70 protein-coding genes and 1 tRNA gene (2 of these 71 running past the window's edge) are annotated in these 56,702 nt (G+C 42.9%); 20 read left to right on the top strand and 51 right to left on the bottom strand.

The genetic code is table 11. The annotated features are described in order from the left end of the window. On the bottom strand, positions 1-279 hold the beginning of the coding sequence (locus Q6344_03235) for a dihydroorotase (protein ID WLG15130.1). The gene continues 903 nt to the left of window position 1, outside the view; the window shows 279 of its 1,182 coding nt (coding positions 1-279); its start codon is at positions 277-279; the stop codon falls past the left edge of the window. A 90-nt stretch (positions 280-369) separates the two neighbouring features. Beyond that, positions 370-1,443: an aspartate carbamoyltransferase catalytic subunit gene (locus Q6344_03230; GenBank protein ID WLG14374.1), complete on the bottom strand. Its 1,074-nt coding sequence runs from the start codon at positions 1,441-1,443 to the stop codon at positions 370-372. A gap of 416 nt (positions 1,444-1,859) precedes the next feature. Here Q6344_03230 and Q6344_03225 point away from each other — a divergent pair, with 416 nt between their 5' ends. Both Q6344_03225 and Q6344_03220 read left to right on the top strand, forming a co-directional pair. Beyond that, positions 1,860-2,843, top strand: a complete 984-nt coding sequence (locus Q6344_03225; GenBank protein ID WLG14373.1) for a class 1 fructose-bisphosphatase — start codon at positions 1,860-1,862, stop codon at positions 2,841-2,843. A 104-nt stretch (positions 2,844-2,947) separates the two neighbouring features. Next, a complete protein-coding gene (locus Q6344_03220) occupies positions 2,948-3,742 on the top strand; it encodes an RNA methyltransferase (protein ID WLG14372.1) in 795 nt (264 codons plus the stop codon). Positions 3,743-3,846: 104 nt separating this feature from the next. Here the strand turns inward: Q6344_03220 and Q6344_03215 are convergent, their stop codons facing one another. The 9 genes from Q6344_03215 to Q6344_03175 all read right to left on the bottom strand — a co-directional run bounded on the left by Q6344_03215 (position 3,847) and on the right by Q6344_03175 (position 13,166). After that, the gene (locus tag Q6344_03215) at positions 3,847-5,055 is read right to left on the bottom strand and encodes a cupin-like domain-containing protein (protein ID WLG14371.1); all 1,209 of its coding nucleotides are present in this window, start codon (positions 5,053-5,055) and stop codon (positions 3,847-3,849) included. A gap of 344 nt (positions 5,056-5,399) precedes the next feature. Then, entirely contained in the window at positions 5,400-6,332 is a 933-nt protein-coding gene (locus Q6344_03210) for an FAD-binding protein (GenBank protein WLG14370.1), read from the bottom strand. A 151-nt stretch (positions 6,333-6,483) separates the two neighbouring features. After that, positions 6,484-7,233: an electron transfer flavoprotein subunit beta/FixA family protein gene (locus Q6344_03205; protein WLG14369.1), complete on the bottom strand. Its 750-nt coding sequence runs from the start codon at positions 7,231-7,233 to the stop codon at positions 6,484-6,486. Positions 7,234-7,686: 453 nt separating this feature from the next. Then, positions 7,687-8,250, bottom strand: a complete 564-nt coding sequence (locus Q6344_03200) for a DUF421 domain-containing protein (protein WLG14368.1) — start codon at positions 8,248-8,250, stop codon at positions 7,687-7,689. 253 nt (positions 8,251-8,503) lie between these two features. Then, the gene (locus Q6344_03195) at positions 8,504-8,716 is read right to left on the bottom strand and encodes a cold-shock protein (protein WLG14367.1); all 213 of its coding nucleotides are present in this window, start codon (positions 8,714-8,716) and stop codon (positions 8,504-8,506) included. Positions 8,717-9,096: 380 nt separating this feature from the next. Next, positions 9,097-9,522 (bottom strand): hypothetical protein, encoded by a 426-nt coding sequence (locus Q6344_03190; GenBank protein ID WLG14366.1) that lies wholly within the window; start codon positions 9,520-9,522, stop codon positions 9,097-9,099. Positions 9,523-9,792: 270 nt separating this feature from the next. Then, on the bottom strand, positions 9,793-10,809 hold the full coding sequence (gene ilvC, locus Q6344_03185) for a ketol-acid reductoisomerase (protein ID WLG14365.1): 1,017 nt from the start codon (positions 10,807-10,809) through the stop codon (positions 9,793-9,795). 147 nt (positions 10,810-10,956) lie between these two features. Further along, positions 10,957-11,454, bottom strand: coding sequence for an acetolactate synthase small subunit (gene ilvN, locus Q6344_03180; protein ID WLG14364.1), 498 nt, complete (start codon positions 11,452-11,454; stop codon positions 10,957-10,959). Continuing rightward, positions 11,454-13,166, bottom strand: a complete 1,713-nt coding sequence (locus Q6344_03175) for an acetolactate synthase 3 large subunit (GenBank protein WLG15129.1) — start codon at positions 13,164-13,166, stop codon at positions 11,454-11,456. The genes ilvN and Q6344_03175 overlap by 1 nt, the downstream gene beginning before the upstream one ends. A 983-nt stretch (positions 13,167-14,149) precedes the next feature. Here Q6344_03175 and Q6344_03170 point away from each other — a divergent pair. After that, a complete protein-coding gene (locus Q6344_03170) occupies positions 14,150-14,647 on the top strand; it encodes a DUF4124 domain-containing protein (GenBank protein ID WLG14363.1) in 498 nt (165 codons plus the stop codon). Between the two features lie 8 nt (positions 14,648-14,655). On the opposite strand, the gene Q6344_03165 is transcribed toward Q6344_03170, so the two are convergent. Next, entirely contained in the window at positions 14,656-16,395 is a 1,740-nt protein-coding gene (locus tag Q6344_03165) for an NAD(P)H-hydrate dehydratase (protein ID WLG14362.1), read from the bottom strand. A 191-nt stretch (positions 16,396-16,586) separates the two neighbouring features. On the opposite strand from Q6344_03165, the gene queG reads away from it, so the two are divergent. Continuing rightward, entirely contained in the window at positions 16,587-17,819 is a 1,233-nt protein-coding gene (gene queG / locus Q6344_03160) for a tRNA epoxyqueuosine(34) reductase QueG (protein WLG14361.1), read from the top strand. Between the two features lie 101 nt (positions 17,820-17,920). Here queG and lysM read toward each other — a convergent pair whose 3' ends face one another. From lysM to Q6344_03130, 6 genes are all read right to left on the bottom strand, one after another. Continuing rightward, a complete protein-coding gene (gene lysM, locus Q6344_03155) occupies positions 17,921-18,430 on the bottom strand; it encodes a peptidoglycan-binding protein LysM (GenBank protein ID WLG14360.1) in 510 nt (169 codons plus the stop codon). Positions 18,431-18,732: 302 nt separating this feature from the next. After that, the gene (gene acpP, locus Q6344_03150) at positions 18,733-18,969 is read right to left on the bottom strand and encodes an acyl carrier protein (protein WLG14359.1); all 237 of its coding nucleotides are present in this window, start codon (positions 18,967-18,969) and stop codon (positions 18,733-18,735) included. 281 nt (positions 18,970-19,250) lie between these two features. Continuing rightward, positions 19,251-19,979: a 3-oxoacyl-ACP reductase FabG gene (fabG, locus tag Q6344_03145; GenBank protein ID WLG14358.1), complete on the bottom strand. Its 729-nt coding sequence runs from the start codon at positions 19,977-19,979 to the stop codon at positions 19,251-19,253. Further along, on the bottom strand, positions 19,976-20,944 hold the full coding sequence (fabD, locus tag Q6344_03140; protein WLG14357.1) for an ACP S-malonyltransferase: 969 nt from the start codon (positions 20,942-20,944) through the stop codon (positions 19,976-19,978). The genes fabG and fabD overlap by 4 nt, the downstream gene beginning before the upstream one ends. Positions 20,945-21,381: 437 nt before the next feature. Then, complete coding sequence (gene rpmF, locus Q6344_03135; GenBank protein ID WLG14356.1) at positions 21,382-21,564, bottom strand: 50S ribosomal protein L32; 183 nt, start codon at positions 21,562-21,564, stop codon at positions 21,382-21,384. A gap of 337 nt (positions 21,565-21,901) precedes the next feature. Then, positions 21,902-22,495 (bottom strand): YceD family protein, encoded by a 594-nt coding sequence (locus tag Q6344_03130; GenBank protein ID WLG14355.1) that lies wholly within the window; start codon positions 22,493-22,495, stop codon positions 21,902-21,904. Between the two features lie 185 nt (positions 22,496-22,680). Between Q6344_03130 and Q6344_03125 the strand changes: the two genes are divergently transcribed. Both Q6344_03125 and Q6344_03120 read left to right on the top strand, forming a co-directional pair. Then, complete coding sequence (locus tag Q6344_03125; protein WLG14354.1) at positions 22,681-23,412, top strand: elongation factor P hydroxylase; 732 nt, start codon at positions 22,681-22,683, stop codon at positions 23,410-23,412. A gap of 218 nt (positions 23,413-23,630) precedes the next feature. Beyond that, positions 23,631-24,251: an L-threonylcarbamoyladenylate synthase gene (locus Q6344_03120; protein ID WLG14353.1), complete on the top strand. Its 621-nt coding sequence runs from the start codon at positions 23,631-23,633 to the stop codon at positions 24,249-24,251. A 78-nt stretch (positions 24,252-24,329) separates the two neighbouring features. Here the strand turns inward: Q6344_03120 and rplQ are convergent, their stop codons facing one another. From rplQ to Q6344_02955, 33 genes are all read right to left on the bottom strand, one after another. Continuing rightward, entirely contained in the window at positions 24,330-24,689 is a 360-nt protein-coding gene (rplQ, locus tag Q6344_03115) for a 50S ribosomal protein L17 (protein WLG14352.1), read from the bottom strand. A 19-nt stretch (positions 24,690-24,708) separates the two neighbouring features. Then, positions 24,709-25,716, bottom strand: coding sequence for a DNA-directed RNA polymerase subunit alpha (rpoA, locus tag Q6344_03110; protein ID WLG14351.1), 1,008 nt, complete (start codon positions 25,714-25,716; stop codon positions 24,709-24,711). Positions 25,717-25,796: 80 nt separating this feature from the next. Further along, positions 25,797-26,438, bottom strand: coding sequence for a 30S ribosomal protein S4 (gene rpsD / locus Q6344_03105; protein WLG14350.1), 642 nt, complete (start codon positions 26,436-26,438; stop codon positions 25,797-25,799). A gap of 48 nt (positions 26,439-26,486) precedes the next feature. Beyond that, positions 26,487-26,876 carry a 30S ribosomal protein S11 gene (gene rpsK / locus Q6344_03100; protein ID WLG14349.1) on the bottom strand — a complete coding sequence of 130 codons (390 nt, stop codon included), beginning with the start codon at positions 26,874-26,876 and terminating at the stop codon, positions 26,487-26,489. Between the two features lie 20 nt (positions 26,877-26,896). Next, positions 26,897-27,253: a 30S ribosomal protein S13 gene (rpsM, locus tag Q6344_03095; protein ID WLG14348.1), complete on the bottom strand. Its 357-nt coding sequence runs from the start codon at positions 27,251-27,253 to the stop codon at positions 26,897-26,899. A gap of 253 nt (positions 27,254-27,506) precedes the next feature. Beyond that, entirely contained in the window at positions 27,507-27,623 is a 117-nt protein-coding gene (rpmJ, locus tag Q6344_03090; protein WLG14347.1) for a 50S ribosomal protein L36, read from the bottom strand. A 32-nt stretch (positions 27,624-27,655) separates the two neighbouring features. Beyond that, complete coding sequence (gene secY / locus Q6344_03085; protein ID WLG15128.1) at positions 27,656-28,987, bottom strand: preprotein translocase subunit SecY; 1,332 nt, start codon at positions 28,985-28,987, stop codon at positions 27,656-27,658. 19 nt (positions 28,988-29,006) lie between these two features. Then, the gene (gene rplO / locus Q6344_03080) at positions 29,007-29,447 is read right to left on the bottom strand and encodes a 50S ribosomal protein L15 (protein ID WLG14346.1); all 441 of its coding nucleotides are present in this window, start codon (positions 29,445-29,447) and stop codon (positions 29,007-29,009) included. Continuing rightward, entirely contained in the window at positions 29,447-29,626 is a 180-nt protein-coding gene (rpmD, locus tag Q6344_03075; protein ID WLG14345.1) for a 50S ribosomal protein L30, read from the bottom strand. Before rpmD ends, rplO begins: the two co-directional genes overlap by 1 nt. A 20-nt stretch (positions 29,627-29,646) precedes the next feature. Next, a complete protein-coding gene (gene rpsE, locus Q6344_03070) occupies positions 29,647-30,162 on the bottom strand; it encodes a 30S ribosomal protein S5 (protein ID WLG14344.1) in 516 nt (171 codons plus the stop codon). 2 nt (positions 30,163-30,164) lie between these two features. Beyond that, positions 30,165-30,515: a 50S ribosomal protein L18 gene (rplR, locus tag Q6344_03065; GenBank protein ID WLG14343.1), complete on the bottom strand. Its 351-nt coding sequence runs from the start codon at positions 30,513-30,515 to the stop codon at positions 30,165-30,167. Between the two features lie 11 nt (positions 30,516-30,526). Continuing rightward, complete coding sequence (gene rplF, locus Q6344_03060; GenBank protein ID WLG14342.1) at positions 30,527-31,060, bottom strand: 50S ribosomal protein L6; 534 nt, start codon at positions 31,058-31,060, stop codon at positions 30,527-30,529. 175 nt (positions 31,061-31,235) lie between these two features. Beyond that, complete coding sequence (rpsH, locus tag Q6344_03055; GenBank protein ID WLG14341.1) at positions 31,236-31,634, bottom strand: 30S ribosomal protein S8; 399 nt, start codon at positions 31,632-31,634, stop codon at positions 31,236-31,238. Between the two features lie 11 nt (positions 31,635-31,645). Further along, positions 31,646-31,951: a 30S ribosomal protein S14 gene (gene rpsN / locus Q6344_03050; GenBank protein ID WLG14340.1), complete on the bottom strand. Its 306-nt coding sequence runs from the start codon at positions 31,949-31,951 to the stop codon at positions 31,646-31,648. 12 nt (positions 31,952-31,963) lie between these two features. After that, positions 31,964-32,500: a 50S ribosomal protein L5 gene (gene rplE / locus Q6344_03045; GenBank protein WLG14339.1), complete on the bottom strand. Its 537-nt coding sequence runs from the start codon at positions 32,498-32,500 to the stop codon at positions 31,964-31,966. 21 nt (positions 32,501-32,521) lie between these two features. Next, positions 32,522-32,839 carry a 50S ribosomal protein L24 gene (gene rplX / locus Q6344_03040; GenBank protein WLG14338.1) on the bottom strand — a complete coding sequence of 106 codons (318 nt, stop codon included), beginning with the start codon at positions 32,837-32,839 and terminating at the stop codon, positions 32,522-32,524. Between the two features lie 8 nt (positions 32,840-32,847). Further along, positions 32,848-33,216 carry a 50S ribosomal protein L14 gene (rplN, locus tag Q6344_03035; protein ID WLG14337.1) on the bottom strand — a complete coding sequence of 123 codons (369 nt, stop codon included), beginning with the start codon at positions 33,214-33,216 and terminating at the stop codon, positions 32,848-32,850. A 181-nt stretch (positions 33,217-33,397) separates the two neighbouring features. Then, positions 33,398-33,670 (bottom strand): 30S ribosomal protein S17, encoded by a 273-nt coding sequence (gene rpsQ / locus Q6344_03030; GenBank protein WLG14336.1) that lies wholly within the window; start codon positions 33,668-33,670, stop codon positions 33,398-33,400. Further along, positions 33,667-33,864 carry a 50S ribosomal protein L29 gene (gene rpmC, locus Q6344_03025; protein ID WLG14335.1) on the bottom strand — a complete coding sequence of 66 codons (198 nt, stop codon included), beginning with the start codon at positions 33,862-33,864 and terminating at the stop codon, positions 33,667-33,669. Before rpmC ends, rpsQ begins: the two co-directional genes overlap by 4 nt. Next, positions 33,864-34,277, bottom strand: a complete 414-nt coding sequence (rplP, locus tag Q6344_03020) for a 50S ribosomal protein L16 (GenBank protein ID WLG14334.1) — start codon at positions 34,275-34,277, stop codon at positions 33,864-33,866. The genes rpmC and rplP overlap by 1 nt, the downstream gene beginning before the upstream one ends. A gap of 3 nt (positions 34,278-34,280) precedes the next feature. Continuing rightward, positions 34,281-35,009, bottom strand: a complete 729-nt coding sequence (gene rpsC, locus Q6344_03015) for a 30S ribosomal protein S3 (GenBank protein ID WLG14333.1) — start codon at positions 35,007-35,009, stop codon at positions 34,281-34,283. Between the two features lie 3 nt (positions 35,010-35,012). Beyond that, entirely contained in the window at positions 35,013-35,342 is a 330-nt protein-coding gene (rplV, locus tag Q6344_03010) for a 50S ribosomal protein L22 (protein WLG14332.1), read from the bottom strand. Between the two features lie 10 nt (positions 35,343-35,352). Then, entirely contained in the window at positions 35,353-35,628 is a 276-nt protein-coding gene (rpsS, locus tag Q6344_03005; GenBank protein ID WLG14331.1) for a 30S ribosomal protein S19, read from the bottom strand. A 12-nt stretch (positions 35,629-35,640) separates the two neighbouring features. Then, positions 35,641-36,468, bottom strand: a complete 828-nt coding sequence (gene rplB, locus Q6344_03000) for a 50S ribosomal protein L2 (GenBank protein ID WLG14330.1) — start codon at positions 36,466-36,468, stop codon at positions 35,641-35,643. 11 nt (positions 36,469-36,479) lie between these two features. Beyond that, complete coding sequence (gene rplW / locus Q6344_02995) at positions 36,480-36,830, bottom strand: 50S ribosomal protein L23 (GenBank protein ID WLG14329.1); 351 nt, start codon at positions 36,828-36,830, stop codon at positions 36,480-36,482. Next, positions 36,827-37,429 carry a 50S ribosomal protein L4 gene (gene rplD / locus Q6344_02990; GenBank protein ID WLG14328.1) on the bottom strand — a complete coding sequence of 201 codons (603 nt, stop codon included), beginning with the start codon at positions 37,427-37,429 and terminating at the stop codon, positions 36,827-36,829. The genes rplW and rplD overlap by 4 nt, the downstream gene beginning before the upstream one ends. A 14-nt stretch (positions 37,430-37,443) precedes the next feature. Then, a complete protein-coding gene (rplC, locus tag Q6344_02985) occupies positions 37,444-38,082 on the bottom strand; it encodes a 50S ribosomal protein L3 (GenBank protein WLG14327.1) in 639 nt (212 codons plus the stop codon). A 48-nt stretch (positions 38,083-38,130) separates the two neighbouring features. Next, positions 38,131-38,442 (bottom strand): 30S ribosomal protein S10, encoded by a 312-nt coding sequence (gene rpsJ, locus Q6344_02980; protein ID WLG14326.1) that lies wholly within the window; start codon positions 38,440-38,442, stop codon positions 38,131-38,133. A 441-nt stretch (positions 38,443-38,883) separates the two neighbouring features. After that, positions 38,884-40,494 (bottom strand): Rne/Rng family ribonuclease, encoded by a 1,611-nt coding sequence (locus tag Q6344_02975; protein WLG14325.1) that lies wholly within the window; start codon positions 40,492-40,494, stop codon positions 38,884-38,886. A 178-nt stretch (positions 40,495-40,672) separates the two neighbouring features. Further along, entirely contained in the window at positions 40,673-41,338 is a 666-nt protein-coding gene (locus Q6344_02970; protein ID WLG14324.1) for a Maf family protein, read from the bottom strand. Between the two features lie 131 nt (positions 41,339-41,469). After that, positions 41,470-41,955, bottom strand: coding sequence for a rod shape-determining protein MreD (gene mreD / locus Q6344_02965; GenBank protein ID WLG14323.1), 486 nt, complete (start codon positions 41,953-41,955; stop codon positions 41,470-41,472). A gap of 161 nt (positions 41,956-42,116) precedes the next feature. Beyond that, positions 42,117-42,977, bottom strand: coding sequence for a rod shape-determining protein MreC (mreC, locus tag Q6344_02960; GenBank protein WLG14322.1), 861 nt, complete (start codon positions 42,975-42,977; stop codon positions 42,117-42,119). Between the two features lie 189 nt (positions 42,978-43,166). Beyond that, positions 43,167-44,204, bottom strand: coding sequence for a rod shape-determining protein (locus Q6344_02955; GenBank protein WLG15127.1), 1,038 nt, complete (start codon positions 44,202-44,204; stop codon positions 43,167-43,169). Positions 44,205-44,837: 633 nt separating this feature from the next. Here Q6344_02955 and gatC point away from each other — a divergent pair. The 14 genes from gatC to Q6344_02885 all read left to right on the top strand — a co-directional run. Then, positions 44,838-45,152: an Asp-tRNA(Asn)/Glu-tRNA(Gln) amidotransferase subunit GatC gene (gene gatC / locus Q6344_02950; protein ID WLG14321.1), complete on the top strand. Its 315-nt coding sequence runs from the start codon at positions 44,838-44,840 to the stop codon at positions 45,150-45,152. Positions 45,153-45,220: 68 nt separating this feature from the next. Next, entirely contained in the window at positions 45,221-46,717 is a 1,497-nt protein-coding gene (gene gatA / locus Q6344_02945; GenBank protein ID WLG14320.1) for an Asp-tRNA(Asn)/Glu-tRNA(Gln) amidotransferase subunit GatA, read from the top strand. Next, complete coding sequence (gene gatB / locus Q6344_02940; GenBank protein ID WLG15126.1) at positions 46,714-48,243, top strand: Asp-tRNA(Asn)/Glu-tRNA(Gln) amidotransferase subunit GatB; 1,530 nt, start codon at positions 46,714-46,716, stop codon at positions 48,241-48,243. Before gatA ends, gatB begins: the two co-directional genes overlap by 4 nt. Before the next feature lie 118 nt (positions 48,244-48,361). Beyond that, positions 48,362-48,438: transfer RNA gene (locus Q6344_02935), tRNA-Pro, on the top strand. 164 nt (positions 48,439-48,602) lie between these two features. After that, positions 48,603-49,844, top strand: coding sequence for an integrase arm-type DNA-binding domain-containing protein (locus Q6344_02930; protein ID WLG14319.1), 1,242 nt, complete (start codon positions 48,603-48,605; stop codon positions 49,842-49,844). Between the two features lie 122 nt (positions 49,845-49,966). Beyond that, positions 49,967-51,205: a hypothetical protein gene (locus Q6344_02925; protein ID WLG14318.1), complete on the top strand. Its 1,239-nt coding sequence runs from the start codon at positions 49,967-49,969 to the stop codon at positions 51,203-51,205. Between the two features lie 152 nt (positions 51,206-51,357). Further along, entirely contained in the window at positions 51,358-51,648 is a 291-nt protein-coding gene (locus Q6344_02920; protein ID WLG14317.1) for an AlpA family phage regulatory protein, read from the top strand. 3 nt (positions 51,649-51,651) lie between these two features. Then, complete coding sequence (locus tag Q6344_02915) at positions 51,652-51,900, top strand: helix-turn-helix domain-containing protein (protein WLG14316.1); 249 nt, start codon at positions 51,652-51,654, stop codon at positions 51,898-51,900. Further along, positions 51,897-52,184, top strand: coding sequence for a hypothetical protein (locus Q6344_02910; GenBank protein WLG14315.1), 288 nt, complete (start codon positions 51,897-51,899; stop codon positions 52,182-52,184). Before Q6344_02915 ends, Q6344_02910 begins: the two co-directional genes overlap by 4 nt. Further along, positions 52,177-52,458, top strand: coding sequence for a hypothetical protein (locus Q6344_02905; protein ID WLG14314.1), 282 nt, complete (start codon positions 52,177-52,179; stop codon positions 52,456-52,458). Before Q6344_02910 ends, Q6344_02905 begins: the two co-directional genes overlap by 8 nt. After that, complete coding sequence (locus Q6344_02900; GenBank protein WLG14313.1) at positions 52,445-52,972, top strand: hypothetical protein; 528 nt, start codon at positions 52,445-52,447, stop codon at positions 52,970-52,972. The genes Q6344_02905 and Q6344_02900 overlap by 14 nt, the downstream gene beginning before the upstream one ends. Beyond that, positions 52,965-53,546 (top strand): hypothetical protein, encoded by a 582-nt coding sequence (locus Q6344_02895; GenBank protein ID WLG14312.1) that lies wholly within the window; start codon positions 52,965-52,967, stop codon positions 53,544-53,546. Before Q6344_02900 ends, Q6344_02895 begins: the two co-directional genes overlap by 8 nt. 109 nt (positions 53,547-53,655) lie before the next feature. After that, complete coding sequence (locus tag Q6344_02890) at positions 53,656-56,199, top strand: DUF927 domain-containing protein (GenBank protein ID WLG14311.1); 2,544 nt, start codon at positions 53,656-53,658, stop codon at positions 56,197-56,199. A 251-nt stretch (positions 56,200-56,450) separates the two neighbouring features. Beyond that, on the top strand, positions 56,451-56,702 hold the 5' portion of the coding sequence (locus tag Q6344_02885) for a type II toxin-antitoxin system RelE/ParE family toxin (protein WLG14310.1). Its footprint extends 75 nt past the window's final position; only the first 252 of its 327 coding nucleotides appear in the window; it begins with the start codon at positions 56,451-56,453; its stop codon lies off the right edge, out of view.

Genomic DNA, 56,702 nt, shown 5'->3' with positions numbered 1-56,702 from the left:
AAGCGCGCGCTCACGTAAGCCTTTTAATAATGAACCGTTCTCTAAGATAGGATTGGTATCAGGAGGAATGACCACATGCAGGAAACCATTGCCACGAGCAGCGCGCCCTTCTGACTCCAAAGTGCCATGTTGTTGTTGACCCGGTTCACGCAAGCGGGCGCACAGATCAACCAAAGGCGGCAGTAGCCACATTTCACGCCCAGCTTCGAGTGAAGCCAACTTATCTGCTGTAGCACTTGATAGTGAGTCTTTAAATGATTGAGGAAGATGGTTAAGTATCGTTGCATCCGTATTTAACATAGTTGTCATGAGCGTTATTACCGTATCAATAAAATGGGATAAATAAATATAAAACAGCGAGGCAGAGGATTATTTACTCGCGGCTTGGTGAGCGCGCTGACCTTCCATAGCTAGCGACAGTACTGCCATACGAATAGCGATGCCGTTATTCACCTGTTTTAAAATCACTGACTGGTCGCCATCGGCAACGCTTGATGCAATCTCAACACCGCGGTTCATCGGCCCTGGATGCATGACCAACGCATCCGGCTTAGCCAATGCCATGCGCTCTGGTGTAATACCATAGTGTTTATAATATTCACTCGATGATGCCAGCAGCGGCGAGCCGATACGTTCGTTTTGTATTCTTAATCCCATAATGACATCACAGTCCGTGACACAGTCATTCATATCTTCATAGACTCGTACCCCAAAACGCTCAATACCTTTCGGTAATAAGGTACGCGGCGCACAGACGCGGATGTCTTTTACACCCAAGGTTTGTAGTGCACTGATATCTGAGCGCGCCACTCGCGAATGCTTGATATCGCCAACGATAGCCACTGACAGCTCCTCAAATGGGCGCGGTGCTTCACGATGAATAGTGAGCATGTCGAGCATCCCTTGCGTTGGATGCGCATGCCAGCCATCACCGCCATTGATAATGGCAATATCGGGTGTCACCTCTGTTGCCATAAAATGGGCAGCACCTGATGCTGAATGCCGTACCACAAAGATATCTGCCGTCATGGCTTGTAGGTTCCACAGCGTATCGCGCAAGCTTTCACCTTTTTTGGTACTAGAGCGCTCGATATCGATATTGAGCACATTGGCACCGAGACGCTTTTCGGCTACTTCAAAGGTCGTACGGGTACGCGTTGACGGTTCAAAAAACAAATTCATTACCGTATAGCCTTCGAGCTCAGGACGGTTAATGAGCTGTCCGTTATCATCAAAAAACGTCTCTGCTTTGGCAATAATAGCCTGCAACTGCGCCTTATTAAGACCTTCTACCCCCAAAAAATGACGAATACTGCCATCGCTATTAAGCTGCGGACGACTTAACGACGCATCAAGTTTCTCATGAATGGTATCAGGGTCGAATTTGGCATAATCCGTTGGCGAGACTGTCTGAGTTGAGCGGCTATCAGTAGAATTTGGCATAATGGCAGGTCTTTATTGTTGGTTTATATGATTTAATAATCATTATTTATGCGTTTTTTGGCGATTTATAGTCGACGATAAGCACAGAGACAAGGACATTTTGGCACTTATTTGCTACAATTTACCCCAGTGGCAGTGAGAGACGTAGCGCCGTAAAAAACAGCCATTGTCATCCGCTTGGGCAGTAGCCATAGACCTGTCAAAACCATCATTAAAAATCCGCTTAGCCAAACGATAAATAAATAATAATAGTGATAGTGTAGCTGATTTTGTGGTCAGGACAAAGATGCCGTGCGAGGTATTTAAAAATTTACCGGATTTAGGTCTGTAACATGCGACCCAACCGATTTTCCAACCCCTTATTTAATCCTTAGTTTCAGTAGCCTTTATTTTAACAGCATTTATTAGGAAGCCTTATGACAACCCTTACAGACTATCTCAATGATTATTCACCCAATCCTGCACTGAGTGACGTTATTACGACTGTCACTGACGTGGGTAAAACCATCTCACAATTATTGAGAAAAGGGGCACTAGCAGACATTCTAGGCGAAGCTGGCAACCAAAACGTCCAAGGTGAAGACCAAAAGAAACTGGACGTACTGGCCAATGACTTATTATTAGATGCTTTGGCGAAAAATACCCATTGTGCAGGCGTTGCTTCAGAAGAGCTTGACGATGCTACCCCTGCTAATGCAGATGGCAGTTTGTTGGTATTGTTCGATCCGCTTGATGGTTCATCAAACATCGATATTAATATGGCCGTTGGCACTATCTTTTCTATTTTACCGTACCAGCGCCAAGGTCAAATCAGTGAAAATAGCGACTTCTTGCAAGCTGGTAATCAACAGTTAGCCGCCGGTTATTTGTTATATGGCACCTCTACCGTACTAGCGCTAACTATCGCCGATCATGTCGTGATGTTTAGCCTAGACCCTGACACTAACGATTATGTATTAATACAAGAAGACGTGCAAATCGATGCCGATACCAGCGAATATGCCATCAATGCTTCAAACTACCGCTACTGGCGCGTACCCATGCAGCAGTATATCGATGAGTTAATTGCTGGCAAAACGGGTGTTCGTGGTCGCGATTTTAATACACGCTGGGTGGCGGCCATGGTCGGTGATGTGCATCGTATTTTATGTCGCGGTGGTCTCTTCACTTATCCGTTCGATACCAAATATGCCAATAAAGCGGGCAAATTACGCTTGATGTATGAAGCCAATCCAATGAGCTTATTGATTGAACGCGCTGGTGGCGCGGCAACGGATGCAGTCAATCGCATTTTAGACATAGAACCAAATGACATTCACCAACGCGTCCCAGTGGTACTTGGCAGCAAAAATGAAGTCGATTATGTTAAAAATCTGCATGTAACTTACGCTAATAAATAAGCCCTTTAACGTTACTTTGATAATAATCAGTATAAAGCCAGAGCATTTGTAATACTTTATACTGATTGTTTAATTTTTTTATATTTTTTTCTAAGCGATCTACTATGGTAGCAAATCCCACCGAGCTTATTACCTCAGATAAAAATACGACCGTTAAACTTGTCAAATCCTTGTTAACGCAAGCGCGGCAGCGGAAGAAGCAAGGTCAAACGGTGATTGAGGGCGTGCATCTCATCGATGCGGCGCTGCGTAGCGACTACCCGTTTGCTCAAATCCTACTCGCGGAGTCTGCGCACAACCATCCCGAGGTTCAGCAAATTTTGACGCGCTTGCCTACTTATACGCCTATTTTAACGTTATCAAATTCGCTGTATGAGAGCATTCGTAGCTTAGGTACTGGTATCGATATCATGGCAATTATTAAAGTACCAACGCCTCATTTATCGATGATTAATGATGACTGCTTGATTTTAAATGATGTGCAAGACAGCGGCAATGTGGGCACCCTATTACGCACCGCAGCAGCGGTTGGCATTAAGAACATACTCTGTACCAGCGCTACGGCACAAGCGTGGTCCCCTAAGACATTACGAGCAGGCATGGGCGCTCAGTTTGCCCTGACTATTTATGAAGATCTAAGTGTGCAAGATATTTTAGACCATGTACAAACACCGCTATTTGCGACCAGCTCACATACTGATACGGTGATTTATCAACATGACTTAAAAAAACCTATTGCTTGGATTATGGGGCATGAAGGACAAGGCGTTTGTGATGAGCTGATGCAGTGCGCCACCCCTATCGCTCTACCACAGCCTAATGGTCAAGAAAGTCTGAATGTCGCCATTGCAGGCTCATTATGCTTGTATGAAACACTACGTCAAAGAAACTATGCCTAAAATATTCTGTCATGTATGTAGCCCATGCAAAGCATGGGCTGAATAAATATAGTGATTCAGTCAATGCTTTAGGTAGAGTTTATTTTCTCAACTACATATAGAAACTAACCTTGTGCTTCCATAAAGCTTGCAGAATAGTTGTTTGGTGCATTAAAGTTAGTAAAACTAATGCTAATGGATTTCTCCAGTCCATTCACACAATGCCACCACCCTATAGGAATAAATAGCGCCTCGCCAGCTTTAATAGTGACTTCAACTGGGGTCACATGTTGCATTAATGGATGTTCCTTTAAATCAAAATTAGGAAAATCTACTTCACTATAAACGTGCAAATCATTATAGAGCCAAGGCACTTGCCACGCTGGAATCAACGTAACCTTCTTAAAGCCATATACTTGAACCAACATGTTGTTAGTTAAGTCATGATGCAATGGCGTAAAGGTACCTTTGGGTCCCATCCAGAAATAGGTACTAAAAGCTGCATCATTATCTAAAAGCTGGCGATAGCCTTCACCAAAATCACCGATGTCATCCAATACTGGTCTAATGGCTTCAACGTTTTGTTGTGTGTTATTAGCAGTCATATAGTAGTTATTACTTTCACCGTCATTTTCTATCATATTGACAAATTCAGACATCAGCATTGATTTACGATACTTATCGGAATGACGTTCAAAAAGCGCATCAGTCTCGCGATTAAACTGCACCTGAATTTCCGCATCGCCTATCGTATCTGCAAAATAATGCGGGCTCCATTTCTTCAGTGCTGGCCAATGATCGATACCTTTTTTAAGCACCACAGGCTTATGCTTACTATAGTAATCCTTGATAAATACCTCAAACAGCGGCGTATCAATCACCTCAATTTGTTGGCTGTAGCCGGGATCTAACTTGGCTAAGTCGTCACAAGTATTAAGAAGCCATTCTCGTTTTTTTAGTAGCTTGGTGGCTTTAACGCCTGCTTGTAGGTAAGGGCTTTTAGAGGCCGTCTCTATTTCTAGCAATATCTCTGCGTGACTAAAGCCTTGCTTAGCCAATACTTTCGCAATACTGTTTTTACTCGTGCCTTCAAGCAAATTGGTAGCGACCCATCCTTTCCAATTATTTGGCAGTCTACGAATTGATTGTTTACTGTCGTTTGCCGCCACCTTGGAATCATCACTCAGAGCGGCTTTGATTTGAGTGTCTGAAAAGTGATTATCCTTTAGCGTTTGAACAATTGTCTCTGCTTGGACACCGCGAATTATATTAGTCGCTACCCAGTCATTCCATTCCTGAGGTAAGCGTTCTGACGTGTTTAATTCTGCCTTCATTAGCATCTCCTAATCCCTTAATGTACTAATTAATTGGTCTATCATGTAATCATCTATTATTGAGTATAGTCAGTTAATTATCACTATAATCTTGCTCTACAAATTAAACTATAACGTTAATATAATAGCTTACATTCATATAGTAGCGGACATTTATCCATTTGACTAGAGCATGTCCGCAGTTCAAAAATGCAGATAAAAACAAGATGAACTGTAGCTATACAAGAAACAGCGAAATCATGTCAGCATTGACAATACTCCACAAAAAAGCCTTCGATTCATTGAACCGAAGGCTTTATGACTTATGATATATTAAGCGACATTAAACGCTTAACTGTTTAAACTTAAACCTTGCTAGTAAGCTCAGGTAATGCTGTAAATAAATCAGCTTCTAAGAAGTAATCAGCAACGCTAGCGATAGGTGCTTCTGGGTCATTGTTGATAGCAACAATAACTTTAGAATCTTTCATACCCGCTAAATGCTGAATCGCGCCTGAAATGCCCGCTGCGATATATAAGTCTGGTGCAACGATTTTACCCGTTTGACCGACCTGCATATCGTTTGGTACATACCCTGCATCAACAGCGGCACGTGATGCACCAACGGCAGCGCCAAGTTTATCAGCCAATGGTTCGATATATTTGGTGAAGTTTTCACCATTTGCCAATGCACGACCACCAGAAACCACAATGCCTGCTGAAGTCAATTCAGGACGGTCAGATTTCGCCATCTCTTCATTAACGAAGCTTGCTTTGCCAGTTTCTTGCACGTTGTCGATTGTCTCAACAGTAGCTGAACCACCTTCGCTTGCTACTGGGTCAAAAGCCGTGGTACGTACTGTCATAACAACTTTATCTTCTGTGGTCTTAACAGTTGCTGTGGCGTTACCAGCATAGATAGGACGCTCAAATGTTTGCGCATCTACGACGGCTGAGATTTCTGATAGCATGCTTACGTCAAGTAAAGCGGCAACGCGTGGCATAAAGTTCTTACCAGTAGTGGTAGCAGGTGCAAGGATATGGCTGTAATCACCCGCGATATCAGCAACCAATAGCGCGACGTTACCCGCCAATTGATGCTCATAAGCAGCGTTGTCTGCTAATAATACTTTAGTCACGCCTTCTGCTTTAGCTGCTTGGTCAGCGACAGCTTGAGCACCACTACCTGCAACCAACACATGGATATCATCACCCATTTGCTTAGCAGCAGCGATGGTATTCAAAGTTGCCTTTTTTAGACTGGCATTGTCATGTTCTGCATATACCAAAATTGCCATGATTTTAATCCTTTTTTGTTCATATCATCTATTCATGCGGTTGTTTGTGTACAAAGCTGTTTGAGCAACTATTATTTTATATAAAATAAATCAGTTAAATCTATAGCCTTGTACAGGATATGCCGTAGCGAAGTATCCAATCATTGAAACATTAAATGACTTTTGCTTCGTTTCTTAGCTTATCGACCAACTCATCCACTGAACCCACTTTGATGCCAGCTTTACGTTCAGCAGGTGGCACAACTTTAATGATCTCTTGCTTAGAGGCCATATCAACACCAAAATCAGCAGGCGTTTTTTCGTCAAGTGGCTTTTTCTTCGCTTTCATGATGTTAGGCAATTTAGCATAACGAGGCTCATTCAAACGCAAATCAGTGGTAATAACCGCTGGTAGCTCAAGTGCTAACGTCTGTAAACCACCGTCGATTTCACGAGTCACGTTTACTTTATCGCCTTCAACCTTCACTTCTGATGCAAACGTACCCTGACCGATACCCATCAATGCCGCTAGCATCTGACCAGTCTGGTTGTTATCATCATCAATGGCTTGCTTACCCAATAAGATAATATCAGTGCCTTCACTCTCGGCGATATTTTTGAGGATCTTAGCAATTTGTAATGGATACGGCTTGTCATCAGTCAACACTAAAACACCACGATCAGCGCCCAATGCTAACGCTGCACGAATTTGCTCTTGTGATTCTTTTGGACCGATTGAAGCAACAATGATTTCATCAATCACACCCGCTTCTTTTAGACGAACCGCTTCTTCTACTGCAATCTCATCAAAAGGGTTGATTGACATCTTAGTGTTTGATAAATCAACGCCAGAGTTGTCAGCTTTTACACGAACTTTTACGTTGTAATCAATGACACGCTTGACCGCTACTAATGCTTTCATACGTTCCTCGTTTATTAATGTTATGAATTAAAAATTGTCAGTTAAGAACCAAAGGTTCATTTTTTTAAACTGTCATTCAAAATACTACTTAGGGTTATTACTGCGTCAACAGATAGTAGTTAATTAAGCAAGAAGAAACAATACCGAAAATGGTATTAGTATCACACTACTCATTGATAAAATCTGCTAAAGCTAAGCCAACCATTATTATCAGACCCCTGTATCTTGCGTGAGCACAGGCATAAGGTCAAGACAACGCCGTGAATAATGCGTCATAAATTTGTCACCATTTTATAATAAATAGTTTATAAGTGCACAATTTTACAGTCTTCTTTAACCTACATTCTCAATATTTCACCTGTTTTTAGCACTGTCAACACGATAGTTACTTAATGGATTGTTGTGATCTATGTCATTGGTATCCATCGAGAACAACAATCAAAAACTCAAAATCTACGACTTACTGTTTTTACTGGAACCAATCAGCAACTCACTGTCGCGTATATCATCGAATAATGACCAGTCAGGCGTGACTGCATTATTTTTGATGACACTCATATCCCCTGTGGTTTCCATAATGACAGCAAATACTTCCGTTTTAGACTTGATTCCATTCTTGCGCAAAACCTGTTGAACATCACTAGTACTAAGATTGGCCTCTTTTAAATTTCCACTAAAATACTCGCCATGCGCCATTAATATAATGGCTCGATTGTCTATCAGAGATTTTAACGGTTTGAATTTACGCCTGATAAATGAGATAACCCCTTGAATCACAAACAATACTGCGACAGCAAACAGCCCTTGCATTAATGACGGTGTGTCTGATAGCACCGTTGAAGCAAGTATACTGCCAATACCGACAGTCATCGCAAAATCATGGCTTGAGAGCTTGGAGAAACTTCGCAATCCCATCAATCTTGTAAACAACATTAACCCTAAATAAAAACCGATTGCAGATAGAGAAATACCCAGCACTTGCTGCCAATCGATTGAAAACCATGCCTCCCACTTCATAAAACAACCTTATTTTGTTAGATTTTTTTTGAGTCAGTGCTGATGACTGACAACTAATATCAGTATGCTTTTGATGATTTTACGTTTTTAGCGAGAAAAATGGCATAAAAAAAGCAACCTGATAAGAGGTTGCTTTTTTTTAGAGTTGAAACAGTATTTTTATTGTTTTAACAAACAAAGGCATCAATGCATATTGATAATCTTACTGTCATCAAGCTTACTGACTAATCAGCTTACCAGATGTCAAATGAGATTAGATAGCTTCGATTTGCTCGGCTTGTGGGCCTTTTTTGCCATCACCTAAGATGAAAGACACTTTTTGGCCTTCGGCTAGAGTTTTGAAACCACCACCTTGGATAGCGCTGTAGTGAGCGAATACGTCTTGTCCGCCATTGTCTTGAGCGATAAAACCAAAACCTTTAGCTTCATTAAACCACTTTACAGTGCCTTCAACTTTATCTGACATAAATTTTCCTAACTCTTTAACTGTTGGCGAGACGTGTGTCATCACCGATTAATTGATATATACCCAAACTATTTTCTGCTAAATGCAACAGTCAATACGATCAAAATATCGTTAGATAGCTTGAAATTACGACCTAAAATCTTTTGAGTACAGGCTGATTATAGCAGCTTTTTATAATCGCAACAGGTTAAATTGATGATTTTTGTAAATAACGATAATCCGTTTTGAAAAGTCACAACAGCCAATAAAATACTATCTAATACATTGATAAGAAAGATATTTTATATCATTTACTATCTACCATTCTAACTTAAAGGTGTCATTTAAGTTGATGACAGCATTATCTCAAATAATAAATAGGTGATAAGTCAGCATATGCTTCATTGAGATATCGGTAACCACGGTGAACTTAATACTAACAAACAAAGCGCAAAAAATATCAGCGAAAATGACTGACTATAGGCGATATATTTAGCAGGTATCACCAAGTCTTTAGGAGAATCAGGAATACCTTTACGTTTTAGTAAACGCGTCCCGTATATCCATCCAAAGGTAGTATAGATGCCATAAGCAGCAGGTACCGTAATGGCTAGTGGCGTCAAATCAATCACATATAATATGACAACGGAAATAAAGAACCACAAAGTATCCAAGAGTGAGCTGATTTGAAAAAACTTAGACTTCGGCAATTTGCCATCGGTTTTTTTGAGCATCTCCCCTTCTATCCATATTAAAACAGCTACCACAGCGCTAAGAGTAATATATACGAATTGCGGCGTTAGCCAGTCTGGATAAGATATTTGCACAACACACAACCTATAATCTATAAAAAAGTAAGAACGCGCAACTCAATCGTCTTGATAATTAACCAGCAATTGGTTGCACTAAGAATATTCAAAAAAATCAATGAAGGCTAGATATATGAGGCATCGATTGGTCGTTTTCAACCAACACCAAAGCGATTGTGGTTAAAATTCACTAAAGTAGTGCAAACTAAAAAAGCCCACACTATTAAGTAATAGCATGGGCTCTTAGTTCTATATCAGCGATGAATCTCTTAATAGCTTAATACTGAATTAGTTTTTTTCTTTATCGATGATTTTGTTACCACCGATCCAAGGCATCATGCCACGTAGCTTAGCGCCAGTGATTTCGATTTGATGCTCTGCATTGTTACGACGACGAGCCGTCATTGATGGATAGTTGGTTGCGCCTTCAGAGATAAACATCTTCGCGTACTCACCAGACTGAATGCGTTTTAGGGCATTACGCATGGCTTCACGTGATTGCTCATTGATGACTTCAGGACCAGTTACGTATTCGCCATATTCAGCATTGTTACTGATTGAATAGTTCATATCAGCGATACCGCCTTCATACATGAGGTCTACGATAAGCTTAAGCTCATGCAAGCACTCAAAGTAAGCCATTTCTGGGGCGTAGCCAGCTTCAGTTAGGGTTTCAAAGCCCATTTTAACCAGCTCTACTGCACCGCCGCAAAGTACCGCTTGCTCACCAAAGAGGTCAGTCTCAGTTTCATCTTTAAAGGTTGTTTCGATAATACCTGAACGACCACCACCAACGCCAGCAGCATAAGATAGTGCTAACTGTTTGGCTTGACCTGAGGCATCTTGGTAGATAGCGATAAGATCAGGAATACCACCGCCTTTTGCAAACTCTGAACGTACCGTATGACCTGGTGCTTTTGGTGCAACCATAATGACATCAAGATCACCACGTGGAACGACTTGGTTATAATGAATCGCAAAACCATGAGCAAAGGCTAGGGTCGCGCCCTCTTTGATGTTAGGCTCAATCACGTCGTTATAAAGCTCTTTTTGAAACTCATCAGGCGTCAAAATCATGATGACATCAGCGGCTTTTACCGCTTCTTCTACTTCAGCTACTTTCAGACCTGCGTTTTCCGCTTTTTTCCATGAGCCAGAGTTAGCACGTAGACCAACGGTCACATCAACGTCTGAATCTTGTAGGTTAAGCGCGTGTGCATGGCCTTGTGAACCGTAACCAATGATGGCAACTTTTTTGCCTTGGATGATTGATAGATCACAATCTTTATCATAATAAACGTTCATAAACAGAGTCCTTTTCCTAAATCATGGCTTGCCATGGATAAATAAACACTTAAATTATAATCACCTTATCGAAGTGATGGGTGAGATAAGCGCTATGTTAATGTTTGAATAAATAATTTGACCTACAATAGGTACAGTAAGCGCTCATTATAAACTGAGCGTTTTTTCGCCGCGTGCAATACCAATCACACCCGAACGCACCACTTCCATAATACGTTCACGACCAATCACATCAATAAAGCCGTCAAGTTTGGCTTTGTCACCAACGATTTGAATGGTATATAGATTGGCGTTTACATCAACGATTTGTGCACGGAAAATATCGGCACTGCGTTTAATCTCTTCACGTACGCCACCCGTCGCCCGTACTTTTATGAGCATCAACTCACGTTCGACGTGTACGGTATCTGATAGATTAAGCACTTTAACCACTTCAATCAATTTATGCAATTGCTTGGTGATTTGTTCTATTTTTTCAGGTGATGTAATAGTGGTCAATGTTAAGCGAGAAATACTCGAATCGTCTGTTGGCGCAACGTTCAAAGTTTCAATGTTGTAGCCACGTTGAGAGAACAAACCGACCACTCGCGACAACGAACCCGCTTCGTTTTCCATCAATACCGAAATCAGATGTTGTTGTTGCATTAGGTACGCTCCCCTTTTGTTAACCACATATCACGCATTGCTTGCCCAGCGATTTGCATCGGATATACATGCTCGTTACGATCGACATAAACGTCAATAAATACCAATCTATCTGTTATTGCCATGGCTTCCGCCAATTGTGCTTCCATGGTCGCAGGATCAGTAATCTTGATACCGACGTGACCATAGCTTTCAGCGAGTTTGACAAAGTCTGGTAGTGAATTCATATAAGAATGGGCGTGACGACCTTCATACAGCATATCTTGCCATTGCTTCACCATGCCTAATTGGGCGTTATTTAGGTTTAGGATTTTAACCGGCAAATTATATTGTAAGCAGGTTGAGAGCTCTTGAATATTCATCTGAATAGAGCCTTCACCCGTGATACAAACCACGTCACGCTCAGGGTTAGCTAGTTTGGCTGCCATCGCATACGGCAAGCCAACACCCATCGTCCCTAAACCACCTGAGTTTAGCCATTGGCGCGGCTCATTATAGGTATAATAAAGCGCTGCAAACATCTGATGCTGACCGACGTCACTGGTGATAATAGCGTTACTATTCGTCACTTTATCTAAGGCTTGAACGACCGCTTGGGGCTTAATGCCATTATCAGTGCTGGTGTCATAACGCAGGCCATGACGCTTACGCCACTCATTAATCTGTGACCACCAATCCAACAATGCTGGTTGATCTAATTCTTTATCTTCACCAACAATCTCTAGTATATCGGTCAGGACAGATTTAACATCACCCACGATCGGAATATGCGCATTAATCGTTTTTGAAATAGAGGTAGGATCAATATCAATATGAATAATCGTCGCATTTGGACAGAATTTTTTGACATTATTAGTGACACGGTCATCAAAACGTGCGCCAACTGCCAAGATGACGTCGGCATGATGCATGGTCATATTGGCTTCATACGTGCCATGCATACCGAGCATACCCAAGAACTGACTATCAGAACCAGGGAACGCACCCAAGCCCATTAAGGTATTGGTTACTGGTAAATTTAAACGGTGCGCAAGATTAGTAAGCTCTTTATGCGCATTGCCTAAAACAACACCGCCACCAGAGTAAATAATCGGACGCTTTGCAGCAAGCAGCGTTTCAACCGCTTTTTTAATCTGACCACTATGACCTTTTAATGACGGCTGATACGAACGTATAAACACTTCTTCTGGATAAGCGTAAGCAAACTTTTCACTTGGCGCAGTCATATCTTTTGGCACATCAATCACTACAGGACCTGGGCGTCCAGACTGAGCAATATAAAAGGCTTTTTTGACAATCATTGGGATTTCGCTAGCGTGGCGCACTTGAAAGCTATGCTTCACGATAGGACGTGATACACCGACCATATCTGTTTCTTGGAAGGCATCTTCCCCAATTAGGCTGCTAGGTACCTGACCTGCGATAACCACCATCGGCACAGAATCCATAAACGCTGTTGCGATAGCCGTTACGGTATTAGTAGCACCTGGACCTGACGTCGCTAATACTACACCTGTCTGCCCTGTGACTCGCGAATAAGCATCTGCCATGTGACCGGCTGCTTGCTCATGACGTACTAAAACATGCTCGATATTCTCTTGTTGAAACAAAGCATCATAGATATGAAGAACCGCACCACCTGGATAGCCAAAAATATATTTGACGCCCTCATCAGTCAGTGATTGCACCAACATCTCAGCACCAGATAGCATTATAGGTTGCTCATTACCCTCAGCGAGGCGTTGTTGCTTTTCTTCAAAATTTTTGGCGGCATTCCCCGTTTGGGTATGTCCCGTCATATTCGGACTTTGCGTGGTTTGCGTCACTGTCATCACCTTTTTTTTGTCAAGAATTGGCGTTCATTTATAAGAGAAAACCACGCTATTTACACAAGATGGTTCGTCTTATAGAAATGGCTGCGAATCCTTATCCATATCAAGAATGTGTGCCCACTATCTCTAAGTAACGCTGTTTTATAAGACAGCAGGCTACTCAAACACAGCAATATATGTAGGGTCAGTTTTATGGCAGGAGTCTATCGATGTACAGTGACAAGATGCGCGTGCATCTATAAAAGAAGCTTATTATTGATAAATAGCAGACAGCATTTACAACAGGTTGATTTATACAGAGGCATCAATATTCACAATTTAAATCACTCTCACAGCCAATACTAATTTGTAAAATGGTTAGATTTTACGACAGGCTTATTAAAAAGATTGAATTGCTGAATATTTTTCCATGTTTAATACAACCGCTAGAGTCACGCTTAGCGCATTTCAAATAATAAGTTTATCTTAGTCATTGTAGACAGATAAGTCCGGAGACAATACATAAAGTCATCGATAACAATCGTTATGATTACTATCTTTGCAATATCATTGTCACAAAGAAACGAAAACTGCGTAAGCCACTGATAAGTAACCTATCGTCCTCATTTTCAAGTGCCACGGCAATATCATAAAAGCCGCTCACTGACCAATCAACTGCTATTATATTCGATGGTTTGTGAGCTATTGTCAAGAAAAACTTCTAAAGCCCATCCCTAACTATTAGTTATTAAATAATATACATTCATAAGGATTATTTGTTAGAATCGAAAGCTGGTACATTTTTAGTACCATTCCAACACTTAAATGTTATATTGACACATATATACACATCTGTTTTTTTACCCCTTGAGAGGATTGCTACTATGGCATATGCGTCTAAAATAAATACTGCTACCAAACTGCTTATGAGTACTGCGTATGTGCTAATGCTGTCGATGAATGCCAGTCATGCTATTCAAGTTTATAAATCTGTCGGTGCACATGGTGAAGTCAAATACAGCCAACATGCGCCTCAAAATGGTAAAAACATTGAGCTGATTGAATTTCGTAGTGATGGCAGACAAAGCAATGCAGGACAATTGGCTGGCAAAACAGATGCCAATCAAAGTACTAATACTCAAAGCGTAGAAGAGCAAAGAGTTGCAGCGCTTGAAGCACGGATTAAAGAACAAGAAGCACAAGCCAATGCACAGCGTTGCCAGTCACTCCGCAATAATTTGACCAACTTGAATGTCGGCGGACGTATTTATGAGATGGATGCAAATGGCAAGCGTCAATATTTAGACGGTCGTGAAATTGAGCTCAAACGTGAACGCGTACAGCAGGCAATTGATCAGTATTGTGGCAATTCAACTACCTAGGCTTAATGCTAATTATAGACGTTAATCAATAGCTGCATCACATGACAAATGGCTGCTGGCATATCCTGAGCTTGTAGTCCTCGTTGTCCAACCAACAACGTATTATTACTTTGATTAACCAGCGTATCCCCTGCTAATCCATGTATAACAACCGTTTGATGCAAGCTTCGCATTCCTGATGATAAATCTTGTTGTGCTAGCAGACCAGCAATGACACCGGATAACACATCACCCATGCCAGCCGTCGCCATCCCAGCATTACCGACAGCACAAACATAAACGTGGTGCTCATCTAAGCCCTGCTCTAATATCAAAGAACCTGCGCCTTTTAGCACCCATTCACCACCATAAGTTGTAGCGCACTGTTTTATCGCTTGTAGTCTATTGCTTTCCACTTCACTGATTCTCTTATTCAGTAATCTAGCAGTTTCGCCACTGTGCGGTGTCAAACAAACTTGATAATTAACGCTATATTCTCGCAGCTGACTGACCAATTCATGATGCTCTAATTGCAATGATGCCAAATGATAAAGTCCATCAGCATCAATCACTATTGCCTTTTTAGCTGTCATCGCAGTTTGTAGATACTTTATAAATAACACTTTTGCTTTTTCATCACGACCAAGCCCCATACCAATCGCAATCACAGTGGCTGACTTAATTAACTCCTGCACTCCATCCACATCATGCAAATTAATCGTCATTGCATCTGGTAGCGAAGTTAATAGGGCGCTATGAAAAGCCTCATGGCAAGCAACTGTAATTTTACCCGCTCCTGCCGCCATCGAGCTCGAAGCAGACAGTATCGCAGCGCCGCCCATACCTTGTGAGCCATCGATACGATTACCGCCAATAATCAGTATATGACCATAGCTGCCTTTGTAGCTATTTTGACGGCGAGGACTTAGACCATATGCAGTAGTAATTAGTGTTGCTACTGGCATGAAACTTTTGTCATTTATTGGGTAAGGTATCAGCGGTATATCAATTACCTTGCCGCTACAATCCATACCATCTTTGGTATGCAAACCGAATTTCCGTGCAATTAAACATAGCGTTATATCAGCCTGTATAGCCACCTGCTCAAACACCTCTCCAGTCGAAGCCACCAAACCACTTGGAATATCAACCGCAATGGCCAAGGTGTTATTTCGTTTAGATAATTCATTAAAAGTGCTAATGGCTGTTTTATAAATACCTGTAGGCGCACGATCCAGTCCAATACCAAACAGTGCATCAATATAAACATCGGCTTGCAGATTACCATCTACTCCTTCTTCTAGCTCACAAGCACTATTTTCAAAGCGTCGATAAGGGCAATTGGCCCATAGCGCCTCTTTTAGGGCTTTTTGTGCGTCGGAAAATGCTGTTGTGTTACTGGTATCAAAATCATCACTCTCAAAACCCACTGTTACCACTTGTACCTGCCAACCCATTTGCTGTAAGTAATAAGCAATGAGCCAACCGTCGCCACCATTATTACCCTTTCCAACCCAAATGCTCACTCGATGCTGACGCATATGACGACGAGGCACATAAGTAGTGGCTGATGGATATATGTTTAATTGTCTTTGTTCATATAATTGCTCTATGTGTTGCACCATTTGCCAAGCTGCTTGTTTCATCAACCCAAAACTATCATGCCCTTCGACAAACCATGCTTGCTCCATCGCATAGAGTTGTTCACTGCTATATAACGGGATAGGTTTTGTACTTTTTATAGGTGATAAATTGGTCTGATTTTTCATAGCTAATCCTTGAGTATTTTTTGCTGATTTTTATTTTATTGAGATATGATTACTATCATTTAGCATCAGCTTAGCAAACGCTTACATCAACGTATGTATCGATATGAATGTGAAATTATTTGCTTTTATACTTGCGCTCTTAGCTCACTGGCTTATCATAGCGGTATTCACTCTATCACCTACTGTCACACATGAATAACCTTCCTAAAGTAAACTTGCCTATCTCTTCAACCCAGCAGAAATCAGCTAAGAAAATCTCTGCTGAACCTAAGCCTGCGTCCGAAAAAAAGATTAAGGTGAATAATAGCCCAACATTTACCACCACAGCGGATGTCAAACAATGGATTAAAGACCAAGCACAGGCTTTAGGGTTTGCCGACTGTGGTTTTTTATCGGTGCATCATCCTTTATTTGCTAAGCAGATTGTACAATTGCAACAATGGCTCGAAAAAGGCTATGAGGGACAACTGCAGTTTATGCATAACAACCATGAACTGCGGGCAAATCCTGACCAACTGGTAGAAGGGGCAAAAACCATCATCAGTGTCCGTATGGATTATCTGACTCAAGCACCAACCCCACGTACGATCACTGACAATGACTACCCCAATCAAGGCATCATCGCTCGTTATGCCAGAGGACGCGACTATCATAAAACGATGCGCAGTCGTTTGAAACAATTGGCACTAAAGATAGAAGCCATGCTTCCTGAGTGGCAACACCTCAATATAGGTTCAGAGCAAGATTTTATTTTTAGGCCTTTTAGCGACTCTGCTCCTATTTTCGAGCGACCCATTGCCGATGCTGCTGGTCTTGGCTGGACAGGAAAGCATACCTTATTAATCAACAAGCAAGCGGGTTCATTTTTTGTATTGGGTGAGCTATTTATTAGCCTCGAGTTACCTGATGACAAACCCGTCAAAGAGCATTGCGGCAGTTGTAGCGCTTGTATCGACATCTGCCCCACTCAAGCGATTGTCGCGCCCTATGAGCTCAATGCTGCAGCTTGTATCTCCTACCTCACTATCGAGCACGACGGTATTATTGATATAAAATACCGCCGCGCGATTGGTAATCGCATCTTTGGCTGTGACGACTGTCAACTTATCTGTCCTTGGAATCGCTACGCCAATCTTACACCTGTAGAGGATTTCGCACCACGGCATAACCTTGATAGCAGCAGTCTGCTTGAGCTGTGGCAATGGCAAGAAGCTGACTTTATGAAAAAAACTGAAGGCAGCCCGCTTAGACGCACAGGCTATATGAACTTTTTGCGTAATATCGCGATTGGTCTTGGAAATGCTAATGGTAATGAAGAAACCATTACTCAGTTACAATCAAAGTTGGGCGTACATAACGAAATGCTCGATGTACATATCAATTGGGCCATAGCGGAACAGTATGAGAAGTTAAAAAACCTCTAAATCTTAAGTTTATATTTCTATACGCAAGAAAAATGCCTCTTATTATAATAAGAGGCATTCTTTATTTTATTCACACATATCTCTGACAGTTCAAAACCATATTATGGCTTAGGAATGCGTAGTACTTGACCAGGATAAATCTTATCAGGGCTAGATAACATCGGCTTATTGGCTTCAAAGATTTTCATATAATCATCCGCTGAACCATAAACCTCTTTTGCAATCTTAGACAAGCTATCACCAGATTTCACTGTATACATCGTTGACTCAGGCGCATCTTCTTCAATATCGATGTTATCGATAACTTTCGCAACGTTTTGCACGTTACCGATAGCGATAATCGCTTTTTCGCGGTCTGCTTGCGTTTTAGCTTTACCGCTGATTTCTGCAGTATCTGTTGAGCCGTTATACTTGATTTTCAAATCGCTGATATTAAGATTCTGCTGCTGAATACGACGAAGTAAAATATTGGCAACTGATTGCGCAGAAGGCTCGCTACTCTGTACTGGCGTATTAGCGTCTGCTTTTGTCTCTGACTTGGCATCGTGTTTGGCGTCATCACGATTGAAAATTTTATCACCGATATCTTTTGCAAAACTGAACATACCCATTTATATACTCCTTTAAATATTGTTATTTATTATTCATCATTATTTTTTTAATGGCATATACTTTCATATATAACCACACTTTATATATAACTACACTTTGTTACTGCTTACCATTATGAGTATAGACAAAGATAGGTAAGGTAGATAGTAATAGTATGTTGAGTAATGTTGATTTGGCGTAGCTTATGTTAACGTATTGATTAGTCACATAACTGTCCGTTGCCATGGTAAATTAATAACATAAAAAAACCGCCTATCTCTACAGATAGGCGGCTAAAATAACTCGCTAAGCCACTAGCTAATTATAGCTGCGCTTGTACATAATCAATCGCTTTTTGAACAGTCGTTAATTCTGCTGAATCTTCATCAGGAATGGTAATGCCAAAGTCACTTTCAAATGACATAACCAATTCGACTAGGTCTAACGAATCTGCACCTAAGTCTTCCATAAATGATGCATCATTGTTGATATCTTCAACATTCATACCCAATTGCTCAGCTACTGCAGCTTTAACTCTTAGCTCGGTATCATTACTCATGTAGATTTCTCCTTTTTGATCTATTATTTGGCAAGTCACCATAGGCCTATCATTAGGCTCTACAGCATTGTATATAAAATCATATCTTCAGATTAGCACAGCTATCTGAGTACTTTGTAACTTGTTTTATAGCTGGTTATACGTTTTGACTGATGTCTAGTAAAGCCCTGCTATAATACAGGGCTTTGACATAAAAGTATCCGTCATTATAACACCCTTTATTATAGTTTACACTCGTGCACAGAGTTTTTTATTATAACTGTGTAACACTTATTTATCCCCTACATATACATACCGCCATTGACAGGGATAACAGCGCCTGTGATATAACTGGCCTCATCGCTGGCTAAGAAATGTACGGCTGCTGCAATGTCTTCTGGCTGTCCAAGGCGACTGATAGGTACAGCGTCTAGCATAGAGTTCAATAGGCGCTCATCAAGCTCGTCCGTCATATCCGTTTCGATCAAACCAGGGGCTACGCAATTGATCGTCACTTGTCGTGAGCCAATTTCACGCGCGAGCGTACGGCTGAACCCTTCGACGCCTGCTTTGGTCGCCGCATAGTTAGACTGACCTGCATTACCCATTTGAGCAACGACAGAGGTTATATTGATGATACGACCACGGCGTGCTTTCATCATACCGCGCACAGCACGTTTACTCATACGGTATACCGACGTCAAATTGGTATCGATGACATTTTCCCAGTCGTCATCTTTCATACGCATCAGCAGACCATCTTGGGTGATACCTGCATTATTGACCAAGACTTGTACTGCGCCGTAGACGCTCTCAATCTCTTCAAACAGCTTATCAATTTGTGCGGTATCACGCACGTCTAAAACACGTCCAATACCGCCACTATCGTGGAGATAACCATCAATCAGCTCGGCACCTTTTTCCGTAGTGGCTGTACCAATAACAAAATGTCCTTCTTTGGCGAAACGTTTGGCAACGGCTTTACCAATACCACGGCTAGCACCTGTCACTAGAGTAATCGTACGACTCATGATAACACCTCCATTAATTTATCAAGACGAGCGGGCTTGTCAGTAGGATAGCTCGTAATTGGCTGTGCTTGGCGCTTCGCCAAGTTGCTCAATACATTACCACTGCCGCATTCGATTAAAATATTAATTTGTTTGTCAGCCAGCTCTTGCATGGTTTTTGACCATAATACTGGTTGGCTTAATTGCTCTGTTAATGCCTGCTTGATACCGACCGCACTGCTCTCGACACGCGCATGTCGATTTTGGATAACAGGAATCGTCGCTTGATCAAATTTTATTTCTGCCAGAATTTCAGCCAATGCACTACTGGCTGGCTCCATAAGCGCGCAATGTGATGGTACGCTGACCTTTAGCGGGATGGATTTTTTGCCGGTGTTTTGCACTTTATCAATAACGGCATTCACACCAGCAGCATTACCCGATATCACTACTTGTCCTGGGCTATTAAAGTTGGCTGCACCTACAATGGCACCCTCGACATGTTCAGTCGCTTGCTCACACAAGTTTTCTACTCGATTGTCCTCAAGCCCTAACACTGCTGCCATGGCAGTATCGACACCTACAACGGCTTCTTGCATCAACTGACCACGCTTATGTACCAATTTAACCGCATCAGCAAGCGATATGACTTCAGCCGCACAAAGCGCACTGTACTCACCTAGAGAATGACCCGCTAAATAACAAGGCGCTGTGGTTATTTTTTGTTTTAAGATACGCCAAATGGCGATGCTGGCCGTCAGTAATGCTGGCTGAGTATACTGTGTTTGGTTGAGTTTTTCTTCATTTTGACAGATTGCCCATAAGTCTTCACCAAGCGCGGCGCTAGCTTCAGTAAAGGTATCGAGAATCTCTGGATAGATTTCAGCAAGCTCACTAGTCATCCCGACTACTTGCGATCCTTGACCAGGAAAAATTACCGCAATACGTGTCGGCGGCTTTTTTACCATATCGGGTACAGAGGCCATAACCAATATTCCTTATTTAATTGGAAATATCCCTAAAAACAATTGGGGTTTATTATATTATTAGAGGCGATATAAAGCCGTTGCTTTAGTATTTGTCTAAAAAAACGGATTATCGATAAACTATACACTGACGCACACTATTATCATAGCGGATGCTACTGAAACACGTATAGTAAAAGATACCACTCAAATTAAAATGGTAGAGTATATCGGTTCATTTTCATATTTGCTAAAGGCACATGGTAAAAGGTTGTTCAAATACCTACCATAAAAGCCAATAGCAAAAAGCCAAGTTATCTAGCCACATAATATATGATAGCGAAATAACTTGGCTTTCTTCAGCTCAAAGCATATTACCTAATAACAGCGTTGCAAAAATAATGACAGTCACCAGTACTATCATTATTTTTACAATCAGCTATTGAATAGCCAACAATTTAAGCGTCTTGACTAACTTTAAACAACTGGCGACCACGGTAGAAACCATCTTTAGTCATGTGATGACGACGATGTTTTTCACCAGTGGTAGCATCTACGCTTATCTCAGCGATTTCCATACGATGATGTGAACGGCGCATGTCACGACGAGAACGACTTTTACGACTTTTTTGAACGGCCATGATATAGCTCCTATACTTAAAAGGGGATAAGCTTGAAATTCAGCTTTAATCGACACTGACAGAGGCTATATAATCACAACAACCTAAGTCTTACGCATCATTAGTTAAATAGATTGCCACGTATTAAAGTGTTGATTACGTCTAAAATCTATAGTTAGTCTGCAAGATCAGCATCTATCTGCCAGTAGCAGATTGCTAGAATGCAATAAACGGGACATTATACGCATGTTTAGCGGATTAATAAAGCCCTGCTTCTCACTCTTTGGTAGAAAGCTGATGAAAGGTATCATAAATTTATTAAGTAGTACATTGATATATGACTTGTCTCTTAATAAGATTACAACTTGCCTTTTAGCGAGGCTAAAGCAGCAAAAGGATTTTCGCTTTCTTCCTCTTCTGGAATCTCACCAAATTGCTCTACCGTCATTTCACAGTCGTCATGTTTTGGCGACATTGGCGTCTTCAGTAATATCTCATCTTCTACCAATTTTTTGAATGGCAATAAAAGCTCTGGTGCAGGCTCAGTAATAATTTCATCAAGTAATAAATAGTCTTGTTCATCATTGATTGAACGTGCTTGGCTCTCATCTTCTAGTAGCACAATATTATAATCATCAGACAAATCGATAGCCACTGGCTGTAGGCAACGCTGACAGGTTAACCAAACTTCACCCGTCAGTGTAAATGCCAAATGTAAGACATTATTGCGTCGATACAGATTGGCATTAAGCGAGATATTTGCTTGTTCATGTTCGGTGGCTAAGATAGCAGCAAGACGTTTGAAAGCGCTTGGCTCTACCTCTCCTGTCCATTCATATCCAGTATCTGCCCATTTATCCAAAGAAATAGATTCAGGCATACTAGTAGATAAAGGCGCTTTTTTATTATCAGCATAACCTGCTGACGGTTTACTTTCTGGAGTGCTTGACATGCGCGACCTCATTCATCAAAACGGTGTATAATATTGCCTGCCATACTAACGGAAAGCATTGAGCGACGCTAGCGCTAGTATGTTAAATTTGTTTGATATGAGCTCTATTTTCATCTCTTTATTTCTCCTATTTATATTCAAAGATAGTTCTTCTTTTTATCTTTTATTTGACCAGTGTTTTACCTATGAATGTGTTTAATGATAAACCTAACTTCTCGAACCTACTTTCTCCACTTGAAGCAAAGATACTATTGCAACGTCTCACTACTTTAACCAGTAGTGTGAATACCTCTTCCACTGACTCGTGGAACCTTAACAACAATCAGTGCTTAGAGGATGTAAAAAGTGAATGGCAAATGTTAGAAAGGTTAGCTGCTATCAAAGGCACTCCATCATTGGTTGATAAATACGAGCAAGCGGCTACTGATTGGCTCATCCAATTATTCAATAATTTATTCGCTCATCAAAACGTTACATTGGTTCGTGGACAAGGAGAACCAGAGTACTTTCCAGCACAAAATAACGAACCCGCAAGAATTGAATTCGCTCATGGATTTTTTGCTAGTGCGTTGCATGAGCTAAGCCATTGGTGTGTGGCTGGAGAGGCTCGTAGACGTTTGCCTGACTTTGGCTACTGGTACGCACCAGATGGGCGTACCGCCGCTCAGCAGCAAGCATTTGAGCGCGTAGAGATTAAACCACAAGCGTTAGAGTGTTTATTTACTCTCGCTTGCGAACGATCATTTGAGGTGTCACAAGATAATTTGTTTGCTGACTTTGATACGAGCAATAGTACATTCGCAAACGACGTCTACCGACAAGTGCAACAATACATCGCTAAGCCCAATATATTGCCACCTGATGCTAAGACTTTATTACACGCTTTACTCAGTGTCTCTATAGCTGATCTAGAGTAACAGCAGCATATCAGCTTAGAAGTGTGGCATTTTTGCGTTAACGATTGTCTACGCATAGTAACGGCTTGCAATCAAACTTATATTGGCTTTGCGCTATACTAGGAAGGCAGTGATGCTTTTTTAGTAAACTTAGTGAAAGAAGCGTACGCGCCATAAATGTTCTACTTAGTCGAAAACCTCACATTTAAAAACCCATAATTATAAAATAAGGAACTGCTATGCAAGTATTTTATATTCATCCAGAAAATCCACAGCCACGTCTGATTGAGCAAGTGGCGGATCTGTTACGTAAAGACCAGCTCATTATCTACCCTACCGATACCAGCTATGCTTTTGGTTGTCGCTTAGGAGCAAAGGATGCACTCGATAAGCTCAAACAAATTCGTGAACTTGATGATAAACACCAGTTTACCTTACTGTGCCGTGACTTAAGCGAAATTGCCAACTATGCTGTAGTAGACAATATACAATTTAAACAGCTCAAAGCACTTACTCCTGCGCCCATCACCTTTATCCTCAATGCCACAAAAGACGTACCAAAAAAATTGGCACATGCGAAGAAAAAAACCATCGGTATTCGAGTACCTAGCAACCCTATTGCGCAAGCGCTTTTAGAGGCCATGGATGAACCTATCTTAACCAGTTCATTAATACTTCCTAACCGTGATGACATACTAGATGATCCCTTTGAGATTGAGGATTTATTAGGCAATCAAATCGACGGTTTGATAAATGCAGGTGTAAAGACCACTAAACTAACTACTATCGTTGATATGACTGGTAGCCAGCCTGAAATTATCAGACAAGGTGCCGCGGATGTAGATTCACTACTACGCTAATAGACTAAAGCATCAGACACAAAAAAAGCTCCAATTGAATTGGAGCTTTTTTATATACATTTTTTGCTTATTATAAAATTAGTCGCGATCAACCAATTCTACATATGCCATTGGCGCATTGTCACCATCACGGTAACCACATTTTACGATACGCAAATATCCACCTGGGCGGGTCTGGTAACGAGGACCTAACGTGCCAAATAGTTTGCCTACCATAGCTTTGCTACGCATACGGCTAAATGCCAAGCGACGGTTAGCAACGCTGTCTTCTTTAGCCATAGTGATTAATGGCTCAGCAACGCGACGTAACTCTTTTGCTTTTGGTAAAGTTGTTTTGATCAGTTCATGCTCAAATAATGAGTTAGTCATGTTCTGAAACATTGCCTTACGATGACTGCCGGTACGACCCAGCTTGACTCCACTCTTACGATGGCGCATAGTCAAAAATCCTTAAAGTTTAACGGCTACGATAAGAAAAGCGATCATCAACACGAAGGTCAGCTGGTGGCCAGTTATCTAGGCGCATACCGAGCTCTAAATCTTTAGACGCTAGTACGTCTTTGATTTCCGTTAATGATTTCTTACCAAGATTTGGGGTTTTTAGAAGTTCAGTCTCTGAACGTTGTACCAAATCACCGATATAGTAAATGTTTTCAGCTTTCAAGCAGTTGGCTGAGCGAACCGTTAGTTCAAGATCGTCCACAGGGCGTAATAGCACCGGATCAACCTCTTCTTTCTCTTTCACAGGCTCAGGCGCTTCTTCAGCTTCTAGGTCAACAAAGATAGAAATCTGTTGTTGTAAAATAGTGGCTGCTTTACGAATTGCTTCTTCTGGATCTATAGTGCCATTAGTTTCAAGCTCAATGATAAGACGATCAAGATCAGTACGCTGCTCTACACGAGCGTTCTCAACCTGATAAGCAACACGAAGCACAGGACTAAAACTTGCATCAAGTTTTAAACGTCCGATTGCTTTAGTATCACCATCTTCACGGCGCTGGTTTGCTGGCTCATATCCACGACCCATTACTACACGCAAACGCATCTTAAGATGACCACGATCACTCAATGTACCCAACACCAATTCTGGATTGACGATGTCTACATTATGCGGTAACGCGATGTCTGCAGCAGTAATAGTGCCTGGACCTTGTTTATCCAAGGTCAAAAATACTTCATTTTGGTCATGAAGCGTAATAGCCAAGCCTTTTAGATTCAAAAGCAAGTCAAGTACATCTTCTTGTAGCCCTTCAAGCGTTGAGTATTCATGGTCAACACCATCAATCTCAGCTTCAATGACTGCAGCACCAGGTAATGAAGATAACAAGATGCGACGTAAGGCATTACCAAGGGTATGCCCAAAGCCGCGTTCTAACGGTTCGAGCGTGACTTTCGCAATCGTTTCATTAACCGTATCCACATTAATGGCATTCGGCGTTAGAAACTCAGTTGCATTTAGCATCATGATGTCACCTCGATTTATTAAACTGGTTTAATTAACGTTGATTGCTCAATGCCGTTTTCACGACATCGAGCAGTACGTCATTACTTAGAGTATAGCTCAACGATCAAGCTTTCGTTGATTTCAGCAGGTAGATCAATACGATCAGGCGCTTGTTTAAACGTGCCTTGTAATTTGCTGTGGTCAACATCTAGCCATTCTGGAATACCACGTTGGGTAGCCAGCTCAATTGCGTTTTTAATACGTAATTGCTCGCGAGACTTCTCTTGGATAGCGATGACATCACCATCTTGCAACTGAATTGATGGAATGTTCACACGAACAAACTCATCACGGCCAGCTTTTTTTACCATAACAGTACGATGACTGACTAGCTGACGTGCTTCGGCGCGAGTTGAGCCAAAGCCCATGCGATAAACAACGTTATCTAGACGGCTCTCAAGCATGGCTAAGAGGTTTTCACCAGTAGCACCGCGCTTACGAGCAGCTTCTTTATAGTAATTAGCAAACTGACGCTCTAGTACACCATAAATACGCTTAACTTTCTGCTTTTCACGCAGCTGTAAAGCATATTCTGAGGTCTTGTTACGGCTTACACCGTGTTGACCTGGTGGACGACCAGCTTTTTTCGTTTTTACGTCGTATGGTTTAACGCCAGACTTAAGACCTAAGTCCGTGCCTTCACGACGTGATAATTTGAGTTTTGGTCCAATATAGCGGGCCATTGTTATGTCTCCTATAAGCTTTTGGGATAAAAAGCTTCGTCTTTAATATTAGACGCGGCGCTTTTTCGGCGCACGGCAACCATTGTGTGGGATTGGGGTTACATCAGAGATGCTGTTAACTTTATAACCCAATGCACCTAGTGCTCTTACCGCAGACTCACGACCCGGTCCTGGTCCTTTGACCAAAACGTCGATATTCTTAACACCATATTCTTGAGCCGCTTTACCAGCGACTTCAGCTGCAACCTGAGCTGCAAATGGTGTAGATTTACGTGAACCACGGAAGCCTTGTCCACCTGAAGTGGCCCAAGCCAGTGCATTACCTTGACGATCGGTAATCGTAACAATGGTGTTATTAAAAGACGCATGGATATGGGCAATGCCCTCCGATACTGAACGACGAGTCACTTTCTTGCGACTACGAGTGTCTTTAGCCATCTTTTAGCTTCCTAAGTTAATTATCTTTTGAGAGGGCGTGTCGGACCCTTACGAGTACGAGCGTTGTTCTTAGTATTCTGACCTCTAACTGGTAGGTTACGACGATGACGGATGCCACGGTAACAACCAAGATCAACTAAACGCTTGATATTCATTGACACTTCACGACGAAGATCACCTTCAGTCATGTAATTTGCAACTTGTGCACGGATAGCATCTAACTGTGTATCATCTAACTGACTAACTTTAGTAGTAGGGGCAATGCCAACTGCTTCTAAGATTTTCTGAGCAGTGGTACGACCTACACCAAAGATGTAAGTTAGTGAAATAACAGCATGCTTATTATCCGGAATGTTTACGCCGGCAATACGAGCCATTGATTTCTCTCCATTAAAGAAAAATAAGCGTTATTTATCAATAAGGCTTTATTTTTCAGATTTGTTGCTGTCAATACTAAAGCTTTTATAATTATAATCGCTGCTTTGACTTGGTTACAAGCCTATTCATTGACGGTCTTATAAAAGTTTTTGCATAAACTACGGCAAGTGGCGGATGATATCCCATCCGCCGTTATTTTTCAAGTGTTAATTGAGATAGTAACAAAAGTCTAAGACTTTATAATACTAAATATTAACCTTGACGTTGCTTGTGGCGAGGTTCTGCTGTACAGATGATATGTACACGGCCTTTACGGCGCACAACTTTACAGCTACCACAAATCTTTTTAACTGATGCTTGAACTTTCATAGCATGCTCCTTTGAGATATCGTACCGCTCATTTAAGATTGAGTGGGCGATTGAATTAACGTCTGATCATGATATTGATGGGTCATCAAATGCGCCTGGATTTGCGAAATGAAGTCCATTACCACAACCACCATAATCAGTAAAGACGTACCACCGAGTTGAAACGGTACACCAAACGATGACTGGACGACCATTGGCATTAAACAAATAACCGTCATATACATCGCGCCAATAAAGGTCAGTCGGTTTAATACATGATCTAGGTAACGCTGAGTTTGTTGTCCGGGGCGAATACCTGGGATATACGCACCACTACGTTTAAGGTTTTCAGCTACTTCACGTGGACTAAATACCAATGCCGTATAGAAGTAACAGAAGAAAATAATCATCGCGCCAAACAGAACCAAATATAGCGGCTGTCCTGGAGACAACACCAATGCCATATTCTGTAGTATCTTTTGTGTAAGGGTAGGATCAGTTGATTGACCGACCCACTGCCCTAAACTTGCTGGAAACAACAATAACGAGCTGGCAAAAATGGCTGGAATAACCCCTGCCATGTTAAGCTTCAGCGGCAAATGTGACTGCTGCTGAGCATATATTTTACGACCTTGTTGCTGCTTCTGTGCATAGTTCACTGGAACACGGCGCTGAGCACGTTCAATATAAACGATACCAGCAGTAACCGCGATGCCTAGTAGCACAAAAATAAACAGTACAATCAAGTTCATCTGCCCTTGATTGACCTGTTCAATAGACTGCGAAATCATACCTGGCGTACCAGCCACAATACTCGCAAAAATGAGCATTGAAATACCATTACCTACGCCGCGCTCTGTAATCTGCTCACCAAGCCACATCAAGAACATAGCGCCCGCTACCAATGAGGTAACCGCTGGAATATAAAAGGTCAGACCAGAAGATAAGGTAAGATTTTGACTGATTAAGCCAGCACACATTCCTAATGACTGTACTAGGGCTAAAGCAAGTGTCCCTTGACGGGTATACTTGTTCAACTTACGTCGTCCCGCTTCGCCTTCTTTTTTGAGGGCTTCAAGCGATGGCAATACTGCAGACATCATCTGTACAATAATCGATGCTGAAATATACGGCATAATGCCGAGCGCCATAATGGACATACGCTCTAGTGCACCACCTGAGAACATGTTAAACATACTCAAAATGGTGTTTTCGTTGCGCGAAAACAGATCAGCCAAGTTGACCGGATTGATACCCGGTACTGGAATATGTGACCCTAAACGATAAACAACCAATGCGCCGATTAAGAATAATAAACGCGTCCACAATTCATCATACTTGCGTATGAATGCAAATGGATTGAGCGGTATACCAGTCGATGACATTGATTGTTTTGACACGTTACTACTCCTCGATGCTACCACCAGCAGCTTCGATTGCTAGCTTAGCGCCTTTAGTCACTTTGATACCTTTAAAGGTATAAGCCTTAGTGACTTCGCCTGACAACATAATACGGGCACGCTTCATGTCGTGACGGATTAGGTTAGCAGCTTTAAGTGTTTCAAGGCTAACCACATCGCCATCAATTTTATTTAGTTCAGAAAGACGTACTTCAGCCGTCTTCATTGCCATTTTACTGGTAAAACCAAATTTCGGTAGGCGACGATATAAAGGCATTTGACCACCCTCAAATCCTGAGCGAATGCTAGAACCTGAACGAGATTTCTGACCTTTTACACCACGACCACCAGTCTTACCAAGACCTGAACCGATACCACGACCACGACGTTGGGCAGTTTTCTTTGCGCCAACACCTGGTGATAATTCATTTAATCTAAGACCCATTACGCTTCCTCCACTTTTACCATGTAGTTAACGCGATTGACCATACCACGTGTTGAAGGTGTATCTTCTACTTCAACAGTATGATTAATACGGCGTAAACCCAATCCTTTCAAGCTCGCTTTGTGGCTCTTTAGGCGATGGGCACCCGATTTAAATTGAGTGACTTTCATTTTTTTCATCGTAACTCACCTAGTCTAAGTTAACCCAAGATTTCGTCTACAGATTTACCACGTTTTGCTGCCATCTTCTCTGGAGTTGACATATCACGTAAACCGTTAAACGTTGCGCGAACAACGTTAGCAGTATTGGTAGAACCATAACATTTAGTCAAAACATCTTTGACACCAGCAACTTCTAATACAGCACGCATTGCGCCACCAGCGATTACGCCAGTACCTTCAGATGCAGGCTGCATATAAACTTTACTAGCACCATGACGTGCTTTGATCGGATGATACAAAGTTGCATCATTAAGCTCAACAGTAATCATATTACGTTTGGCAGCTTCTAGTGCTTTTTGGATAGCAGCTGGCACTTCACGTGCTTTACCGCGACCAAAACCAACACGACCATTGCCATCGCCCACTACAGTCAATGCAGTGAAAGAGAAAATACGACCACCTTTAACAACTTTTGCAACGCGATCAACGGTAACTAAGCGTTCTACTAGACCGTCAGTCTGTTCATTTTTATCATTTTTATCATTTCTAGCCATGATTAAAACTCCAATCCGTTTTCGCGAGCTGCTTCTGCTAAAGCTTTAACTCGACCATGATATTTAAAACCACTACGGTCAAAGGCAACTTTAGTGATACCAGCTGCTTTTGCGCGTTCTGCGATCATTTGGCCCACAGACGTTGCTGCATCAGCATTACCAGTCGCGCCTGAGCGCAAGCTGCCGTCTAAGGTAGATGCCTGAGCAATCACTTCACCACCGGTAGGAGAGATAATCTGGGCATAAATATGTTTTGGCGTGCGAGTAACCGTTAAGCGATGAACGCCTAAGAAACGGATATGCGCGCGGGTTTTCTTAGCTCGACGCAGACGAGCTGCTTTTTTATCAAACATTTCAACTCACCTTATTTTTTCTTGGCTTCTTTGCGAATCACATGCTCGTCACTATAACGAATACCTTTACCTTTATAAGGCTCAGGTGGGCGGAAACCGCGGATATTAGCCGCTGCTTGACCAAGCTGCTGTTTATTGTTTGATTTCAAAACAATTTCAGTTTGCGTTGGGGTTTCAGCTGACACACCTTCAGGCAACGTATATTCTACTGGATGAGAGTAACCAACGTTCAAAGTTACCTTATTACCAGCAACTTGTGCGCGATAACCAACACCAATTAACTGAAGACGCTTTTCAAAGCCTTCATTCACGCCTTTAACATAGTTGTTAACAAGAGCGCGCATGGTGCCAGTGTGCATCATAGCTTCTTTTGAATCGACTGTAGGTGAGAAAATGATCGCATCATCTTCCTGTTTCAGCTCGACCAATTCATGCAGGCGTAAAGACAAAATGCCGTTCTTGCCTTTCACTTCGACCTGCCGATCGTTCAAAGTAACACTTACGCCGTTTGGCAGTGTCACTGGGGCTTTAGCCACACGAGACATAGGAATATTCCTTAAAAAATTAACTTCTTTATATTAGCGAAAAAACTAACAGGCTAAAAAGCGTGTTAGTTTAGCATAGTTGACTGCGTTAGACACCTATCAATTTGAAATAATTCATTATTACTCAATCAATAGAAGTCTAACAATCATCAAATAGACTTTATCGTCGTGTAGCTTACGCTACAAATGCGACGATTTCACCACCGATACCAGCAGCGCGTGCAGCACGATCACTCATGATGCCTTGGCTAGTTGATACGATAGCAACACCCATACCTTGCTTAACAGTAGGGATAGCGTCTTTACCGCGGAACTGGCGCAAACCAGGACGGCTAAAACGTTGAATCGTTTCGATGACAGCACGGCCTTCGAAGTATTTCAATTCGATAGATAGGGTTGCTTTATTGTTTGCTTCTTCAGTAACAACAGCGCTCGCCACATAACCTTCGCTAACTAGCAAATCAGCAATTGATTTACGCAATTTAGAGCTCGGCATTGCTACCGATACTTTGTTAGCCATTTGTGCGTTACGAATACGGGTTAGCATATCCCCAACGGTATCTTGCATACTCATATAGTTACCCCTTACCAGCTTGCTTTACGAACACCAGGCACATCGCCTTGCATGACACGCTCACGCAGCATATTGCGTGATAAGCCAAACTTGCGGAAGTAACCGTGAGGACGACCGGTGATAGCACAACGATTGCGCAGACGTACTGGCGATGAATTGCGTGGAAGAGCTTGTAGCTCTAGCATCGCTTCCATACGAGTTTCGTCACTTGCAGTCATATCACTGATAGTTTCTTTTAGCTTGATACGCTTATCAGCGTACTTAGCAACCATTTTTTCGCGCTTTAATTCGCGGTTAATCATGCTCTTCTTTGCCATAACGTCTTTACCTTATTTAAATGGGAAGCCGAATGCTTTAAGCAACGCGCGACCTTCTTCATCAGATTGAGCTGACGTGGTGATTGTCACATCCATACCGCGGATACGATCAATCTTGTCAAAATCTACTTCTGGGAATACGATCTGTTCTTTGATACCCAATGAGTAGTTACCACGTCCGTCAAAGGCTTTAGGTGAAAAACCGCGGAAATCACGAATACGAGGAATTGCAATGGCAATGAGACGATCTAAAAATTCGTACATTTGCTCACCGCGTAGCGTTACTTTGCAGCCAATTGGCCATTCTTCACGAATTTTAAAGCCAGCAACTGATTTACGCGCTTTGGTGACGACAGGTTTTTGACCAGCGATAGCGGTCATGTCAGCTACTGCACCTTCAAGCAATTTCTTGTCTTGAGACGCGCCGCCTACACCCATGTTAAGTGTGATTTTAGTGATTTTAGGCACTTGCATCACATTAGCCAAACCAAGCTCTTCTTTGATTTGCTGCTTTAATTCTTCGTTATATAAAGATTTTAATCTTGCCATTACCATTACACCCTTAGTGTCTTACGCAGTCGCCACTACTTCACCGTTCGAACGATAGACGCGTTGTTTCTTGCCGTCTTCGCCGAACTGATAAGTAATACGATCAGCTTTTTGGGTTTGCGCATTTAATATTGCGACATTTGAGATATGTAGAAAAGCTTCTTTCTTAAGAATGCCACCTTCAACGCCAGTTGCCTGATTTGGCTTCTGATGTTTAGTGACAATATTAATGCCTTCAACTTTAATACGATCATTTTTTACAGCTTGTACAGTACCTTGCTTGCCTTTGTCTTTCCCAGCAATCACGATAACTGTATCGCCTTTACGTAATTTTGACATGGATTACCTCACAATACTTCTGGTGCTAGTGATACAATTTTCATAAACTGATCACCACGTAGTTCACGAGTTACCGGTCCAAAAATACGAGTTGCAATCGGTGCTTTATTTTGGTTCAACAATACCGCAGCATTGTCGTCAAAACGCAGAACAGAACCATCAGGACGACGAACGCCTTTTTTGGTACGTACAACTACAGCATTCATCACGTCGCCTTTTTTAACACGACCGCGAGGAATGGCTTCTTTAACCGTTACTTTAATAATGTCGCCAACTGATGCATAACGACGATGAGAGCCACCCAGTACTTTAATGCACTGAACTCGTCTTGCACCGCTATTATCTGCAACTTCCAGCATCGATTCAACCTGAATCATAGCGTTACTCCACACGTATGAGCAATAAAAACCAGTTGCTGCCGCTAGCACAGTATGAGTAGTCGGCATTTTAATAATAATAACCGCTGCTACTCTTAATGTGAGTGATATACGCTCGGCGCAATCAGCATCCTTAAAAAGGCGGCTATTTTAACAGCTTCTGGCTTTTAATGCAATTTACTTAGATTTTTTCTACTTTTTCAACCACTTCAACCAAAGTCCAAGACTTGGTTTTAGAGATTGGACGCGTTTCTTTGATGCGGACAAGGTCGCCTTGTTGGCAAACGTTATTCTCATCATGGGCTTTGATTTTTGTAGAACGACGAAGCTGCTTGCCATACAAAGGATGACGAACCAGACGCTCAATCAAAACTGTGATGGACTTGTCCATCTTGTCACTGACAACTCGTCCTGTCAATACGCTAGCATTAGCTGTTTGATTGTTATCGCTCATGAGTCGCCTCGTTGTTTCTCGTTAATCAAAGTCTGAAGCTGAGCAATCGCACGACGATTAACACGTACTTCATGGGTATTACCCAACTGACCAGTTGCTTTAGCCATACGAATACGGAAAGCATCAAGTTGCTTTTCATCAAGTAACTGAGTCAGTTCTTCTAATGATTTATCACGTAATTCACTGATCTTCATTACATTATCGTCCGCTTAACAATGGTAGTTTTAAAGGGCAGTTTTGCTGCAGCAAGCGTAAACGCTTCGCGAGCAAGTTCTTCTGAAACCCCTTCGAGTTCATATAGCACTTTACCAGGTTTGATTTCGCATACCCAATATTCTACAGGACCTTTACCTTTACCCATACGTACTTCTAGTGGTTTATTGGTAATTGGTTTGTCTGGGAATACACGAATCCAAATCTTACCACCACGCTTAATTTTACGAGTGATGGTACGACGTGCTGCTTCAATTTGACGGGCAGTCATACGACCACGAGTCAACGATTTTAGACCAATTTGTCCGAATGCAACGGTGCTTCCACGATGAGCTAGCCCAGTGTTACGACCTTTGTGCATTTTACGAAACTTGGTACGTTTTGGCTGTAACATAGTTTAACCTCTGTCTGTGTTTCGACGGTTTCCGTTTCCACGACCACGGCGTTTTGGCGCACGAGTCTGCTCTTCTTTAACGGGATTGTATACACTGTTCATACCGTCAAGGATTTCGCCACGGAAGATCCAAACTTTTACACCGATGGTGCCGTAAGTAGTTTCCGCACGTACTGACGAATAGTCGATATCAGCGCGTAGTGTATGCAATGGCACACGACCTTCACGGTACCATTCAGTACGAGCAATCTCAGCACCGCCAAGACGGCCAGACAGCTCAACTTTAATACCTTTAGCACCAGAACGCATGCTGTTCTGTACGGCGCGCTTCATAGCACGGCGGAACATAACACGACGCTCAAGCTGACTTGCGATACCTTCCGCTACTAAATGAGCATCAAGATCAGGCGAGGTGATTTCTTCAATGTTGACCTGAGCAGGTACGCCCATAATTTTGGTCAATTCTTTTTGAAGTCTTTCGATGTCTTCGCCTTTCTTACCGATAACGATACCAGGACGCGCAGTGGCGATGGTAATCTTAGCAGCACCTGTAGGACGCTCAATCATGATTTTGCTAATCATAGCACTATCAAGCTTTTGGCGCAGATATTCACGAACTTGAATGTCGTTGATTAGGTATTCTGAGTATTGTTTAGGGTTAGCATACCAGTTTGCGTTATGCTTCTTTACAACACCAAGACGAATTCCGATTGGATGTACTTTTTGACCCATAACTTATTCTCCTACCTTTATAGTGATGTGACAGGTACGCTTACTGATACGATCAGCGCGACCTTTAGCACGTGGTAGGATACGTTTTAGCGTAATGCCTTCATCAACGTAGATGGTTGATACTTTAAGGGTATCAATATCTAGACCGTTGTTGTGTTCGGCATTGGCGATGGCTGAGTTAAGACATTTCTTAACAAATACAGCGCCTTTTTTATTACTATACGTTAGGATATCCAAAGCACGCTCGATAGATTTGCCACGAACTTCATCGGCAACGAGTCTAACTTTTTGTGCCGATATGGCGGCACCGCGTAATTTTGCAGTTACTTCCATGGTAAGCACCTTATCTCTTAGCTTTTTTGTCAATGCCATGACCACGATACGTACGAGTCGGGGCAAATTCACCTAGTTTATGACCAACCATCTGTTCACTCACGATAACCGGTACATGAGTACGGCCATTGTGAACAGACAAGGTTAAGCCAACCATTTGTGGTAGGATCATCGAGCGGCGCGACCAAGTCTTAATTGGCTTGCGTGAGTTGGTGTCTAATGCATTCTCAACTTTAGCAAACAAATGCGCGTCTATGAATGGACCTTTTTTCAATGAACGAGGCATGAAATTCTTCCTTTATTTCTTCTTGGCGCGACGGCGGATGATCATATTGTCAGTACGCTTATTACTACGCGTTTTAAGTCCTTTAGACTTCTGACCCCAAGGGCTGGTTGGATGGCGACCTTTATTACGACCTTCACCACCACCATGTGGGTGATCAACCGGGTTCATAGCAACACCACGAACAGAAGGACGAACACCACGCCAACGTGAAGCACCGGCTTTACCAAGTGATTTCAAGTTGTTTTCAGTGTTAGAAACTTCACCAATAACGGCACGGCAGTTCACGTGTACACGGCGAGTTTCGCCAGAGCGCATACGTAGAATAGCATAAATACCTTCACGACCTAACAACTGAACGCTAGCACCCGCAGAACGAGCCATCTGTGCGCCTTTACCGATTTTAAGTTCGATATTATGGATCACAGTACCCAATGGAATGTTTTTCAGCGGTAAACAGTTACCTGGACGAATTGGTGATAGCTCACCTGACATTACTGTATCGCCAACTGCTTGTTTTTTAGCAGCAATGATATAGCGACGTTCGCCATCAGCGTACTTAAGTAAAGCAATGTGCGCAGTACGGTTAGGATCGTATTCAATACGCTCTACCGTTGCTGGGATATTGTCTTTAGTACGTTTGAAATCGATAATACGATAATGCTGCTTATGACCACCGCCAATATGACGAGTCGTTATGCGACCATTATTGTTACGACCACCAGTTTTACTTTTTGATTCGAGAAGCGCTGCAAACGGACGACCTTTATAAAGGTGTGGATGCACCACTTTTTCAACAAAACGACGGCCTGGTGATGTTGGCTTTGCTTTTACGATAGGCATGAGTGTAATCCTTATTCGTTGTTCGCTGTTTCACTAGTAGAAGCAGTCGTATTCGCGACCTCTTCACCAGCATCAGCCATTTGTACATCTTGACCAGCTTTTAAGGTAACGTAGGCTTTTTTGTAGTCATTACGACGGCCGATACTTTTACCAAAACGCTTTGTCTTACCTTTAACATTCAAAGTGTTTACTTTTAAAACTTCAACACCTTCAAACATCATCTCAACCGCTTTTTTGACTTCAAGCTTAGTAGCGTTAGAGTCAATTTTAAATACCTGCACACCAAGTGAGTCGCCAAGCATTTGAGATTTTTCTGAGAATACAGGTCCTCTTAGGATCTGATAAAGTCTTGCGTTATTCATGCTAGTGCTTCCTCAAATTGTTTCGCAGCTTCGACTGTCATGATCACTTTATCAAAAGCGATCAAACTCACTGGATCCACTTCACTTGTATCAAGTACATTGACATGTGGGATGTTGCGAGCAGCTAAGTACAAGTTTTCGTCAACTTCTTTAGTGACGATTAATGCACGTGATGCATTTAACTCACCTAACTTTGCAATCAACTCTTTAGTCTTAGGTCCAGAAACGCTTAGCTCTTCGACCAAAATCAAACGCTCTTGGCGAATCAATTCGGCTAAGATACACTGCATAGCACCGCGATACATTTTACGGTTAACTTTCTGTGACCAATCTTGTGGTTTAGCCGCGAATGCACGACCGCCCCCACGCCAGATTGGGCTACGAATAGAACCTGCACGAGCGCGACCAGTACCTTTTTGGCGCCATGGCTTAATGCCACCACCAGAAACTTCGGCACGGGTTTTTTGAGCGCGTGTACCTTGACGAGCACCAGCAAGATATGCGGTGACGACTTGATGCACTAGTGCTTCGTTGAATTCACGACCGAAAGCCGTATCAGAAAGCTCAACTGCCGCCCCTGTAACTGTTTTTAAATCCACGTTAATCCCCTTGCTTAGGCTTTGACTGACGGACGTACGATGACATCGCCACCGGTGGCACCTGGGATAGCACCCTTGATGACAAGTAACCCTTTTTCAACATCAACCGATATCACTTCTAGGCCCTGAACGGTAACGCGTTTGTTACCCATCTGACCTGGCATTTTTTTGCCTTTGAAGACTTTACCTGGTGACTGGTTTTGACCAGTTGAACCAATGGCACGGTGAGATACTGAGTTACCATGAGTGGCATCTTGCATGCTGAAGTTGTGACGCTTCACGCCGCCTTGAAAGCCTTTACCTTTACTGTTACCTGTGACATCAACCATCTGACCTTGTTCGAACAAGTCAGCTAGGATCTCACCACCAATTTCACGACCTTCAAGATCGCTATCATTGGCACGAAATTCCCAAACACCACGACCAGCGGCAACGCCAGCTTTAGCGAAGTGACCTTTTTGAGCTGCTGCTACGCGGCTGTCACGACGGGTACCTGTGGTAACTTGGATGGCTTGATAGCCATCTACATCAGTATTTTTTACTTGAGTAATGCGATTAGCACTGATCTCAACCACTGTTACAGGGATAGATGCGCCTGCTTCAGTGAAGACACGGGTCATGCCGCATTTTTTACCGACTAAACCGATCGCCATTTTAGACCTCTTTATATCTTATATTAATGGGTTGGGTGTTTATGTGCATTAACCCAAAGCAATTTGAACGTCAACACCCGCCGCCAAGTCAAGCTTCATTAGCGCATCCACAGTTTTGTCGGTAGGTTGAACGATGTCAACCATACGCTTATGAGTACGGATTTCGTACTGATCACGAGCGTCTTTGTTTACGTGTGGTGAAGTTAGAACGTTGAAGCGCTCAATGCGAGTCGGCAACGGTACAGGACCACAAACTTGCGCACCGGTGCGCTTTGCAGTATCAACAATCTCTTGTGCAGATTGATCAATCAGACGATGATCAAAAGACTTAAGACGGATACGGATTCTCTGGTTAGCCATGCCAGCAAGCTCCTAATATGTGCTTTTGTCATTTTTGCTTTGCAAAGATATGATCAAAAGCCGTTTGGTTAAATATTCACTTAAAGCGGCCTTCTGTTCTTAACCAGAATGAGTTCTTTATCCGAACTTGTAGCGTGCCAAAAGCAAAATAGTTTAAAGCCCCGCCGACCCTTCCATTATAGGATGTCAGCAAAGGCATAATGAAATAGTGCTAGAAACGATGCTCTAGCTGTCATAGCGCCCGCTGTTTGATTGGCGGCGCATATATAATTCAGTGGTGTATATTATACATAGTATTTCAATCATTGCAAGGGTAATATCTGTAGCGAATTAGGATATTACCCTTTATAAACAGTAATATGTAAACAACAGTATCTGTGCTTAACAATCACGCTTATATGAATCGATAACTATGCACTGTTAATCTAAAGCGATGAAACATCAATCCAAAACAATGTCATATTGCTCTTGAGTATAGAGATTTTCGACATCAAAGGTAATCACTCTACCAAGTAAATACTCTAAATCTGCCACCGTGTCTGACTCTGAAGTGAGAAGTAAATCAATGACTGCGGCATGAGCAACGACCGTAAATTTCTTGGGAGAGTTATAAGTACGAGCACAACGCATGATTTCACGGAATATCTCAAAGCACACTGTCTCAGCCGTTTTGACAAAGCCGCGTCCTTGACAGGTCGAGCACGGCTCACATAGCTGCTGCCCGAGCGACTCACGCGTACGTTTACGCGTCATCTCTACTAACCCAAGCTCACTGACCTGAGTAATCTTAGTTTTGGCATAGTCTTGTACTAGCTGTGATTGCAGGCTCTCTAACACATCATCTTTATGCTGCTGCTCAAGCATGTCAATAAAGTCTAGGATGATAATACCGCCTAGATTACGCAAACGCAGCTGACGGGCAATTGCATGAGTTGCCTCAAGATTGGTCTTATAAACCGTATCTTCTAACGAACGCCCGCCTACGAATGATCCCGTATTGACATCGATTGTGGTCATCGCTTCTGTTTGGTCGATAATGAGATAGCCACCTGATTTTAAATCTACGCGGCGTTTTAAAGCATCACGCAAATCATCTTCGACGCGATGGACATCAAACAAGGATGGCTCAGCGGTATAATGGACAATGCGGTCATAGACAAAAGGTACAAACTCTTGAGCAAAGGATCTGACTTGTTCATAAATTTGTGCATTATCAATGATGACTTTCTCGGTATCCGCGTGTACCAAATCACGGATAGAGCGCAGCGGTAATGATAGCTCTTGATAAATAAGCTCAGAACTTTGATGTTGTTTCATCTCTTGGCGACGCGCGCAGATGGTACGCCACAGCTGCAGTAAATAATAAATGTCTTCTTCAAGCTTATCGACAGGGACACGTTCAGCAGCGGTACGAGCGATGAGACCGCCTTTTAGATTGACCGTTTGCATCAAACTAGATAGCTCAGTCTTCAGACGAGTGCGTTCTTCTTCGCCATCAATGCGCTGAGAGATACCAATGTGTTCGCTTGAGGGCAGATACACCAAATAGCGAGATGGCAAGGATATATTGGTGGTCAAGCGAGCGCCTTTACTGCCCAACTGATCTTTGGTCACTTGCACTAAAATACGTTGGCTTTCATGCAAGCGATGTTGAATCAACGTTTTAGACACAGGGATGACTTCGGTATTTTGTATACTAATCACCGGTGGCGTGACAGCCAAGTTATCAGTACTATTTTCTACCACAACATCTTCTATATTGCTATCCGAATTTTTATCGCCATTGTCAGCCGCTTTACTTTTATTTTCTGCTACTGGACGCGGCTCACGCTGCATATCATTGACATGTAAAAATGCTGTCCGCGACTGCCCGATATCAACGAATGCTGCCTGCATACCAGGTAAAACGCGTACGACTGTACCCAGATAGATATTGCCGACCAGACCCAATTTATGATGACGTTCAATATAAATTTCGCCCAAGATGCCATTGTCTAAGACTGCGACACGGGATTCCATTGGACTAATATTAATCAGCAGCTCTTCGGACATAATGTTTTTCTCTTATCTCTCAGCTTTCTTGTTAGACGTTCATCGTCTATTATCTTTATAGTGTAACAAATGCAGCTGGCTCTCGCCCATTACTCTCGCGTGTTATTATGTGCAGCAGGTTGGAGTGACAACCAATCTCTGAGAGACCAATAATCTCCATCAGGTTCTGTCTCGTATTTTATTTGATACTAATATCTGTGACGTTTTTAATTAACGCCAGCGTTTGTGGAAGCGGTAAACCCACGACATTGGTATAGCTACCATTGATACGGCTGACCCAAATAGCACCCAAACCTTGTATACCATAACCACCCGCTTTATCAGCAGGCTCGCCACTTTCCCAATAGTTACTCATCATCTCTGCAGTGAGCGCTATAAAGGTCACTTCGGTACGCTCAGTGATTTGTTGCTGATTAATGATTTGAAATACTGGCTCATGAGTTGGGCTGTTAGCCGCTTTAGAAGATAATGATACATAAGTTGCTTGAACCGCTGTCCATACTTCATGGACATTATCAGACATCTGTTGCCACATGCTATAAGCGTGCTCACGATCAACTGGCTTGACCAGCACTGTTTGACCATCTGCCAGCACACCGATGGTATCAGACGTTAGAATGATAAGTGAGTCAGAAAAACAGCTTTTATCCGTTTTCAAGCGTGATACTAGTTGCTGTATGGCAGCCTCAGCTTTAGTGGCAACCATGCGCTCGATATAGTCTGTGGGTGACTCCTCATCATGCTTTGTTTCATCGACATCTACACTCAATGTGCTAAATTCTTGTTGTGCTCTTTCTAACAGCTCACGACGGCGCGGCGAACCAGAAGCTAAAATAATATCCATCGCTACTCTCTTTATATCTGAATTTATCTACCTACTACCGAAAACTGCTGCCTGTTAGTGCATTAATATTAGTTAGTCATGATTAATAAACACCAGCGCTACAATCTTATTGGTTATTAGCAGAATTTTTCTTATGACGCAAATTTACGCAAAGCCAGTAGTACCAATGGCCAGCTGATTATACTCATCAACAGTGATAAGGTAGATTGTGCGACAAAGACATTCTGGATAAACATCTGCAATATCCATAAACATAATTGAAAAACAAACAATCCTAAGCTTGCTAATAACCATGCACTGATGGTATTTAGTTGCCTAATATATATACTGGTTATTTTTATGAAGAAGGCGACTGCCACGGCGGCAAAGGCTTGCTGTCCCAAATGGGTATCCATGAGTAAGTCAGCAATGAGACCGATGGTAAATGCTGTAAAAATACCAACATAGCGTGGCTGAAATAATAACCAAAAAATCAGCACCATGATCATGACCATAGGGCGTAAGGTAGCCATACTAGGACTTAACGGATAGACATTAAGCGATGACGCAATAACAAAACTTAGAATGATGGTAGCAATCAGTAGTACCGTTGCATTCTCAGAATCAGGATACGACATGGGTACTTACCTTAACGAATGTATTGATGGCTGCTGTTAAAGCATGAGTGGGCATTGATGGGGTAAAAACCATGGCTAAAAATGTATCGACAAAAAGACCAGTTAATAAATAGATGCCAGCCATTATCTGATTGATGCTTACGTATTGAGCGCCTAACTTCTTAACGGTCATTAAGAGTCATATTATTTTTATTCACCAGCTTATCTTGCAGAACTAATACATATGCATTATCGATAAAGTTCGCCGCTGGGGTCACTTCTATACTTCTAAAGTTATCGGCTTGAGTATCTTTAACATGGGCGATACGCCCGACACGATATCCTGCTGGAATACGCCCACCCAATCCTGATGACACCAGCTCATCACCCACACGCACGTCTGAGGTTTTGAACACATAATCAAGGCTTAATGAGGTTGGTATACCTTGCCCTGTCACGATAGCGCGTTGACCTGTGCGCTTGACTGTAACTGCAACCGATTGCTGCTCATCAGTAATCAATAGCAGGCGACTGGTATTGGGATAGACATTAATAATCTGCCCTAAAATACCGTCTTCATCAATCACTGTCTGTCCAACTTGAACCCCGTCTTGAACGCCTTTATTGAGCACCACGATTTGTCTGAGTAAGTTGGTGTCTGTACCGATTACCTGTGCCAAATTAAGATCAAATTGTTCAGGCTTGGTCGTTGATAAAATACCTTGCAGGCGCGCATTTTGTGCCAAAATATAATCTTGCTGCTGCAACTTGGCTTGCGCATGGATAAGCTGAGACTTCAATTGCATGTTTTCGCGGCGCAGCGCTTCTTTAGACTGTAAGCTGCCACCTGCCCAATGCTTGGCATAACTCGGTAACAGTGATAGCTCATAAATAGGCTGCATCGCGGCATGACTGGTACTGCGTACTGGATTAAACCATTCTGAATTTTTGCTATCGAACCACATCAATATTAGAGCTGCTATTAATACAATGGCAGTCTTACGAAGTGCTAACGGCTGGCGCGCAAAAATACTTGGGTTCATAAGTCGTCTAACTCAGGAGTTATAAAATAAGCAGTAGCCAGTACTGGGTTCTAGTTGATTAATGCAATTAAAGGCAGCGCAACTGGCTACCTTTAATTTTATACTGTTTTGACCCACTATTTTTACGCAAGCTATCATCAAGCACTACGAAGATGATTTATCAATACCGCAGTGCTTCACTAAAGCAATCTAAACAAAAATCATGTTCAAGCTTTTGTTATTGATAAAGTCAAGCGCAATACCACCGCCGCGGCTAACACAAGTCAGCGGATCTTCGGCAACGGTCACAGGTAGACCTGTCTCTCTTGAAATTAATTTGTCCAAATCACGTAATAGCGCACCGCCGCCCGTCAAGACAATACCACGCTCTGCGATGTCTGATGACAGCTCAGGTGGCGTCTGTTCAAGTGCCGCTTTTACCGCGCTAACGATGCCGCTCAGCGGATCACTCAGGGCTTTTTGTACTTCTTCTGAATTAACAGTAAAGGTTTTTGGCACGCCTTCTGCCATGCTACGACCGCGAACTTCGACTTCTAGCTGACTGTCTTCATTCAAAGCAGAGCCAACTTCGTGCTTAATACGCTCAGCTGTCGTCTCACCAATCACGCAACCATGGGTACGGCGTACGTGGGTGATAATCGCGTCATCAAACATATCGCCACCGATACGAATCGACTCAGCATAAACGCAACCAGATAAAGCGATAACGGCAATCTCCGTCGTGCCGCCACCAATATCAACCACCATCGAACCGCTGGCCTCATGAACTGGCAAGCCAGCACCGATGGCAGCTGCCATTGGCTCTTCTAACAATAGTACTTTACTCGCACCTGCTGAAGATACCGCTTCACGAATCGCTTTACGCTCAACCAGAGTAGACTTACAAGGCACACAAACCACCACGTTAGGCTGCGCCATAAAACGCTTGGCTTTTACCTTCGTTATGAAATGCTTGAGCATTTTTTGCGTCACTTCAAAGTCAGCAATCACGCCGTCTTTTAATGGGCGAATCGCTGTAATGTTAGCAGGTGTACGACCAAGCATCTGCTTGGCATCAATACCAACAGCCGCAACGGTAGGGTTTTGGGTACGATTACTTCGTAACGCAACCACCGTAGGCTCGTCAAGTACGACGCCTTTATTAGGAATAAAAATGAGAGTGTTCGCAGTACCGAGGTCGATAGCGATATTATTTGATAAAAATCCAAACAGGTTCATGACTAATATTTCCAGCGTATTACAAATGAGGCGAATGAGGCGAATGAGATTGACTGAGGCGTTACTCGTCAGCGTTGAGCAGGTCGTCGTTAGACATTACTTATGGCGAAATTTGAACCTCGCAACAAGTCAAACCTAAGCAATAATGATGCAATGGAAAAACTGAGCTAAATTATACCGATTTGGCTCAAAAAAAACACAGATATTTGCATCAGTAAGTCAGGATTTTGGTCTTAAACGCTAAAAGTTGTTACAAAGTTTAAAATAGCAGTAAACACCATTCGACTTAATGAAACATCATTTAATTCAATAACTAACAAGGCTCTACAGGCAAATGATAATTTTGCTTAGCAGCACAGGTGCATACTGTAACGTATTTCAGAACGTAATGGGTAAGCAATTGAGAATCAATCGTGAATTATACGGTCAATTTTGCAAATCACGCCATCTTGGTTGATATTGTGCATCAATCAAGCGTCATGCTCTGTAAACTTAAGCCAGATGCTTTATAATAAAGCCACTATATATACATCTTAAGATAAACCCTTTGTTTTAGTTTGTGTTAATAATTATCTATATCTAATGCTTGTCTATTTTAGCCGCATTCTACTCTAACAAAAACTGTCGTTCACTGGAGAAACTATGTCACAGCAACCAGCAACGTCTGACAGCAACGTCAGCCGTGAAGAAATCCTAGAAGTTGCCAACCTTGCACGTTTGGGTGTCGATGAAAGCACAGCCGATAGCTATGCCGACGATATTAGTAAAGTATTAAAACTTATGAATACGCTATCTAACGTGGATACCACAGGCATCAAACCCTTAGCAAACATTCATGAAGCTTGCCAAGAATTGCGGGCTGATGTGGCCAAACACGATATCAACCGCGCGCGCAATCAGTCAGTCGCCCCAGCTGTTGAAGATGGCTTATATTTGGTTCCACAAGTGATTGAATAAGCAGCGTGCTGCTTTAATCGCTACCCTATTTTACTTTATGCTACTCACATTTTGACGGACGACACCTTATGTCAGAACTTCATTTATTAAGTACCCAGCAGCTTATTACGGGCTTGCAAGACAAACAATTTAGCAGCCTTGAGCTGACAGAACACTACATCAAGCGTATAGATGCGCTAGACAATAAGATTAACAGCTTTATCACTCATACTTCTGAGACAGCACGCGCGCAAGCAAAGGCAGCAGACGAAATGCGCGCACAGGGCGATCAGCGTCCATTACTTGGTGTACCGATGGCGCACAAAGACATCTTTTGTACTCAAGGTGTACTGACGACTTGTGGCTCTAAGATGCTGCATAACTTTGTCTCGCCTTATGACGCTACCATCGTCTCTAATATCGACAAAGCGGGCATGATTAGTTTAGGCAAGCTCAATATGGATGAGTTTGCGATGGGCTCGGACAACAGTAGCTCTTACTACGGCACTGTGCAGAACCCTTGGAACCTAGAGCGCGTCCCTGGTGGTTCATCAGGCGGTAGTGCTGCCGCCGTTGCCGCTGGCTTTGTCCCAGTCGCAACAGGCAGTGACACTGGCGGCTCTATCCGTCAGCCTGCCTCATTTTGTGGTTTAACCGGTATCAAGCCAACCTATGGTCGCGTCTCTCGCTTTGGTATGATTGCCTATGCCTCAAGCCTTGACCAAGCTGGTAGCATGGGTCGCAGCGCTAAAGATTGTGCCTATCTGCTACAGCCAATGATTGGTCACGATCCACGCGATGCGACTTCTATCAAATACGATATGCCTGACTACGTACAAGACATCAATGATGCTGAAGCCGCGGCTGGTGATAAACCATTTGCTGGCTTGCGTATCGGTGTTGCGAAAGAATACTTTAGTGCTGGATTAGACGCTGAGATAGAAACGACCGTACGTGCTGCTCTGAAAAAATATGAAGAGCTAGGTGCGACGATTGTGGAGGTGAATATCACTGACCCTGAGATTACTCTTGCCACTTACTACATGCTCGCCCCTGCCGAAGCCTCATCCAACCTGTCACGCTTCGATGGCGTACGCTTTGGCTATCGCTGTGAGAATCCAACCGATCTGCTCGATCTATACACGCGTTCACGCTCTGAAGGCTTTGGTCCTGAAGTACAGCGCCGTATTTTGACAGGTACTTATGCGCTATCGGCTGGCTACTTTGATGCTTACTATACCAAAGCACAAAAAATCCGCCGCTTAATCGTCAAAGACTTCGATGAAGCGTTTGCTAGCTGTGATGTGATTGCTAGCCCAACAGCACCAACCGCTGCTTATAAGCTTACTGACAACCTTGATCCTGCGACCATGTACTTGGGTGACGTTTATACCATCGCGGTCAACTTAGCGGGTCTACCTGCGCTTAGTCAGCCAGTTGGTCTAACCTCAGAAGGTTTGCCTGTTGGCTTACAATTAATCGGTCAACATTGGCAAGAGAGTCAACTGCTCACGACTGCTCATCTATTCCAGCAGCATACCGACCATCATCTACAACACTCTACCATCGCAAAGGAGACGGTATAATGAGTACAACTACTACTGATAACAATGCCGTCCGCGAGCATGCCGTGCGTAAAGAGCTTTTCGTCGATGGTTATGAAGTGGTCATCGGCATTGAGATTCACTGCCAGCTAAATACGGAAAGTAAGATATTTTCAAGTGCGCCGACTGACTTCGGTCATGAGCCAAACAGCCAAGCCAGTATCGTCGACTTGGGTTTACCTGGCGTATTGCCAGTGCTAAATGCTGGCGTGGTCGATCGCGCGTTAAAGTTTGGCATCGGTGTCAATGCGGAACTGGGTCTATTCAACACCTTTGACCGTAAAAACTACTTTTACCCTGACTTGCCGAAAGGCTATCAAATCACTCAGATGGCCAACCCTATCGTGGGCGAAGGCTACATCGATGTCGTGGTCAATGAAGGGGATAAGAATGAATACCCTAAACGCATGGGTATCACCCGCGCGCATTTGGAAGAAGATGCGGGTAAATCAGTGCATGACGCTGTCGATGGTATGACTGGTGTCGATCTCAACCGTGCTGGTACGCCACTGATTGAAATCGTCTCTGAGCCTGATATGCGCTCGGCTCACGAAGCGCTTGCCTACATCAAAGCGATTCATCAGCTGGTCACTTGGTTAGGTATCTCAGACGCTATCATGGCAGAAGGGTCGTTCCGCTGCGATTGCAACGTCTCTGTGCGCAGACCAGGTGATGAGCTTGGTACGCGTACTGAGCTCAAAAACTTAAACTCGTTCCGCTTCATTGAACGTGCCATCAATCGTGAAATCGAGCGTCAAATTGACATCCTAGAGGATGGTGGTAAAGTCGTTCAAGCGACGATGCTGTATGATCCAGAGCGTGATGAAACTCGTACCATGCGTACCAAAGAAGACGCCAACGATTATCGCTACTTCCCTGATCCAGACTTGCTACCTGTACGCATTGAGCAACATACGGTTGACGCGATTAAAGCCGCTATGCCTGAGCTACCTGTAGCCCGTCGTGCTCGTTTTGAGGAAGCACTTGGTCTGTCAGAATATGATGCTCGCATCTTGACTGGTAGTCGTCAAATTGCTGATTACTTCGAAGCAGTCGTTGCTGAAGTGGGTCAATCAGATGCCAAAATGGCGGGCAACTGGGTCATGGGTGACTTGCTCGGCGCACTGAATAAAGATGACACAGACATCGTCGATTCCCCTATCAGCGCCAAGCAATTGGCTGGCATGCTAAAACGTATCAAAGATGACACGCTATCTGGCAAATTGGCCAAAAAAGTCTTTAGTGCTCTATATGAGCGCGAAGGCGGCAACGATGATGATGCAGCAGATAAAATCATCAAAGAAAAAGGTCTAAAGCAAGAAACCGATACTGGCGCTATCAAAGCAATGGTAGAAGAAGTCATCGCAAAAAATGAAGCGATGGTTGAAGAATATCGTGGCGGTAAAGAAAAAGCCTTTAACGGTCTGGTCGGTCAAGTCATGAAAGCCAGCCGCGGTAGTGCCAACCCGCAGCAAGTGAACCAAATCTTAAGAGAGCTTTTGGGTTAAGTAAGGCAAGCTACTGGTTGGTTCAGCTGACTGTAATAGGCAAAATAATGTGATAGATTTTGGCTACTATAAATAGCCCTTGCAATATGCATAATTTTGCGTAAAATAGTCAGTCATTCGGGGCGTAGCGCAGTCTGGTAGCGCACTACACTGGGGGTGTAGTGGTCGCAGGTTCAAATCCTGCCGTTCCGACCAAACATAGATTTAGGGCAGACCGTCATAGACCGTCTGCCCTTTATTTTGGGCGTTTTTTGGATTTTCACCACTTTGTAGGTGTATGGCGTTCCATATAGAATGTTGGTATTATTGTTGGTATTGAGCAATACCAACATGGACAATACCAACAAAGGATAGACCCCATGCCCCTAACCCATACCAGTATCAACAAGCTATCACCTAGCCCCATCTCGATTGATACAAAGCGACCTGATAAACACAGTGACGGTAACGGGCTGCAATTATGGGTGCGTTATACGGGCGTTAAGTCATGGATCAGCGCCTATCGCTGGCAAGGTAAGCAGCAAACCCTCACTATTGGCACTTATCCAGTAATGAGCCTTCAAAACGCACGTCAGCGCAATATTGAGATCAAAAGATTAATAGCTGATGGTATCAACCCAAAAGACGATAAGAAAAAGACACAAGCAGACAATGACGGATCAAGGGCGTTCGATACCATAGCCCAGCGTTGGCACGATGACCGCAAAGCACATATTGCCCCTACTACCTATAGCCGTGACTATTCACAGTACCAGCGCGATATTAAACCCGTCATTGGTCACATGAATATAGAGGACATAACCGCGCCTGATGTTTTGGCTATCGGTAAAGCTATCGAAGCGAGGGGCGCTAGTGATATGGCAAGGCGTGCAATGCGTCAAACGGGGCAGATATTCAAACAAGCTATACGTGAGGGCTTAACCAACCTCAACCCAGCCACCGACCTAACCGAAGCACTAAAACCGCATAAGGTGAAGCACCACAGCCGTGTGACCAGCCAGCAACTACCTAAACTACTTCAAGACATTAATGCTTATGATGGTGATCTACTGGTGAAGCTAGGCTTATGGTTTTTATGCTATACGTTTGTGCGTACTCAAGAACTTAGGTTCATGGAGTGGTCAGAGATAGACTACAAAGCTAAGGTATGGCGCATACCAGCCGATAAAATGAAAATGGATAGACCACACCTAGTACCACTTGCACCGCAAACAATGGCACTACTGGAGCAGATCAAGGCGCTAGGTTTTTCAGATCAGTACGTTTTCTTTAACCCCTCAACCCGTAAGCCATACAGTACAAACGCTTTTATCACTGCCCTATGGCGAATGGGTTATAAAGGACGTATGACAGGGCACGGTTTCCGTGGACTTGCCAGCACTACCCTACACGAACAGGAATACATGCACGAAGCGATAGAGCTACAGCTGGCACATGAAAAAGAAAACAAGATCAGCAAGGCATACAATGGAGCGCAGCACCTACCATACAGAACCAAGATGATGAATGAGTGGGCAAACTTCATTGATAACGCTTACGCTGGCAAGCTGGACAACGTGATCCGTGCAGACTTCAAACAACAGACACAAAAGCATGGCTAACATCATGCTGTAACGACTATGCAAGGCTAGGACTAATTACCCGAAAGCCAGCCGTTCACACACCTTTAGGCTGGCACTGCCTTGCACCTACTTTGAATTAAGGGTGTGTAAAGGTGTGAGTTATGTTAGTGCAAGAATATCTATCTATACGGCAAGCCATTGACTTTGTTTTTGAATTAACGGGCGAAAAAATAGATGGTTCAACCCTTGAGGAATTAAGCAATATTGAAAAGCTTACCCCAGTATTTTTGTTCAGTGGTTACGTTAGCTATCCTGATATTAATTATAAAACAATTCGTTATGACAAAATGAAAGCCTATTTCACACATGATGATTTTTTTATGCACCAAACTAGGAATTATGAGAGTTACTCAACATTTGGTGATGCTGACGTGCCCGAATGGATAGAAATACATTCGCCTTTTACTATTCAGAAAATTATTAAACAGCAAAGTAAGGCATATAGTGTTTTTGATGAAGTTTTTTTGTTTAAAAATCCCCCTATTGGAGAAGTTGATAAGCTCGATGACCTTAAATATTCAAATATTGATTTTGATGAGGTGCGTTTTTCAAGAAATGAGTTAATCAATTTATTTAACGTCAAAAAATCATACGATAACGCACAAAATGAGTTTGAATTTTATATGAATGCTGCTAAAACAATAAGAGATAGTGTTACAGCGGACATGAATGCAAGAAATGACCTAATAGAGCCGACTGGCAGCCAAAGACTGCTTGTTAGTTATGTTCTATTCACTCCCCACCAAGTCACTTGCTTATTATCTAACGATAACCCAGCATATAGCCATAATGATGATAAATATAACGCTTACAAAGATATGGTAAGCAACGCAATAGAGGCAAAAGCATTAAATCCTATTAACGATAAAGAACAGATACCAGCTGAACAAGTAAAATTATGGCTTGCTCGTTACAACTTCATTATTAGGGGTTTTAATGACAATCTGCCAAACGATACCGACAAGATACCAGCGCCCACAGTAACGCAAACTGAACCCCCGAATAATGAGCAAATTATTAAAAGATTAACAGCAGCAAACGCCAAAATATCAGACCTTGAGAACCAATTAGCACAAGCTAATGCAGCACTGGCAGACAAGCCAGCTGATGACTATCAACAATTGAGTGAACGTACCGAAAAAAGCTATCAGACTACCATAGGCTTATTATTAGAATTGATGGTCACGCCTAAAGGAATTGACCATAAACAACCATTTTCAAGCCAAGCAGTCATTATTAGTGAAATTACAGATAAAGGAATATACGGACAAGGTAAAAGCACTTTAGAAACTCGCTTTAGTGATGCTAATTCTATTTTGAGTGATGCAAAAAAGAAATAATATAACCATGATGAGACACCACCCCAAAATAAACTCATACCCCATTTAGGGCGTGACTTCACCCCAGCTAGGGTGCTGCAAATAACCCTACCCCCTAAAGTAGAACCACTGGACGTTACATACCGTAGCGTCATTTAGTGGAGCTACACACAATGACACACCCAACCCAAAACACCCCAGTAATTCCTTTTACTGATAACACCCCTCACGACACCGAACCAACCACCGCAAACAGCCCAGCTATGCAACTGCCTACTACTGGCATGGGCAGAGCAAAGGACATTTTGCCGTTCTTACCTTTTAGCAAAACCACTTTGTTTGAATGGTCAAAAGATGGGCGTTTCCCAGCTGGCAGAAAGCTAAGCCCTACCATGACAGCGTGGAGCTATGCAGACGTTCACGAATGGCTTAACTCTCACACCTCAACCACTAGCGAGGTGTAACCCATGAACACACGGCAAACAAAGCAGAAGTACAAGCAAATCATTCTTAATCACCTGTTAGCAGGTAAGACTCTATCCACTTATGAAGCGTACGACCTCTACAACATAACGTGCTTTTTACAGCGTGTCAGTGAGCTAAGAGATCAAGGCGTAACCATTCAAGATGAATGGGTAAAGAACAACGGCAAACGCTTCAAACGCTACTGGATAGACCAGCCAACAGATAATAACGCTAACGAGGTGCAATCATGAGCCAATCAAACGACATATTAGAACCGTGCCTAGTGGCAGTCGATAGCCATACGCTTAGCGTAGTAGATGACTACATTCAAAGCTATTCAAGCGAATGTGAGAGCTTAGGTTATGCACTCAATGCACTAAACAAGGCATTAGCAGACGACCCCACCAGCAAAGGCGTTTTAACAGCCGTACAGTCCGCTTTATTTAGAATAAGCCAACACGCTGAGGAAATAAGCGAGGACATCATGGAGCAGCTTATATTAGCGCCTGAAATCAAGGTGAATGACTATGAGTGATGACACTTTTATAAATGAAGTCATGGACAGGCTAAAAGACAAGGGCGTGCTGATGATACCTGATGACTTTATCGACCAGTTAATCATTACTTTACACGCCAATGTGACTGCCATTAACAGCCTGATGGAGATAGTAGAAGTAGAAAATCAGATGCTAGCTTTACGCTGTGTAATACCAACAGGCAGCCGACAAGTGGAGTCACTAAAAGAGCTATCCAAACGCATAGCAGAAATCGCCTTTAACGTGGAGGACGTAAGAAATGACCAACGATAACAGAAATGACCTAAAAGCCGACCACGGGCAGCACAGCGACAACCAGCCCCACAAACGTAGCTTACTACTTAGGTTTACTATTTTTATGGCATGGGTGGCAGGTATTGGCTTGTTACTGTCACTAATCGCGTGCCAGCCAGTACAACCAAAACCGATTGCAACCAATACCAACAATGGTTACTATATAGACCTCTCGAAAAACGTTAGCGACTTGCCAAGTCGTACATTATTGGCTTTTTTTGTGCCTGATAATAGCGCAGCCTCTCAAGCTGTCTCTATACCATCAAGCATAGCCCCAAACACGCACTTAAGCGTAACAAGGGGGCATTCCCTCATATCTACAGCAAGTCACTTGCTGACCGACTATGACGGGTTGACGCTGCAAAATAAAATAGCCGTAAGGCGAATATGCAGGGCGGTTACTAACGTTACCGAGAGTAAGACCCGTCACCCTATACTTTTACCGTATAGCGTGGCATTAACTCAAAAAACGTTAGGAGGCTATCATGCCTAAATCAATCCGTACGACCTCAAACACTCAAACCACTACTAACAGCACACCAGCCATATTCAAGGCAGGTGATAGCGTGCTATGCCCGTCTGTAGGCAATGGCACTTATACCCTAGTCAAAAAGTCAAACGACTGCCTAACTATCAATATTGGCAATGTTGAGTGCTTATATCGCGCTGATGGCAGGGCATATCATGATGACTGCTATGTATTGCCCTCACTATTCCATGACACGCCAGCAAACCGCCAAGCAATAGCCACGCTATACAGTGGCAACCAATCAAGCCAGCGTACAGTTATAGACACTACTGCCGCCGATGATGACGAAGTGATTTTAATGTCGTCACATGATTTATCAGATATTGCTTGTGACATTAACGGGGCTGCTACTGCCTTGTATGATGTTGGTCAATTACTGGCACTCATTCACTATGACAAGATAGAAGCGCACACAGCCCCAGCACTGGCACGCCTAGCACATGATGCTACCGACACATGGGCAAGCCTACTATATGAAAAATTAGAGGGCATTAACGACACCCTAGCAATGACTGGCTATAGCAAGGTGGGCAAATAATGAAAACCTACCCACCAAAGCAAAGCCGTAAGCACGCCAAGCGCAAAAGCTACTACAAGAAGTATAGAGAGCAGCGCAAGCCGAACCAGTCGCAAGTAAGGGGGAATAGATGACCACCACACCACAAACAGCCACTCATGAAAAAGCCCGTGCATTTAGCACAGGCTTTACAGTGGTAATGAATAGTTTTGATGCAGTCACACGGCAAGGACTGGCAAACGATAAGCTATTACTTAAACTATTTGACCTACTACCGCCTAATAGCTTGCTCAACGTCACCGACAATCTTACTACAGATGACGCGGCATTAGTACCGACAGCTGGCACGATAGCTATAGCAATCACCGATAAACAAGGCGATATTGTAGGCGCGATATTCTACACACCAAACAGCAAAGCCAAGCCCATTGTTATTGATCCTACAGGTTATGGCGCTATCGTCATTGGTGACTTAAACAAAGCTAATGAGATAATTGCTTTTGATGATGCAGAATATGGCATTGATGCGTATCAGTGTATGGCAGACGACAAAACAACCTTTATTATTAGCCCTCAAAAGACAAAGCAATGCTTTAAAAAGATGGTGCAGCACTGGAGCAGCGGATCACTGCTAACCGTACCAATGACCATAGATAACAAAGGCATGATAAATCTATTGGCAGGTGTGAATGCTAGGGCATTGGTTACTATGGCTGATATTGTCACGATGCTACATGCTAACCATAGCTATGAGGCAATACTGGCAGCTGATGACACCCAGCTAATCAATTTAAAAGATACCGCTTACTATCCTGAATGGCGCGATGATCCACAGCTGAATGAACCTATGACCTACAGTGATGGGCGTTTTGAGCTATACCATGACGGGCTATTTTTTGTGAAATATAACGATGACGACCCAGCAAACATAACCTTTAAGTTTAAGGCGTTTGTTTGTTCACCGATTGAGGTTATCGCTAAGACTAGGGACACAAGCAGCGGAACATGGGGGCGGTTATTGCAATGGCGTGATGATGATAACGTGCCACATACATGGTCAATGCCGTTATCACTGCTACAAGGTGATGCAAGGGAATACCGCAAGGAGCTTGCTAGTCAAGGATTGAACATTACCACCAATAGCAAACAGCGCAGCTACTTAGACACCTATATTCAAAACTACCCTATTCACAAACGGGCGTTATGCGTAGATAGGTTGGGCTGGCATGATGAGCAATATATATTACCTGATGGCGCAATAGGCAGCGATGGTAGGCAGTTAATCGTCTATCAGTCTGCCCATGCAATCAACAGCACCATAGCCCAGCAAGGTACACTAGACCAATGGCGTGATGAACTATGTAAAAAGCTAGCAGAACAGAGCCGTTTTGTTTTCTCTATTGCTTGCGCGTTTGCTGGTCAATTACTTGAACTGTTAGATGATGATGGGGGCGGCTTTCACCTTTTAGGATCATCAAGCATGGGTAAGTCATTATCACTTAAAACAGCGTCTAGCGTATGGGGCAAGCCTGACAGCTATACTAAGACATGGCGCAGCACTGATAACGCCTTAGAGGGCACAGCAAGCGAGCATAACGACAGTTTCCTACCACTTGATGAAATCAGCGAATGTGATCCACGGATAGTAGGTAACAGCGTTTACATGCTGGCTAATGGCAAAGGCAAAGGACGTAGCACTACCACAGGACATAATCGCACTGCTAAGACATGGCGCATTATTTTCCTATCTAATGGTGAAGAGTCACTACAGAACTTTATGGCGCAAGCAGGACAAAAAACCAATGCAGGTATTGAGGTTCGAGTAGCGCATATTGATGCTGATGCTGGTCAAGGTTTAAAGACGTTTGATAGTTTGGTACTGGCAGACACAGGCGCAGCACAAGCCGATAAGATCAAGGAGTTATCACACACTTACTATGGTGCAGCTGGTATCGTATGGCTAGAACATATCACCAATGACAAAGCAGCGACCACAGCCACCGCTAGGCAGCTTGTAAGTGACTTTATGAGTCAATACAGCGACCTTGCACCACAAGCGCATAGAGTGGCTAAAAGGTTCGCTATTGTGGCTGCTGCTGGTGAGATGGCAACACTGGCAGGTATTACAGGCTGGCAAGCAGGACAAGCAACCACAGCCGTTATGACATGCTTAGATAATTGGCTTGATAACTATGGGCGTGATGGTGAGCATGAGCAGCGCCAAACCATAGAGCATATCAAGGCGTTTATTGAACAGCACGGATCAAGTCGCTTTCAGCCTTGCCACATTCACACATACCAAGATTTTGAACCCAAGATAACCAACCGTGCTGGCTATCATAACTACGACACAGGGGAATATTATTTCTCTACCAGTACGTTTGATGAAGTCTGTTCGCCCTTTAACAAAAGCAAAGTCTTACAAGTATTAGATGAGGCTGGACTATTAAACGTGACAGAAAGCGACCGCAAAACGTGTAAAGTTGCTTTACCGTTTAAAAAGAACCGTTCGCGCGTTTATGCAGTCAAAAGCGACATATTAAGTTATGAAACTACTAAAAGCACTGGGACAGCTGGGACAACTGGGACAACCCATACACAGCAAGGGCTAGAACCTGTCCCAAGCGTTAAAACACCACTGGGACAGCTGGGACAAAATAGCTCAATTTGTTAATCTGTCCCAAGTGTCCCAAAGGCTAAAAAAGGGCTGGGACAGCTGAAAGCCAGTAAGTACGGGCGTTGTCCCGTTGTCCCAAGTGTCCCAAGCAAAAAAGTAGATGCAGACAAAAATAATCAAAGGTAGGCGTTTACCGTCTGCCTTTTTTTGTGGATCAACAATAAACAACACAGCAAGCACAGTCATAGCTTGTTATATATTATCCAAAAGTTTACAATAAATTATAAGTTTACTAATAATCTACCCCTATGATTAATATTGACCAAACAGAACAGTTTGAACGTTGGTTGCATAAGCTTAAAGACCCGTTAGGCAAAGTTGGCATATTGGCACGTATCAAGCGAGCGCAAGGCGGTAACTTTGGTGACCATAAACCATTAGCCAATACAAACGGTATCTATGAGATGCGAATATTTAAAGGCAATGGTTACCGTGTCTATTATGCCCAGCAAGGCAATACCCTCTATCTATTGTTGATAGGTGGCAGTAAAGACAGCCAA

It is taken from the genome of Psychrobacter cibarius (genome assembly GCA_030686115.1).
Lineage (GTDB): Bacteria > Pseudomonadota > Gammaproteobacteria > Pseudomonadales > Moraxellaceae > Psychrobacter > Psychrobacter cibarius_C.
This window is presented reverse-complemented; position numbering and strand designations above follow the sequence as displayed.

Excerpts from the sequence above, each read along its gene's own strand:
- Q6344_02905 (WLG14314.1), top strand. The coding sequence starts at position 52,177 with ATGAGTGATGACACTTTTATAAATGAAGTCATGGACAGGCTAAAAGAC.
- rpsD (WLG14350.1), bottom strand. The coding sequence starts at position 26,438 with ATGGCCCGCTATATTGGACCAAAACTCAAATTATCACGTCGTGAAGGC.
- gatC (WLG14321.1), top strand. The coding sequence starts at position 44,838 with ATGTCACAGCAACCAGCAACGTCTGACAGCAACGTCAGCCGTGAAGAA.
- rplW (WLG14329.1), bottom strand. The coding sequence starts at position 36,830 with ATGAATAACGCAAGACTTTATCAGATCCTAAGAGGACCTGTATTCTCA.
- ilvC (WLG14365.1), bottom strand. The coding sequence starts at position 10,809 with ATGAACGTTTATTATGATAAAGATTGTGATCTATCAATCATCCAAGGC.
- rplF (WLG14342.1), bottom strand. The coding sequence starts at position 31,060 with ATGTCTCGTGTGGCTAAAGCCCCAGTGACACTGCCAAACGGCGTAAGT.
- rplV (WLG14332.1), bottom strand. The coding sequence starts at position 35,342 with ATGGAAGTAACTGCAAAATTACGCGGTGCCGCCATATCGGCACAAAAA.
- Q6344_03205 (WLG14369.1), bottom strand. The coding sequence starts at position 7,233 with ATGAAAGCATTAGTAGCGGTCAAGCGTGTCATTGATTACAACGTAAAA.
- gatA (WLG14320.1), top strand. The coding sequence starts at position 45,221 with ATGTCAGAACTTCATTTATTAAGTACCCAGCAGCTTATTACGGGCTTG.
- rpsM (WLG14348.1), bottom strand. The coding sequence starts at position 27,253 with ATGGCTCGTATTGCCGGCGTAAACATTCCGGATAATAAGCATGCTGTT.
- Q6344_02925 (WLG14318.1), top strand. The coding sequence starts at position 49,967 with ATGTTAGTGCAAGAATATCTATCTATACGGCAAGCCATTGACTTTGTT.
- rplP (WLG14334.1), bottom strand. The coding sequence starts at position 34,277 with ATGTTACAGCCAAAACGTACCAAGTTTCGTAAAATGCACAAAGGTCGT.
- Q6344_02975 (WLG14325.1), bottom strand. The coding sequence starts at position 40,494 with ATGTCCGAAGAGCTGCTGATTAATATTAGTCCAATGGAATCCCGTGTC.
- rpsS (WLG14331.1), bottom strand. The coding sequence starts at position 35,628 with ATGCCTCGTTCATTGAAAAAAGGTCCATTCATAGACGCGCATTTGTTT.
- rpsQ (WLG14336.1), bottom strand. The coding sequence starts at position 33,670 with ATGAGCGATAACAATCAAACAGCTAATGCTAGCGTATTGACAGGACGA.
- secY (WLG15128.1), bottom strand. The coding sequence starts at position 28,987 with ATGTCATCGACTGGTATACCGCTCAATCCATTTGCATTCATACGCAAG.
- Q6344_03210 (WLG14370.1), bottom strand. The coding sequence starts at position 6,332 with ATGGCAATTTTGGTATATGCAGAACATGACAATGCCAGTCTAAAAAAG.
- Q6344_02910 (WLG14315.1), top strand. The coding sequence starts at position 51,897 with ATGAGCCAATCAAACGACATATTAGAACCGTGCCTAGTGGCAGTCGAT.
- rpmJ (WLG14347.1), bottom strand. The coding sequence starts at position 27,623 with ATGAAAGTTCAAGCATCAGTTAAAAAGATTTGTGGTAGCTGTAAAGTT.
- rpoA (WLG14351.1), bottom strand. The coding sequence starts at position 25,716 with ATGATGCTAAATGCAACTGAGTTTCTAACGCCGAATGCCATTAATGTG.
- Q6344_02900 (WLG14313.1), top strand. The coding sequence starts at position 52,445 with ATGACCAACGATAACAGAAATGACCTAAAAGCCGACCACGGGCAGCAC.
- Q6344_02890 (WLG14311.1), top strand. The coding sequence starts at position 53,656 with ATGACCACCACACCACAAACAGCCACTCATGAAAAAGCCCGTGCATTT.
- rpsJ (WLG14326.1), bottom strand. The coding sequence starts at position 38,442 with ATGGCTAACCAGAGAATCCGTATCCGTCTTAAGTCTTTTGATCATCGT.
- lysM (WLG14360.1), bottom strand. The coding sequence starts at position 18,430 with ATGGGTATGTTCAGTTTTGCAAAAGATATCGGTGATAAAATTTTCAAT.
- Q6344_03125 (WLG14354.1), top strand. The coding sequence starts at position 22,681 with ATGAATGTGTTTAATGATAAACCTAACTTCTCGAACCTACTTTCTCCA.
- Q6344_02915 (WLG14316.1), top strand. The coding sequence starts at position 51,652 with ATGAACACACGGCAAACAAAGCAGAAGTACAAGCAAATCATTCTTAAT.
- Q6344_02970 (WLG14324.1), bottom strand. The coding sequence starts at position 41,338 with ATGGATATTATTTTAGCTTCTGGTTCGCCGCGCCGTCGTGAGCTGTTA.
- ilvN (WLG14364.1), bottom strand. The coding sequence starts at position 11,454 with ATGCAACAACAACATCTGATTTCGGTATTGATGGAAAACGAAGCGGGT.
- rpsN (WLG14340.1), bottom strand. The coding sequence starts at position 31,951 with ATGGCAAAGAAGAGCATGATTAACCGCGAATTAAAGCGCGAAAAAATG.
- rplQ (WLG14352.1), bottom strand. The coding sequence starts at position 24,689 with ATGCGCCATCGTAAGAGTGGAGTCAAGCTGGGTCGTACCGGCAGTCAT.
- fabG (WLG14358.1), bottom strand. The coding sequence starts at position 19,979 with ATGAGTCGTACGATTACTCTAGTGACAGGTGCTAGCCGTGGTATTGGT.
- Q6344_03120 (WLG14353.1), top strand. The coding sequence starts at position 23,631 with ATGCAAGTATTTTATATTCATCCAGAAAATCCACAGCCACGTCTGATT.
- mreD (WLG14323.1), bottom strand. The coding sequence starts at position 41,955 with ATGTCGTATCCTGATTCTGAGAATGCAACGGTACTACTGATTGCTACC.
- Q6344_03215 (WLG14371.1), bottom strand. The coding sequence starts at position 5,055 with ATGAAGGCAGAATTAAACACGTCAGAACGCTTACCTCAGGAATGGAAT.
- rpmD (WLG14345.1), bottom strand. The coding sequence starts at position 29,626 with ATGAAAAAAATGAAAGTCACTCAATTTAAATCGGGTGCCCATCGCCTA.
- Q6344_03200 (WLG14368.1), bottom strand. The coding sequence starts at position 8,250 with ATGAAGTGGGAGGCATGGTTTTCAATCGATTGGCAGCAAGTGCTGGGT.
- acpP (WLG14359.1), bottom strand. The coding sequence starts at position 18,969 with ATGAGTAATGATACCGAGCTAAGAGTTAAAGCTGCAGTAGCTGAGCAA.
- rplR (WLG14343.1), bottom strand. The coding sequence starts at position 30,515 with ATGTTTGATAAAAAAGCAGCTCGTCTGCGTCGAGCTAAGAAAACCCGC.
- rpsE (WLG14344.1), bottom strand. The coding sequence starts at position 30,162 with ATGGCTAGAAATGATAAAAATGATAAAAATGAACAGACTGACGGTCTA.
- Q6344_02920 (WLG14317.1), top strand. The coding sequence starts at position 51,358 with ATGACACACCCAACCCAAAACACCCCAGTAATTCCTTTTACTGATAAC.
- Q6344_02930 (WLG14319.1), top strand. The coding sequence starts at position 48,603 with ATGCCCCTAACCCATACCAGTATCAACAAGCTATCACCTAGCCCCATC.
- Q6344_03225 (WLG14373.1), top strand. The coding sequence starts at position 1,860 with ATGACAACCCTTACAGACTATCTCAATGATTATTCACCCAATCCTGCA.
- rplB (WLG14330.1), bottom strand. The coding sequence starts at position 36,468 with ATGCCTATCGTAAAAGCAAAGCCAACATCACCAGGCCGTCGTTTTGTT.
- Q6344_03175 (WLG15129.1), bottom strand. The coding sequence starts at position 13,166 with ATGCTATCTGGTGCTGAGATGTTGGTGCAATCACTGACTGATGAGGGC.
- Q6344_03130 (WLG14355.1), bottom strand. The coding sequence starts at position 22,495 with ATGTCAAGCACTCCAGAAAGTAAACCGTCAGCAGGTTATGCTGATAAT.
- fabD (WLG14357.1), bottom strand. The coding sequence starts at position 20,944 with ATGGCCTCTGTACCCGATATGGTAAAAAAGCCGCCGACACGTATTGCG.
- rplC (WLG14327.1), bottom strand. The coding sequence starts at position 38,082 with ATGGCGATCGGTTTAGTCGGTAAAAAATGCGGCATGACCCGTGTCTTC.
- rplO (WLG14346.1), bottom strand. The coding sequence starts at position 29,447 with ATGGGTCTTAGATTAAATGAATTATCACCAGGTGTTGGCGCAAAGAAA.
- Q6344_03170 (WLG14363.1), top strand. The coding sequence starts at position 14,150 with ATGGCATATGCGTCTAAAATAAATACTGCTACCAAACTGCTTATGAGT.
- rpsH (WLG14341.1), bottom strand. The coding sequence starts at position 31,634 with ATGAGTATGCAAGATACCGTTGGGGATATGCTAACCCGTATTCGTAAC.
- Q6344_03195 (WLG14367.1), bottom strand. The coding sequence starts at position 8,716 with ATGTCAGATAAAGTTGAAGGCACTGTAAAGTGGTTTAATGAAGCTAAA.
- mreC (WLG14322.1), bottom strand. The coding sequence starts at position 42,977 with ATGAACCCAAGTATTTTTGCGCGCCAGCCGTTAGCACTTCGTAAGACT.
- Q6344_03220 (WLG14372.1), top strand. The coding sequence starts at position 2,948 with ATGGTAGCAAATCCCACCGAGCTTATTACCTCAGATAAAAATACGACC.
- rplN (WLG14337.1), bottom strand. The coding sequence starts at position 33,216 with ATGATTCAGGTTGAATCGATGCTGGAAGTTGCAGATAATAGCGGTGCA.
- rplX (WLG14338.1), bottom strand. The coding sequence starts at position 32,839 with ATGTCAAAATTACGTAAAGGCGATACAGTTATCGTGATTGCTGGGAAA.
- rpsC (WLG14333.1), bottom strand. The coding sequence starts at position 35,009 with ATGGGTCAAAAAGTACATCCAATCGGAATTCGTCTTGGTGTTGTAAAG.
- rpmC (WLG14335.1), bottom strand. The coding sequence starts at position 33,864 with ATGAAGATCAGTGAATTACGTGATAAATCATTAGAAGAACTGACTCAG.
- rplE (WLG14339.1), bottom strand. The coding sequence starts at position 32,500 with ATGGCAAGATTAAAATCTTTATATAACGAAGAATTAAAGCAGCAAATC.
- queG (WLG14361.1), top strand. The coding sequence starts at position 16,587 with ATGAATAACCTTCCTAAAGTAAACTTGCCTATCTCTTCAACCCAGCAG.
- Q6344_02895 (WLG14312.1), top strand. The coding sequence starts at position 52,965 with ATGCCTAAATCAATCCGTACGACCTCAAACACTCAAACCACTACTAAC.
- rpsK (WLG14349.1), bottom strand. The coding sequence starts at position 26,876 with ATGGCTAAAGACACTCGTAGTCGCAAGAAAGTGACTCGTCGTTCAGTA.
- rpmF (WLG14356.1), bottom strand. The coding sequence starts at position 21,564 with ATGGCCGTTCAAAAAAGTCGTAAAAGTCGTTCTCGTCGTGACATGCGC.
- Q6344_03230 (WLG14374.1), bottom strand. The coding sequence starts at position 1,443 with ATGCCAAATTCTACTGATAGCCGCTCAACTCAGACAGTCTCGCCAACG.
- Q6344_03165 (WLG14362.1), bottom strand. The coding sequence starts at position 16,395 with ATGAAAAATCAGACCAATTTATCACCTATAAAAAGTACAAAACCTATC.